57 protein-coding genes (1 of these 57 only partly in view) are annotated in these 55,846 nt (G+C 61.7%); 30 read left to right on the forward strand and 27 right to left on the reverse strand.

All coding sequences use genetic code 11. The annotated features are described in order from the left end of the window. The 5 genes from sufD to CHC01_RS09990 all read left to right on the forward strand — a co-directional run. Nucleotides 1-1,100 carry the 3' portion of a Fe-S cluster assembly protein SufD gene (sufD, locus tag CHC01_RS09970; RefSeq protein ID WP_089264144.1) on the forward strand. Its footprint begins 220 nt before the window's first position, so only the last 1,100 of its 1,320 coding nucleotides appear in the window; its start codon lies beyond the left edge, outside the window; the stop codon is at nt 1,098-1,100. Further along, nucleotides 1,097-2,344, forward strand: coding sequence for a cysteine desulfurase (locus CHC01_RS09975; RefSeq protein WP_089264145.1), 1,248 nt, complete (start codon nt 1,097-1,099; stop codon nt 2,342-2,344). Before sufD ends, CHC01_RS09975 begins: the two co-directional genes overlap by 4 nt. Beyond that, a complete protein-coding gene (locus tag CHC01_RS09980) occupies nt 2,341-2,742 on the forward strand; it encodes an SUF system Fe-S cluster assembly protein (RefSeq protein ID WP_170849663.1) in 402 nt (133 codons plus the stop codon). The genes CHC01_RS09975 and CHC01_RS09980 overlap by 4 nt, the downstream gene beginning before the upstream one ends. Nucleotides 2,743-2,812: 70 nt before the next feature. Then, a complete protein-coding gene (locus CHC01_RS09985; RefSeq protein ID WP_089264676.1) occupies nt 2,813-3,214 on the forward strand; it encodes a HesB/IscA family protein in 402 nt (133 codons plus the stop codon). 203 nt (nt 3,215-3,417) lie between these two features. Beyond that, nucleotides 3,418-3,885, forward strand: a complete 468-nt coding sequence (locus CHC01_RS09990) for a TfoX/Sxy family protein (RefSeq protein WP_089264146.1) — start codon at nt 3,418-3,420, stop codon at nt 3,883-3,885. A 56-nt stretch (nt 3,886-3,941) separates the two neighbouring features. Here the strand turns inward: CHC01_RS09990 and CHC01_RS09995 are convergent, their stop codons facing one another. The 5 genes from CHC01_RS09995 to CHC01_RS10015 all read right to left on the reverse strand — a co-directional run bounded on the left by CHC01_RS09995 (nt 3,942) and on the right by CHC01_RS10015 (nt 9,809). Continuing rightward, nucleotides 3,942-5,009, reverse strand: coding sequence for a GGDEF domain-containing protein (locus tag CHC01_RS09995; protein ID WP_089264147.1), 1,068 nt, complete (start codon nt 5,007-5,009; stop codon nt 3,942-3,944). A 123-nt stretch (nt 5,010-5,132) separates the two neighbouring features. Next, complete coding sequence (locus CHC01_RS10000) at nt 5,133-6,644, reverse strand: DEAD/DEAH box helicase (RefSeq protein ID WP_089264148.1); 1,512 nt, start codon at nt 6,642-6,644, stop codon at nt 5,133-5,135. Between the two features lie 376 nt (nt 6,645-7,020). Further along, nucleotides 7,021-8,397 (reverse strand): MFS transporter, encoded by a 1,377-nt coding sequence (locus CHC01_RS10005; protein WP_089264149.1) that lies wholly within the window; start codon nt 8,395-8,397, stop codon nt 7,021-7,023. A gap of 119 nt (nt 8,398-8,516) precedes the next feature. Beyond that, the gene (locus CHC01_RS10010; protein WP_089264150.1) at nt 8,517-9,131 is read right to left on the reverse strand and encodes a TetR/AcrR family transcriptional regulator; all 615 of its coding nucleotides are present in this window, start codon (nt 9,129-9,131) and stop codon (nt 8,517-8,519) included. A 369-nt stretch (nt 9,132-9,500) separates the two neighbouring features. Next, nucleotides 9,501-9,809 carry a hypothetical protein gene (locus CHC01_RS10015; protein ID WP_089264151.1) on the reverse strand — a complete coding sequence of 103 codons (309 nt, stop codon included), beginning with the start codon at nt 9,807-9,809 and terminating at the stop codon, nt 9,501-9,503. A 231-nt stretch (nt 9,810-10,040) separates the two neighbouring features. Here CHC01_RS10015 and CHC01_RS10020 point away from each other — a divergent pair, with 231 nt between their 5' ends. Together CHC01_RS10020 and CHC01_RS10025 are read left to right on the forward strand one after the other, a co-directional pair. After that, nucleotides 10,041-11,540: a caspase family protein gene (locus CHC01_RS10020; RefSeq protein ID WP_089264152.1), complete on the forward strand. Its 1,500-nt coding sequence runs from the start codon at nt 10,041-10,043 to the stop codon at nt 11,538-11,540. A 94-nt stretch (nt 11,541-11,634) separates the two neighbouring features. Next, a complete protein-coding gene (locus CHC01_RS10025) occupies nt 11,635-12,867 on the forward strand; it encodes an FAD-dependent oxidoreductase (protein WP_089264153.1) in 1,233 nt (410 codons plus the stop codon). Between the two features lie 6 nt (nt 12,868-12,873). Here the strand turns inward: CHC01_RS10025 and CHC01_RS10030 are convergent, their stop codons facing one another. From CHC01_RS10030 to CHC01_RS10045, 4 genes are all read right to left on the reverse strand, one after another. Beyond that, nucleotides 12,874-13,644 (reverse strand): SDR family NAD(P)-dependent oxidoreductase, encoded by a 771-nt coding sequence (locus CHC01_RS10030; protein ID WP_089264154.1) that lies wholly within the window; start codon nt 13,642-13,644, stop codon nt 12,874-12,876. 18 nt (nt 13,645-13,662) lie between these two features. Continuing rightward, complete coding sequence (locus CHC01_RS10035; RefSeq protein WP_089264677.1) at nt 13,663-14,433, reverse strand: SDR family NAD(P)-dependent oxidoreductase; 771 nt, start codon at nt 14,431-14,433, stop codon at nt 13,663-13,665. A 92-nt stretch (nt 14,434-14,525) separates the two neighbouring features. Then, nucleotides 14,526-14,717 carry a hypothetical protein gene (locus CHC01_RS10040; protein ID WP_089264155.1) on the reverse strand — a complete coding sequence of 64 codons (192 nt, stop codon included), beginning with the start codon at nt 14,715-14,717 and terminating at the stop codon, nt 14,526-14,528. Nucleotides 14,718-14,819: 102 nt separating this feature from the next. Further along, nucleotides 14,820-15,788 carry an SDR family NAD(P)-dependent oxidoreductase gene (locus CHC01_RS10045; protein WP_089264156.1) on the reverse strand — a complete coding sequence of 323 codons (969 nt, stop codon included), beginning with the start codon at nt 15,786-15,788 and terminating at the stop codon, nt 14,820-14,822. 136 nt (nt 15,789-15,924) lie between these two features. Between CHC01_RS10045 and CHC01_RS10050 the strand changes: the two genes are divergently transcribed. Beyond that, nucleotides 15,925-16,521: a TetR/AcrR family transcriptional regulator gene (locus CHC01_RS10050; RefSeq protein ID WP_089264157.1), complete on the forward strand. Its 597-nt coding sequence runs from the start codon at nt 15,925-15,927 to the stop codon at nt 16,519-16,521. Nucleotides 16,522-16,599: 78 nt separating this feature from the next. Here the strand turns inward: CHC01_RS10050 and parE are convergent, their stop codons facing one another. Together parE and CHC01_RS10060 are read right to left on the reverse strand one after the other, a co-directional pair. After that, nucleotides 16,600-18,648 carry a DNA topoisomerase IV subunit B gene (gene parE / locus CHC01_RS10055; protein ID WP_089264158.1) on the reverse strand — a complete coding sequence of 683 codons (2,049 nt, stop codon included), beginning with the start codon at nt 18,646-18,648 and terminating at the stop codon, nt 16,600-16,602. 102 nt (nt 18,649-18,750) lie between these two features. Further along, nucleotides 18,751-19,131: a hypothetical protein gene (locus CHC01_RS10060; RefSeq protein ID WP_089264159.1), complete on the reverse strand. Its 381-nt coding sequence runs from the start codon at nt 19,129-19,131 to the stop codon at nt 18,751-18,753. A 278-nt stretch (nt 19,132-19,409) separates the two neighbouring features. Here CHC01_RS10060 and CHC01_RS10065 point away from each other — a divergent pair, with 278 nt between their 5' ends. The 5 genes from CHC01_RS10065 to argC all read left to right on the forward strand — a co-directional run bounded on the left by CHC01_RS10065 (nt 19,410) and on the right by argC (nt 24,187). After that, entirely contained in the window at nt 19,410-19,940 is a 531-nt protein-coding gene (locus tag CHC01_RS10065) for a DedA family protein (RefSeq protein WP_089264160.1), read from the forward strand. Between the two features lie 147 nt (nt 19,941-20,087). Continuing rightward, on the forward strand, nt 20,088-21,077 hold the full coding sequence (locus tag CHC01_RS10070) for an MBL fold metallo-hydrolase (RefSeq protein ID WP_089264161.1): 990 nt from the start codon (nt 20,088-20,090) through the stop codon (nt 21,075-21,077). Between the two features lie 146 nt (nt 21,078-21,223). After that, the gene (locus CHC01_RS10075; protein WP_089264162.1) at nt 21,224-22,213 is read left to right on the forward strand and encodes an MBL fold metallo-hydrolase; all 990 of its coding nucleotides are present in this window, start codon (nt 21,224-21,226) and stop codon (nt 22,211-22,213) included. A 232-nt stretch (nt 22,214-22,445) separates the two neighbouring features. Beyond that, on the forward strand, nt 22,446-23,132 hold the full coding sequence (locus CHC01_RS10080) for an FMN-binding negative transcriptional regulator (RefSeq protein WP_089264163.1): 687 nt from the start codon (nt 22,446-22,448) through the stop codon (nt 23,130-23,132). Then, entirely contained in the window at nt 23,129-24,187 is a 1,059-nt protein-coding gene (argC, locus tag CHC01_RS10085; RefSeq protein WP_089264164.1) for an N-acetyl-gamma-glutamyl-phosphate reductase, read from the forward strand. The genes CHC01_RS10080 and argC overlap by 4 nt, the downstream gene beginning before the upstream one ends. 103 nt (nt 24,188-24,290) lie before the next feature. On the opposite strand, the gene CHC01_RS10090 is transcribed toward argC, so the two are convergent. Together CHC01_RS10090 and CHC01_RS10095 are read right to left on the reverse strand one after the other, a co-directional pair. Beyond that, the gene (locus CHC01_RS10090) at nt 24,291-24,755 is read right to left on the reverse strand and encodes a carboxymuconolactone decarboxylase family protein (protein WP_210421662.1); all 465 of its coding nucleotides are present in this window, start codon (nt 24,753-24,755) and stop codon (nt 24,291-24,293) included. Nucleotides 24,756-24,960: 205 nt separating this feature from the next. Next, on the reverse strand, nt 24,961-25,995 hold the full coding sequence (locus CHC01_RS10095; RefSeq protein ID WP_089264165.1) for a glutamine synthetase beta-grasp domain-containing protein: 1,035 nt from the start codon (nt 25,993-25,995) through the stop codon (nt 24,961-24,963). Between the two features lie 501 nt (nt 25,996-26,496). On the opposite strand from CHC01_RS10095, the gene CHC01_RS10100 reads away from it, so the two are divergent. Next, nucleotides 26,497-26,697, forward strand: a complete 201-nt coding sequence (locus CHC01_RS10100) for a DUF2735 domain-containing protein (protein ID WP_089264166.1) — start codon at nt 26,497-26,499, stop codon at nt 26,695-26,697. Nucleotides 26,698-26,810: 113 nt separating this feature from the next. Here the strand turns inward: CHC01_RS10100 and CHC01_RS10105 are convergent, their stop codons facing one another. The 3 genes from CHC01_RS10105 to CHC01_RS10115 all read right to left on the reverse strand — a co-directional run bounded on the left by CHC01_RS10105 (nt 26,811) and on the right by CHC01_RS10115 (nt 30,067). After that, on the reverse strand, nt 26,811-27,752 hold the full coding sequence (locus CHC01_RS10105; RefSeq protein ID WP_089264167.1) for a glutaminase: 942 nt from the start codon (nt 27,750-27,752) through the stop codon (nt 26,811-26,813). 27 nt (nt 27,753-27,779) lie between these two features. After that, the gene (locus tag CHC01_RS10110; protein ID WP_089264168.1) at nt 27,780-28,181 is read right to left on the reverse strand and encodes an MAPEG family protein; all 402 of its coding nucleotides are present in this window, start codon (nt 28,179-28,181) and stop codon (nt 27,780-27,782) included. Between the two features lie 146 nt (nt 28,182-28,327). Beyond that, on the reverse strand, nt 28,328-30,067 hold the full coding sequence (locus CHC01_RS10115) for a PHA/PHB synthase family protein (protein ID WP_283805452.1): 1,740 nt from the start codon (nt 30,065-30,067) through the stop codon (nt 28,328-28,330). Nucleotides 30,068-30,419: 352 nt separating this feature from the next. Here CHC01_RS10115 and CHC01_RS10120 point away from each other — a divergent pair, with 352 nt between their 5' ends. The 7 genes from CHC01_RS10120 to recJ all read left to right on the forward strand — a co-directional run bounded on the left by CHC01_RS10120 (nt 30,420) and on the right by recJ (nt 37,658). After that, nucleotides 30,420-30,740 (forward strand): hypothetical protein, encoded by a 321-nt coding sequence (locus CHC01_RS10120; RefSeq protein WP_414716883.1) that lies wholly within the window; start codon nt 30,420-30,422, stop codon nt 30,738-30,740. 93 nt (nt 30,741-30,833) lie between these two features. Next, entirely contained in the window at nt 30,834-32,054 is a 1,221-nt protein-coding gene (locus CHC01_RS10125) for an LL-diaminopimelate aminotransferase (RefSeq protein ID WP_089264170.1), read from the forward strand. A 77-nt stretch (nt 32,055-32,131) separates the two neighbouring features. Continuing rightward, a complete protein-coding gene (locus CHC01_RS10130; RefSeq protein ID WP_089264171.1) occupies nt 32,132-33,454 on the forward strand; it encodes a homoserine dehydrogenase in 1,323 nt (440 codons plus the stop codon). Nucleotides 33,455-33,511: 57 nt separating this feature from the next. After that, entirely contained in the window at nt 33,512-34,510 is a 999-nt protein-coding gene (gene glpX / locus CHC01_RS10135; protein WP_068736567.1) for a class II fructose-bisphosphatase, read from the forward strand. A gap of 10 nt (nt 34,511-34,520) precedes the next feature. After that, complete coding sequence (locus tag CHC01_RS10140; RefSeq protein ID WP_089264172.1) at nt 34,521-34,973, forward strand: GNAT family N-acetyltransferase; 453 nt, start codon at nt 34,521-34,523, stop codon at nt 34,971-34,973. A 78-nt stretch (nt 34,974-35,051) separates the two neighbouring features. After that, nucleotides 35,052-35,771 carry a haloacid dehalogenase type II gene (locus CHC01_RS10145; RefSeq protein WP_089264173.1) on the forward strand — a complete coding sequence of 240 codons (720 nt, stop codon included), beginning with the start codon at nt 35,052-35,054 and terminating at the stop codon, nt 35,769-35,771. 48 nt (nt 35,772-35,819) lie between these two features. Beyond that, a complete protein-coding gene (gene recJ / locus CHC01_RS10150; RefSeq protein ID WP_089264174.1) occupies nt 35,820-37,658 on the forward strand; it encodes a single-stranded-DNA-specific exonuclease RecJ in 1,839 nt (612 codons plus the stop codon). A 44-nt stretch (nt 37,659-37,702) separates the two neighbouring features. Here recJ and CHC01_RS10155 read toward each other — a convergent pair whose 3' ends face one another. After that, nucleotides 37,703-38,452, reverse strand: a complete 750-nt coding sequence (locus CHC01_RS10155; protein ID WP_089264175.1) for a GntR family transcriptional regulator — start codon at nt 38,450-38,452, stop codon at nt 37,703-37,705. 135 nt (nt 38,453-38,587) lie between these two features. On the opposite strand from CHC01_RS10155, the gene CHC01_RS10160 reads away from it, so the two are divergent. Genes CHC01_RS10160 through CHC01_RS10170 form a run of 3 tightly spaced genes read left to right on the forward strand, consistent with a single transcriptional unit; the run spans nt 38,588 to nt 42,350 of the window. Next, nucleotides 38,588-39,937 carry a class-II fumarase/aspartase family protein gene (locus CHC01_RS10160; protein WP_089264176.1) on the forward strand — a complete coding sequence of 450 codons (1,350 nt, stop codon included), beginning with the start codon at nt 38,588-38,590 and terminating at the stop codon, nt 39,935-39,937. A gap of 28 nt (nt 39,938-39,965) precedes the next feature. Continuing rightward, entirely contained in the window at nt 39,966-40,952 is a 987-nt protein-coding gene (locus tag CHC01_RS10165) for a tripartite tricarboxylate transporter substrate-binding protein (RefSeq protein WP_502695647.1), read from the forward strand. A gap of 9 nt (nt 40,953-40,961) precedes the next feature. Then, complete coding sequence (locus CHC01_RS10170) at nt 40,962-42,350, forward strand: class II fumarate hydratase (protein ID WP_089264178.1); 1,389 nt, start codon at nt 40,962-40,964, stop codon at nt 42,348-42,350. A 9-nt stretch (nt 42,351-42,359) separates the two neighbouring features. On the opposite strand, the gene CHC01_RS10175 is transcribed toward CHC01_RS10170, so the two are convergent. Continuing rightward, a complete protein-coding gene (locus tag CHC01_RS10175; protein WP_089264179.1) occupies nt 42,360-43,589 on the reverse strand; it encodes a lytic murein transglycosylase in 1,230 nt (409 codons plus the stop codon). Nucleotides 43,590-43,757: 168 nt separating this feature from the next. Continuing rightward, complete coding sequence (gene efp / locus CHC01_RS10180) at nt 43,758-44,324, reverse strand: elongation factor P (protein ID WP_068736546.1); 567 nt, start codon at nt 44,322-44,324, stop codon at nt 43,758-43,760. 138 nt (nt 44,325-44,462) lie between these two features. Here efp and epmA point away from each other — a divergent pair, with 138 nt between their 5' ends. Genes epmA through CHC01_RS10195 form a run of 3 tightly spaced genes read left to right on the forward strand, consistent with a single transcriptional unit; the run spans nt 44,463 to nt 46,931 of the window. Continuing rightward, entirely contained in the window at nt 44,463-45,515 is a 1,053-nt protein-coding gene (gene epmA / locus CHC01_RS10185) for an EF-P lysine aminoacylase EpmA (RefSeq protein WP_089264180.1), read from the forward strand. Then, nucleotides 45,512-46,612 (forward strand): lysine-2,3-aminomutase-like protein, encoded by a 1,101-nt coding sequence (locus CHC01_RS10190; protein WP_089264181.1) that lies wholly within the window; start codon nt 45,512-45,514, stop codon nt 46,610-46,612. Before epmA ends, CHC01_RS10190 begins: the two co-directional genes overlap by 4 nt. Before the next feature lie 40 nt (nt 46,613-46,652). Then, entirely contained in the window at nt 46,653-46,931 is a 279-nt protein-coding gene (locus CHC01_RS10195) for a hypothetical protein (RefSeq protein WP_081422013.1), read from the forward strand. A gap of 23 nt (nt 46,932-46,954) precedes the next feature. On the opposite strand, the gene CHC01_RS10200 is transcribed toward CHC01_RS10195, so the two are convergent. Together CHC01_RS10200 and CHC01_RS10205 are read right to left on the reverse strand one after the other, a co-directional pair. Further along, nucleotides 46,955-47,530 carry an HdeD family acid-resistance protein gene (locus CHC01_RS10200; protein ID WP_089264182.1) on the reverse strand — a complete coding sequence of 192 codons (576 nt, stop codon included), beginning with the start codon at nt 47,528-47,530 and terminating at the stop codon, nt 46,955-46,957. A gap of 122 nt (nt 47,531-47,652) precedes the next feature. Next, entirely contained in the window at nt 47,653-48,678 is a 1,026-nt protein-coding gene (locus CHC01_RS10205) for a PrsW family glutamic-type intramembrane protease (RefSeq protein ID WP_089264183.1), read from the reverse strand. A 156-nt stretch (nt 48,679-48,834) separates the two neighbouring features. Between CHC01_RS10205 and CHC01_RS10210 the strand changes: the two genes are divergently transcribed. Beyond that, the gene (locus tag CHC01_RS10210) at nt 48,835-49,095 is read left to right on the forward strand and encodes a hypothetical protein (RefSeq protein ID WP_068736902.1); all 261 of its coding nucleotides are present in this window, start codon (nt 48,835-48,837) and stop codon (nt 49,093-49,095) included. A 3-nt stretch (nt 49,096-49,098) separates the two neighbouring features. Here CHC01_RS10210 and CHC01_RS10215 read toward each other — a convergent pair whose 3' ends face one another. Then, nucleotides 49,099-49,389, reverse strand: coding sequence for a hypothetical protein (locus CHC01_RS10215; protein ID WP_175368942.1), 291 nt, complete (start codon nt 49,387-49,389; stop codon nt 49,099-49,101). Nucleotides 49,390-49,581: 192 nt separating this feature from the next. Between CHC01_RS10215 and CHC01_RS10220 the strand changes: the two genes are divergently transcribed. Then, complete coding sequence (locus tag CHC01_RS10220) at nt 49,582-50,175, forward strand: DedA family protein (RefSeq protein WP_089264184.1); 594 nt, start codon at nt 49,582-49,584, stop codon at nt 50,173-50,175. 21 nt (nt 50,176-50,196) lie between these two features. Here CHC01_RS10220 and CHC01_RS10225 read toward each other — a convergent pair whose 3' ends face one another. Both CHC01_RS10225 and CHC01_RS10230 read right to left on the reverse strand, forming a co-directional pair. Then, a complete protein-coding gene (locus CHC01_RS10225; RefSeq protein WP_089264185.1) occupies nt 50,197-50,433 on the reverse strand; it encodes a hypothetical protein in 237 nt (78 codons plus the stop codon). A 135-nt stretch (nt 50,434-50,568) separates the two neighbouring features. Further along, on the reverse strand, nt 50,569-51,120 hold the full coding sequence (locus tag CHC01_RS10230) for a hypothetical protein (RefSeq protein WP_244558292.1): 552 nt from the start codon (nt 51,118-51,120) through the stop codon (nt 50,569-50,571). Between the two features lie 278 nt (nt 51,121-51,398). Here CHC01_RS10230 and CHC01_RS10235 point away from each other — a divergent pair, with 278 nt between their 5' ends. Beyond that, on the forward strand, nt 51,399-52,730 hold the full coding sequence (locus CHC01_RS10235) for a site-specific integrase (RefSeq protein ID WP_089264186.1): 1,332 nt from the start codon (nt 51,399-51,401) through the stop codon (nt 52,728-52,730). A 125-nt stretch (nt 52,731-52,855) separates the two neighbouring features. On the opposite strand, the gene CHC01_RS10240 is transcribed toward CHC01_RS10235, so the two are convergent. The 3 genes from CHC01_RS10240 to CHC01_RS10255 form a co-directional block, all read right to left on the reverse strand. Then, on the reverse strand, nt 52,856-53,410 hold the full coding sequence (locus tag CHC01_RS10240) for a hypothetical protein (RefSeq protein ID WP_089264187.1): 555 nt from the start codon (nt 53,408-53,410) through the stop codon (nt 52,856-52,858). A 914-nt stretch (nt 53,411-54,324) separates the two neighbouring features. Next, on the reverse strand, nt 54,325-54,948 hold the full coding sequence (locus CHC01_RS10250) for a Cap15 family cyclic dinucleotide receptor domain-containing protein (RefSeq protein ID WP_141137073.1): 624 nt from the start codon (nt 54,946-54,948) through the stop codon (nt 54,325-54,327). Between the two features lie 53 nt (nt 54,949-55,001). Further along, nucleotides 55,002-55,730 (reverse strand): nucleotidyltransferase-like protein, encoded by a 729-nt coding sequence (locus CHC01_RS10255; RefSeq protein ID WP_141137074.1) that lies wholly within the window; start codon nt 55,728-55,730, stop codon nt 55,002-55,004. Nucleotides 55,731-55,846: the final 116 nt, after the last annotated feature.

The raw sequence follows: 55,846 nt of genomic DNA on the forward strand, positions 1-55,846 counted from the left end.
CGGATCAGGCCGCGCTGGCCCAGGCCGCGAAGCTCGTCGAAACGCTCGGTACGGGTGATACGCAGAAGCTGGTCATCATCGATGGCGTCTTCGCGGCAGGTCTCTCCGATCTGACGTCGGGCGGCGGCGTGACCGTGCATGCGCTCAGCGCCATGCTCGATGACGCGACCAGTGCGACGCGTGCCGACCTGCTGCGCTCGCGCATTGTCGATCCGATGATCGCGCTGAATGCCGCCTTTGCGACCGATGGCATGCTGATCGATATCGCGGACGATGCCGTTCCGGCCCGGCCGCTGCATATCGTGCATGTCGCGACACGCCCGAGCGTGGCCGCATTCACGCGGTCGCTGGTGCGTATCGGCAATCGCGCGCGTGTGACGCTGGTCGAAAGCTTCGTCGCGACAGAATCCGCGAAGGCGTATCAGGCCCATGATGCTGTCGTGATCTGGATCGGCGACGATTCCGATCTGCAGCATGTGCGCGTGATGGAAGACGCCGGCGATGCAGCGAATATCGCAACGGCCATCGTCACAGTCGGTGCGCGCACCAAGTTCAACACCTTCAGCCTGACCACTGGCGGTGGCGTCAGCCGCTATCAGAGCTTCATCACGCTGGCTGGTGTGGATTCGGAGCTGTCGACCAACAGCGTTCATCTGCTGCGCGACAAGCAGCATGGCGACTGTACCTTCGTGATCGAGCATGCGGCGCCGAATTGCCTCAGCCGCGAGCTGTTCCGCGCCGTGCTCGACGATCGCGCGCATTCGGTGTTCCAGGGTCGCATCAACGTCCATCAGATCGCGCAGAAGACCGACGGCAAGATGATGTCACGGGCGCTGCTGCTGTCCGACGAGGCCGAGATCGACAACAAGCCCGAGCTCGAGATCTTCGCTGACGACGTGCAGTGCGGCCACGGCGCGACCATTGGCGCGCTGGATGACAGCTTGCTGTTCTATCTGCGGGCTCGCGGCCTGCCGGAGAAGGCGGCGCAGGCGCTGCTGATCCAGGCATTCGTGGGTGAAGCGCTGGAGTCGATCGTGAATGACGATCTGCGCGACGTCGCGATATCGGCCGCAGAGCGTTGGCTGGAGTCGCGCGCATGACATTGCATCCCGCGGTCTCGAACGGGTCGTATGACGTCGCTCGCGTCCGCGAGGATTTTCCTGCGCTCGAGATGAAGGTCTATGGCAAGCCGCTGGTCTATCTCGACAACGCTGCATCGGCGCAGAAGCCCTATGCTGTGCTCGACCGCATGACCGAGGCCTACAAGTCCGAATATGCCAATGTGCATCGCGGACTGCATTACCTCGCCAATGCCGCGACCGAGGCCTATGAGGGCGCGCGCATCAAGGTGCAGCACTTCCTCAATGCCAAGCGCCCCGAGGAAATCATCTTCACCCGCAATGCCACCGATGCGCTCAATGCCGTCGCAGCATCGTGGGGCGGCGAGAACATCAAGCCGGGCGATGAGATCGTGCTCTCGATCATGGAGCACCATTCCAACATCGTACCGTGGCACTTCCTGCGGGAACGTCAGGGCGCCGTCATCAAATGGGCGCCTGTCGATGACGAAGGCAACTTCCTGATCGACGAGTTCGAGAAGCTGCTGACCGATCGTACCAAGATCGTCGCCATCACCCAGATGTCCAATGCGCTGGGCACGCTGGTTCCGGTCAAGGACGTGGTGAAGCTCGCGCATGCGCGCGGCATTCCCGTCGTCGTGGATGGCAGCCAGGCCGCCGTGCACATGCCGATCGACGTGCAGGACATTGACGCCGACTTCTACATCTTCACCGGCCACAAGCTGTACGGACCGACCGGCATCGGCGTGCTGTATGGCAAATATGACCGCCTGGTCGCGATGCGGCCCTATGCCGGTGGCGGCGAGATGATCCGCGAAGTGGCGAAGGAGTGGGTCACCTATGGTGATCCGCCGCACAAGTTCGAGGCCGGCACGCCGGCCATCGTCGAGGCCATCGGCCTCGGCGCCGCTATCGATTACGTCAATTCGATCGGCAAGGAGCGGATTGCCGCCCATGAGCACGACCTCCTGGCCTATGCACAGGACCGGCTGCGCGAGATCAATTCGCTCCGCATTATCGGCACTGCCAAGAACAAAGGACCGGTGATCTCGTTCGAAATGAAGGGCGCGCATGCCCATGACGTGGCGACCGTGATCGATCGCCAGGGCGTCGCTGTCCGCGCGGGAACCCACTGTGTGATGCCGCTTCTGGAGCGATTCAATGTCACGGCCACGTGCCGTGCATCATTCGGAATGTATAATACCCGCGAGGAGGTCGACCACCTCGCACAGGCGCTGATCAAGGCACGGGAGTTGTTTGCATGAGTGACATTGCAGAAGCCAAGACGCCGGACGCCACCCCCGAGGCTGAGAAGCCCGCTCACATGCAGACCACCTCGGCGCTCGATCCCGCCGAAACCGAACGCCTGGGCACCGAGATCGTCGCTGCACTGAAGACCGTGTTCGACCCGGAAATCCCCGCGGATATCTACGAGCTCGGTCTGATCTATAAGGTCGATATCAAGGACGATCGCTCCGTCCAGGTCGAGATGACACTGACGACGCCGAACTGTCCGGCCGCCGAAGAGCTTCCGACCATGGTGGAGAACGCCGTGGCCAGCGTGCCCGGAGTCGGTCTGGTCAAGGTCGAGATCGTCTGGGAGCCAACCTGGACGCCGGACCGGATGACCGACGAGGCCCGTCTCGTTCTGAATATGTGGTGAGTTGCGTCCGGTTTGCTGAATATGCCGATGGCGGCCTTGAACCGCCGAAGGGACTGAACACATGACTGAGATGACACCAACCCCAACCGCACCGGCTGCGAAGCCGAAGCCGCGACCCCGCCCGCAGGTGATGCGCCTGACGGATGCTGCCGCAACGCGGATCCGGGAGCTGACGGAGCGTGCGGATTCCGAGATCGTCGGCCTGCGCGTCGGCATCAAGAACGGTGGCTGCGCCGGCCAGTCCTACACCGTCGAATATGCCCACGACATCAAGCCGACCGACGAAATCGTCGAGGACAAGGGCGTCAAGATCCTGGTCGATCCCAAGGCCGTGTTGTTCCTGCTCGGCACCGAGATGGACTACAAGACCGATCGCATGCAGGCCCAGTTCGTGTTCAACAACCCGAACCAGATCTCGGCCTGTGGTTGCGGCGAGTCCGTGCAACTGACGCCGGCGAAGATCGACGGCTGAGACTGTCATTTCATAATTAGAACGCTGTCATGCCCGGGCAAAGCGCGAAGCGCGGCTTCGCTAGATGTCCCGGGCATCCATTTTTCTGGGCTTCGGTGAAAGCGAAGGAGGCTGGATGGCCGGGTCAAGCCCCGGCCATGACGTAGGGAGACGACGCGGACGGACCGCTTCCGCAATCGCGCGTTGCATCCTACACTTCCCCAATGGACCGCGAATTTCTCAGTGAACTTTTCGCCGGCTTTGGCGCGGTAACGATCCGCCGGATGTTTTCCGGCTTTGGCATTTCCGCCGATGGCATCAACTTCGCGCTGGTGCTGCGCGGCGCGGTCTATCTGCGCGCCGATGAAAACTCGATCCCGCGTTTCGAGAGCGAGGGCTCGCAGTGTTTTCAGTATGAGATGCGCGGCAAGCTGCGGATGATCGGATCCTATTGGCAGCTGCCGGAACGGCTGTACGACGATCCAGATGAAGTCACCGAATGGGCGAGGGTCGCGCATGCCGCAGCGATCCGTGCATCGCTGGCAAAAGCAGGCAAGAAGCGGGCAACGAAGAAAGCGAAGGTCGTGAAGAAGACCGCGGCGAAAAAGAAGGCCGCCAAGAAGGCTGCGGTTAAGACGGTCGCCAGCAAGAAAGCCAGTAAAGCCGCAAAGAAGCGCAAATCCTCATCCTGAGGAGCCGTGCGCTTGCGCGGCGTCTCATTGCGAATGGTGAAGCCAAGTGTGGGGCGTCACGCCACCTGAAACTGCAGCTCCGCAGAATATTCCGGATCGACTTCGCAGATCACGCGGTTGCGGCCGCTGCGCTTCGCGGCATAGAGACAGGCGTCGGCACGGCCGATGATCGATTCCATATCGTCGCCGATCTGCAGCATCGAGACGCCGACGGAAATCGTGACGCGTCCCAGGATCTCGCCAGTCGATTTTTTCTTCAGCTCCTTTGACATCACGGCGCGGCGGATGTGATCGGCAACGGTGAGTGCCTGACGCAGCGGCGTGTTCGGTAGCACCACGGCGAATTCCTCGCCGCCATAGCGCGCGGTGATATCCTGGCCCTTGATGGTCTGCTTCAATGACTGGCCGACAAGACGCAGCACCTGGTCGCCGGTGAGATGGCCATAATTGTCGTTGAAGGACTTAAAGTGATCGATGTCGAGCATCAGGAGCGACAACGGTTCGCCGCGCTTCACCGCGGTATCGATTGCCGCCATCAGCGCACGGTCGAAATATTTGCGGTTGCCGAGCGCGGTGAGGGGATCAGTCAGGCTTTCGGCGCGGATCGCTTCGAGGCTCTGTTGCAGCGTGTAGACCTCGCTCTTCGAGGACAGTAGCCGCTCTTCCAGCGCCTTGTTGGTGTCATGCACTTCACGGGTGGATTTGACGAGCCTTTCGATCACGGCTTTCACCGCAGCGGGATCGTGCGCCCGCGACAAATCCTTGCTGGCACCATCCAGACTGGCATTGAAGTTCGTGGTCATGCCCAGAGCATCGGTGATGAGCGCCATCACGTCGTCGATCTCGCCGATGACGCGGGCGCCGACCTGATCGATGCGATCAGTGGTGCGAATTTGTGAGAGATAAGTGTCGTGGATCAGGTCGAGATCGGCTTCGGTCAGCCGGCCATTGCGTGCCAGCGTCTCATTGATGACTTTGTTGAGCGCCGAATTGTAGCCAGTCGCGTAGACGTACCAGATCTCATAATTGCGCGGAATCGCCGTCTGGCGGAGCGAGCGAATTTGGCCCAGCGCGACTTCGGCAAAGGCCAAAGTCCGCTCTTGTTCGTCCAGGATGCCGGTCACGTTCTGTGCCCTCGTGGACAGCGTGTATACGCGGTCCTCTGAAATGCAAATTCGTTAAAAATATCGCATTCAGATTAGGGGACGAGAGTGAACGGCAAGTAAACGTTCGTGGCGCGATACTACCTATGCGCGTGCCCGGATCGGACGCAACAGAAAGGCCGGCAGGTGCGAATGATCCGCCGGTTCGTTGTCTTCGCGGCGCGAACGTGGCGCTTCGGCGCGGCCGATGGAGGGGGGACGCTGCGCCTGCGGGGCTGCCGCTGCCACGACCGGTGCTGCCAAAGCGGCTTCCGCGGCCTGCGGCTGCGGGCTGCGCTCGCCGCCTTCCGAACGACCACCTTCACGGCGCGGGCCACGCTCACGGCGCGGTTTGCGATCGCGTCCGCCTTCGCGGGGCTGATCGTTGCGGCCGCCGCGCGGCTGTTCGGCATTGGCTTCGCGATTGCCGGTGCGGTTGCGCGACTGGCGCGACGCCTCAGCGGTTTCGCCTTCGACAGGCTCGGAGATCGCTATGGAGGTTTCGACCTTGGGGATCGACTGGCCGATCAGTTTTTCGATCGCCAGCATGGACTTCTGGTCGGATGGGCACACCAGCGAGATCGCGGAGCCGGTGCGGCCGGCGCGGCCGGTACGGCCGATGCGGTGCACGTAGTCGTCGGAATGATGCGGGACGTCGAAATTATAGACGTGGCTGACGGCGGGAATATCGAGACCGCGGGCGGCGACGTCGGAAGCCACCAGGATCGGCAGCTCGCCCTTGCGGAACTGATCCAGCGCGGCGGTGCGGGCCGACTGCTCCATGTCGCCATGCAGGGCGCCTACACTGAAGCCGTGCTTCTGAAGCGACTTGGCGAGCAACGCGACTTCACGCTTGCGGTTGCAGAAGATGATCGCATTCTTGAGGTCGGTGGCTTCGCGGAGAAGGGCCCGGAGCACTTCGCGCTTCTCGTGCGGCTCGCGACCGACGGCCACTTGCGACTGGGTCACGGTGACAGCGGTGGAGGCGGGCTTGGAGACTTCGATCTTCACCGGATTATGCAGGAAGGTCTCGGTGACGCGGCGGATTTCGGCGGGCATAGTCGCCGTAAAAAAGAGAGTCTGACGGGTGAACGGCACCAGCTTGCAGATGCGTTCGATGTCGGGGATGAAGCCCATGTCCAGCATGCGGTCGGCTTCGTCGATGACCAGCAATTCGACGCCGGTGAGAAGCAGTCCGCCGCGCTCGGTATGGTCGAGCAGGCGCCCCGGCGTGGCGATCAAGACGTCAACGCCGCGGGTGAGTTTGCTGTCCTGATCACCGAACGAGACTCCGCCGATCAGCAGCGCCACGTTGAGCTTCTGGCCGACGCCGTATTTGTCGAACTGCTCTTTGACCTGTGCGGCGAGTTCGCGGGTCGGTTCGAGAATGAGCGTGCGGGGCATGCGGGCGCGGGCTCGGCCCTTTTCCAGCATGGTCATCATCGGGAGAACGAAGGCAGCGGTCTTGCCGGTGCCGGTCTGGGCGATGCCGAGCACGTCTTTGCGCGCCAGCACATGAGGAATCGCTTGTTCCTGAATGGGGGTTGGGGTGGTGTAACCGGTGGCCGCAACGGCGGCGAGAACCTTGTCGGACAAGCCGAGATTGGAGAAGGACATTGAGCCTCTGTATGGGGGCATGATCTGATCCGGTATCCGGATGATCACCGTTCGGAATCACGCCTCAGGTCGAAACCGCCGCTTGGATTCTCGGGAAATACTGCAGCGCTTATCCCCGGAGCGGCACGCAAACATGCACGGAGACGCTGGGCGCTGACAGGCGGCTTACTCAAGATATCGCGTTTCGATACCGGGCCGCGTCGAGCCGGAACATAGGCTGGAATCGGCCAAAGTCAATCCGCCACACCCTGGAACATCCCAAAAAGCTTAATGTTTTAGCGGATAAGGGCCAAAACCGGGATATTGGCGGGGGCTTGGGGCCCCGCCGGACGGCCGCTACGCGACGTCGCGTGTGACGTCGATGCAGCGCTGACCGTTAGTCGACCGGCCTGCGTTCGCGGCCGGGTGGACCGGCAATGGCGATGAGCGCGCCGCTCAGTAACAGCGCGGTCGAGATCACGGTGAACATCGCGATCGGACCGTGGCTGCCGAGCAGCGGCAGCAGCGCGATCGGTACCAGCGCCGATACGACGCGGCCGAGGCCCCATGCGCCAGCGGTGGCCGAGGCGCGCAGATGCGTCGGCAGCAGCTCGACAGCGTAGAGGCTAAGCACGGCGCTGTAGACGGCACTGGCGAGGTTGAACACGATGCCGGTGACGATGAGCGGCGTTAGCACCGTGCTGACAGCGAAAGTCAGCCCGGTTGCGATCATCACCACGGCACAGGCGACCAGAGCGAGGCGCCGCGGGATACGATCGACGAAGGCCGATGCCGCCGCGATGCCGATCGATGGACCGAACATCGTAAGTCCCGCGAACAGCAGGGACTCGCTGACATGGAATCCCTTCTGCACCATCACCGCGGCGCTGAGCAGCGGGAAGCCAATGGTGGCCCAGGGTCCGAGTACATAGAGCGCGGCAAGGAGCGCTGTGCGCCGCATGCTGATCCGATCGCGGGCGAGCGCTCGGAAGCCGCTGGATCTGGTCGCAATAGTTTCGGGAGCGGAGATCGCCGGCGGTGATGGCTGACGCGCGGATGCCTCGAAGCGGCGGCAGGCGGCATCAGCCTCGGCGTCGCGTCCGACCGATGCGAGCCAGCGCGGCGATTCCGGCACCAGGAAGAACAGCAGGGCTGTCAGGGTCGAGCACGCGCTGCCGAAGATCAAAGCCCAGCGCCAGCCCTCGATGCCCCATGGCGCGATGGGCGTCAGCCAGCGGATCATCAGGATGATTGCCGGTGCGCCGAGAAAGGCGAGCGCGCCGCACAGCATCATCAAGAGGCCACGCCGCCGGGGCGGCAGCAGGTCTGACAGATAGGCCGATGTCAAAGGCGGATAGCCGCCGATGGCGAGGCCGGAGATGAAGCGGAAGGCCGTCATGGTTGCCACATCGCGACTGGCGGCGACGGCGAGCGAGCTCAGCGCCAGGACGGCAAGCGCGCTCTGCAGCGCGATCTGGCGGCCATAGCGATCCGCAATCCAGCCGAACACAGGTGCACCAACGGCGCCGCCGGCAAAGACCGATGCCAACAACAGCGAGAGCTCGCCGCGCGAGATGCTGTAGGGCGGCGCGAGGAAGATGCCGGAAAAGGCATTGCTGAGCGCCACTTCGGCGATGTCTGCGAACAGGCCGAAGGCACAGAGCGCGAAGATGCCGAGGTGAAGCGGCGTGACTGGCAGCCCGTCCAGGCGTGCCGCAATAGTTGGCACGGCTGCGCCCGCTGGCGCCCCGTGCGTCCGCACCTGGTCGTTCATTTGACGCCCCGCATCTCATAGCGGCAACGCAATGCGCGTCCTCCGCTGCCCGCGCGGACCATATGTCGATGGAGCTGGATGAGTCGAGAGGAGGGTATGTGGCGGCGAACCGCAGCGTCTCAAATCTGCGTCGGCGTTGCCGCGCAGCCATACAGGATCATCTCGCAGGTCTGGCGATAGCGCGCCGAGAAGTCATTCGCTGCGATCGGAGGGAGTGCCTGATTGACAGCCCGTCCGCCGTCGGCCAGCGCCTGCGCGATCTGCGCGGCCGTAAAACGGCCGGTCAGGATCAGCAGCTTGCTGTAGTGGAAATCGATAATCAGCTTTTCCAGCTCGGCCTGGAAGGCGATTGCGGATTCGATCATGAGATCGCGGCAGCGCCGAAAGGCTTCCGCATTGAGCTCGACGGTATGCGGTGAGAATGTCAGCATCCGACGGGTTTCGCCGTATCTCAGGTCGATGATCGTCGCAAAGATGTCGAGTGCGCTGCCGCCACTTTCCCGGATCTTCTGGCCGGCCTCGAGTGCCTGCGCTATCGCGACTTCATTGCGATGGCCGATCGAGGCACGAAATGCCTCTTCCTTGTTGCTGAAATAGTAATAGAGCGCGCGCTGCGTGAAGCCGCACTCTCTCGCGAGACCGACCATCGACAGGCCGGCATAGCCGTGGTCGAGAAATGCCTTGTTGACCCGAAGCAGCAACTCGTGCCCGGGCGTAATCATCTTCTTTGCCATTGGTCGTCAGGTATCCAGTCGTAGCGGGCTTCGGGCGGGTGATTAAAACTGCCTGAAATCTTACAGTCTAAAAAATCCCATCCTCAAATCGCCAAGCTACGAGGAACGCAAAGTTCCTGAAGCGCGCTTCCTGACGTTGGTTGCCTGTAGCAGGAGCCGGTTTTAGCAATTGCTCCCCGGATTGGCTCCGGACCTGATGAATTGTCACATAGCACATGTCGGGGCAATCATGTCGATGATTGGCCGCGTAACCCTTATCCACAGGACTTCGCGACATGTGGTACCTCATCACCCCTGATCGAGAGCGCACGCCGAGCCGTCCGGAAGTCGACTTATTCCGGCGCGCGTGAGAGGGATACCGCAGGCTGACTATTTGCCGTAAGTGCCTAGCTGCATCCCGAGATTCTGCATCACGAAAGCATTCATGCGCAGATGCACCTCGCTGCCGCTCTGTAGACGGGCATCGACCTCATACGTCGCCGGATCGACCTGGCGGATCCCGATGATCTGGTTGATATCCAGCACTTCCGGGGTGGTCTGTGCAGGCTTGGCGGCCACTGGCGCGCGCTTCGGTTTGGCGGCGGCAACCGGGGGCTTCGGCGCGGTAGCGGGGGCCGCATCCTGCGCGAGTGCCATGGTGGGAAGCAGCAGGGCGGCTGCGAGGACGAGTGATTTCACGAGGATCTCCTGGCTCTGATTGGGGCTCGGGCTAGCGGAGATTAAGGCGGAAAATGTGGCAGCGGGGCTACAATCGGCGGGCAGATGATCTGCCTGAGCAGGCAGGACAAAATGGGTGGTAACGGCTACACCTCGGTTTGAACCGGCCGCAGTTCTGCCTCGACCAAGGCAGACAATGACGCGGTCGAGCCACCACACGGATACATGTGCTGGCGGGGCGGGGATAGAACAATGCGACGGCTTTTGATTCTGCTGGCAGCGCTGGCAGCGGCGGCACTTTCGACAGCGCCGGCTTTTGCTGCAAAACGCGTGGCGCTGGTCATCGGCAATAACGACTATCGCAATGTGCCGAAGCTGCAGAAGGCCGTGAATGATGCCCGCAGCATAGGGGACGCACTGAAGAATCTCGGCTTCAGTGTCATGGTGGCCGAGAACCAGACCCGACAAGCCTTCAGTCAGTCGTTGCTCGCTTTCGATTCGACGATTGAAAAAGGCGACACGGCCTTTTTCTTTTTTGCAGGGCACGGCTTCGAGATCGCCGGCCAGAACTTCCTGCTGCCGACGGATGTCCCTGCCGCCACGGAAGGGCAGGAAGAGCTGGTGCGCGACTCAGCGATTCTCGCCGACCGGATTGTAACGCGGCTACAAATGCGCGGCGCGCGGACGTCGATTCTGGTGTTCGACGCCTGTCGCAACAATCCGTTCGAGCGCGCTGGCACCCGCGCTGTGGCCGGCAGCGGTGGCCTCGCTCCGATGACGACGCTCCCGGAAGGCGTGTTTTCGATCTTCTCGGCCGGGCCGCGGCAGACCGCGCTGGATCGTTTGTCGAACAACGACACCGATCCGAATTCAGTTTTCACGCGCGCCTTCATCAAGGAGCTGCAGGAGCCATCGCTGAACCTCGTGCAGGTCGCGCAGCGCACCCGGCGGACCGTCAGCGAGATGGCAGAGACCGTGAAGCACCGTCAGGTGCCGGTGTATTTCGACCAGATGGTCGATGACGTCTTTCTCAATGGTGTGGCGCTCAAGCAGGCCGATGCGCGGCCGGCCGAACCGCTGCAGCAGGTCGCTGCGCTGCCGCCTGTCAACGTTCCGCAACTGCCGCCGACCAACGATGCGGTGAACGCACCGATCGCCAGCTTCTCGCGCCACAATGGCGGCTGGACCGTGATGTTCTCGATCGCCGATCCGACGCTGGGAATCTCCTGGCGGATGGGCGAGGGAGGTAATTTCCGCGAGACCGGCTTCATGGACACGCTCGATCCGCGCACGCGCAAGCGAATGCCGAATCCGGCGATCCAGCTCGACGCCGATGCAGCGGCGACGACGATCTATCTGCGTTACGTCGACGCGAACGGCGAGATGCAGGGCCCGTTTCCGATCCGCTTCGATCCCGAGGCGGCGCTGGTCCGCGACCAGCGCAAGATCCTCGATATGACCGCTGGAAGCTGGCTTGCCTTCGGTGGCTACAACACGCCCCTGATGTATTATACGCATCTGATGTCGTATCGCTGTGCCATTCGCGAGGCCCGCGTCGGGATCGATAGCGCCGTGCCGGACAAGCTGCTGAAATTCCCGCCCTGCGACCTGCGCGACCCCATTGCGACGCCGTCGGATGCCGAGACCTACATCAAAATCCCGGCCTCGACGAAGTTCGTGTCGGTCGAATTGACGTTCCGGGACGGCAGCATCTCCGAAACCAAGAGCTTCCGACGTTCGGGAAATCGATGAGCATGACCAACACCGCCCTGCGAACCACGGCATTTCGACTATCGCAAGCTCGCATTCTTTGATCAAGAAATTCGACTCGCCGGAGGAGTAGCGAATGGCTGCAGGCGCGAACGAGAACTCGCTGACCGCGCGCTGCTGCATCGTTGGCGGTGGCCCTGCCGGAATGATGCTCGGCTATCTGCTCGGCCGCGCCGGCGTCGATACGATCGTTATCGAGAAACACGCCGACTTCTTCCGCGATTTCCGTGGCGACACCGTGCATCCATCGACGCTGCAGGTGATGGACGAGCTTGGCCTGATCGACGACTTCTTGAAGATCAAGCACGACCGTATCCAGAAAATGGACGGGTTCTTCGGAACGCACAAGCTGCGCATCGCCGACATCAGCCGCACCAGCGCGAAATATCCATTCATCGCCTTCATGCCGCAGTGGGATTTCCTCAATTTCCTGCGCGACAAGGCGCAGCGCTATCCGCATCTCAAGGTGATGATGAACACCGAGGCGACCGATCTCATCTGGTCGGGCGAGCAAGTGGTCGGCGTCAAGGCCATCACGCAGCAGGGGCCGGTCGAGATCCATGCGGATCTGACAGTGGCCTGCGATGGCCGGCATTCGATCGTGCGGCCGGCGGCGAAGCTGGAGGTCGAAGACATCGGTGCGCCCATGGACATCTTGTGGTTTCGCGTTGCCAAGGGCGCGGAGACCGAGAGCGTGTTCGCGCGGCTCGAGCCCGGCAAGATGATGGTGACCATCGATCGCGGGGACTACTGGCAATGCGCTTATGTGATCGCCAAGGGGCACTATGAGGAGATCAAGGTGCGCGGCCTTGAGGCTTTCCGTGCCGAAACGTCACGTCTGGCGCCGATCCTGAGCGCGCATATCGAAGAGCTGAAGAGCTGGGACGACGTCAAACTACTGACCGTCGCGATCAATCGGCTCAAGCGCTGGACCCGGCCGGGGCTGTTGTGCATCGGCGACGCCGCGCATGCGATGTCCCCGGTTGGCGGCGTCGGTGTGAATATCGCGGTGCAGGACGCCGTCGCGACCGCTAACCTGCTGGCGGCGAAGCTGGCGAAGGGACCGGTGACCGAGGACGACCTCGGCGCGGTGCGTCGCCGCCGCGAATTCCCGATGCGCGCGACACAGGGCATGCAGGTCGTGATGCAAAACAACATCATCAGCCGTGCACTGGCCAAGGGCGGCGAGCCGCTGACGCCGCCGCTGATCATGCGCCTGGTCAGCGCGTTTCCGCCGCTGCAGGGATTAACCGCGCGTTTCCTGGCCATTGGCGTACGACCCGAGCACGTGCAGTCGCCGGAAGCGTAGGAGAGGCTATCCCTGCACCGAGAAGCCGCCGTCGACGGGGATTGCCGTTCCGGTGACGAAGTCCGACGCGCGCGACGACAGGAACACGGCAATGCCGGCGAAATCACCAGATGCGCCCCAGCGGCCGGCGGGCGTTCGTGCCAGTACTTTGTCATGCAGGCCGTCGATTTCACGGCGCGCATTCTGTGTCAGTTCGGTATCGATCCAGCCCGGCAGAACGGCGTTGCATTGGATGTTGTGCGGCGCCCATGCGACGGCGCAGGAGCGGGTGAACTGCACGATGCCGCCTTTGCTGGCGGCATAGGCTGGCGCGAAAGACGCGCCGAAGATCGACAGCATCGAGCCGATATTGATGATCTTGCCGCCGCCCACGGCCTTCATCGCCGGATGCACCGCCTGCGAACAGACGAAGGCGCTGGTGAGATTGGTCTTGATCACGCTGTCCCATTCGTCGAGTGCGATCTCGTGCGGCGGCTTGCGGATGTTGATGCCGGCATTGTTGATGAGGATATCGATGCGGCCCAGTTCTTTCAGCACGCGTGCGATCATTCCATCGACAGCGGTCTTGTCGGTCACATCGGCCGCAATGGCGACTGCTCTGGCGCCGCTCTCGGTCAGCTCCGCGACGGCATCCTTGGATTTCGTCTGGTTGCGTCCGACCACGGCGATGGCGGCGCCGGCCTGCGCCAGACCCCGCGCCATGCCGAGCCCGATGCCGCCATTCCCGCCGGTGACGATGGCTACTTTGCCGGAGAGATCGAACAGTCCTGCAGTCATGGTGTTGTCCTCATTGCATCAGCCTTGAATTGAAAAGCCGCCATCGACCGTGAGCGCGGCACCGTTGACGAAGTCGGAAGCCCCGCTGGCCAAAAACACGGCCGCGCCCGCAAGATCATCAGGCCTGCCCCAGCGCTGCGCCGGTACACGCCCGAGAATGCGATCGTGCAGTTCGGGTCGGATGTCCTTGGCGCGCTTGGTCAGGTCGGTGTCGATCCAGCCGGGCAGAATGGCGTTGGACTGGATGTTGTCCGCAGCCCAGGCAGTCGCCAGCGCGCGGGTGAATTGCAGGATGCCACCTTTGCTTGATGCGTAGTTCGCCGCGCCGCCGGCGCCGAGCGTGGCCAACACCGAGGCGATATTTATGATCTTGCCGCGGCCTGCGGCTTTCATCGCCGGGTAGACAGCCTGCGCGCAGATGAAAGGCGCGGTCATGTTGACGTCGATGACCTTCTGCCAGTCGGCCAGCGTCATGTCTTCGATTGGCGCGGAGATGCTGATGCCGGCATTGTTGACGAGGATGTCAATGCGGCTGAACGCGTTCAACGTTGCGGACACCATCTGCGCGATCGAGTTCGGGTCGGTAACATCGGTCGTCAGTGCGAGTACCGGATGTCCGGACGTCTCCAGTTCGGCTTTTGCTGAAGCGGCAATATCGCGGTTGCGATCGGCGATCACGAGGGTCGCACCGGCATTCGCCAGCCCACGTGCCATGCCGAGGCCAATTCCGGTGTTGCCGCCGGTGACGATGGCGACCCTGCCGGTGAGATCGAAGAGATTACTGGTCAAAGATTGTCCGCCCTGCATGATTGTTCCTGACGCGTTCTGTGGCGCGTCTGGGACGGATCATCGCAAGACTGGCGGGAAGATGGAAGAGGGCGTCAGCGCCGCGCGAGCGCCAGTCCCATCAGTCCGACGCCAAGCGCGGCGAGGGCAGCGCCGTAATAGGCCCACTGCATCTGGCTGATCATGAAACTGGATTTCGGCCAGTTCACGAGCCCGGTGCCCTGGCCGATCCAGAAGGTGCCGATCAGAAAAGCGAGAATGCCGAGAGTGAGGAGTGGTGCGCGCATGGGATAGATACAATGAACGGAGCCAAAGGTTTCAAGCGCCAGCTGTGGCGGTGACGAACCAACTGTTTGGTTCATCACCGCAGTTTCATTTCGGCAGGGCGATCAGAAGCGCTCGCCAACCATTTCCTCACTCTTGGCCCATAGCGCCTTGGCGCGTTCGGCATCGAGCGCGTAAGCGCGCACGCCTTCGCTGGCCGGATTGATCAGCCCGTCGACGATCTCCGAGACGTGGCAGTTCTCGCAATAGCGGCCGCCGATCTCGTCCGCGCTGGCGACCACGCCGGCCCACACCGAAGTCGCAGCGCCTTGCGGAATGGTCTTCCATTGAAACAGCGGTTTACCCTCGGCAGCGAGCTCGGCATTGATGCCGTCGAGCATGGCATCGATCGTTGCTTCGCCCATATGGCGGCCGAGTTCTGTCTTGATGCCGCCGGGATGCAGCGCGGTGGCGCGCACGCCACGTGCCCGATGCCGCCGGTCGAACTCGACGGCGAACAGTACGTTGGCGGTCTTCGAGCGGCCATAGCCGATGAACGGTTCGTAGGAGCCCTTGGTGAAGTTGGGATCATCGAGATCGACATCGGCGAAGCGATGGCCGGACGAAGCGACGTTGACCAGTCGCGCGGTGGGCGACAGCAGTGACGCGATACGGTTGACCAATACGAAGTGACCGAGATGGTTCGTGCCGAACTGGGTCTCGAAGCCGTCCGCGGTGAGGCCGAACGGCGGCGCCATCACGCCGGCATTGGCGATCACCAGGTCGAACGGGCGGCCAGCCGCGACCAGTGCGTCGGCGCAGGCCCGGACGCTGGCGAGCGAGCCGAGATCGAGTGCAATCAGTTCGAGGCCACCGCCACCAGTGGCATCGGCGCGTACTTGCGCGGTCGCCGTTTCCGCCTTGGCGAGGTCACGGGCGGCACCGACCACCTGCGCGCCCCGGGCGGCCAGGCTGCGCGCCGTCTCGACGCCGAGCCCGGCTGAGACGCCGGTGACCAGAATGCGCTTGCCGCGGAGGTCGACGCCAGCGAGCACGTCGTCGGTGGTGGAAGTGGCACTGAAAGGTCCTGCCATGATAGCTCCTTGTGTTTGGCACGACGCGCCTCCGAGCTGATCGAGCTTTGTCGAACGGCGCTTTGAGGGTATAAATGGAGGCCGTCTCCGTTTAAATACGGAGGCTCCCTCCGTTTATCAAGAGGTAACCCGTAAAATGGCACAGGAGGCCAAGCCGAAGGCCGTTCGCGGACCAAGGATCGATGCGCAGCGCAATCGTCAGCGGCTGTTGGAAACGGCAAAGGCGACATTTGCCGAAAAGGGCGAGGCGGCCGGTCTCGAGGAGATCGCGCGGCTCGCGGGCGTCGGAATCGGGACGCTATATCGCCACTTCCCCACCCGCGACGCGTTGGTCGAGGCGGTCTATCGCAACGAGACACAGCAGCTTGCCGAGGCCGCTGCGGAACTTGCGACCACACATGCCCCGGTGGAGGCCTTGCGCGCCTGGATGCGAATCTTCGTCGATCACATTGCGACGAAGCAACTGATGGCGGGTGTGCTGGGTTCGATTGTTGGCGATTGTTCGGACCTCTATGCCGATGCTGGCACGCAGATCAAAACTGCGATGGCAATGCTGGTCGACCGCGCCGTTGCCAATGGCGACATCCGCCTCGATCTCGATCCGCTCGACATGTTGCGCGCACTGGCCGGCGTGGCCAGTGTCAGCGCAGGTCCGAATTGGGAAGCCAGCGCCAAGCGGCTCGTCGATATCCTGATCGCCGGCGTTCGCACGCCGGGCGGCGAGGGGCAATGACTAAATAGGGAATAAAAGATTGCTCCCGGCACGCGCCCGATGATTTCTGAAGCGTGAGCGCGTCCGAGAAACGAGCTTTTAAACGTCCAGCAATTCCTCGTTGGCGAATTCCGCCTTGTCCGAGATGAACGCAAAGCGCGCTTCGGCCTTGGTGCCCATCAGGCGCTCAACGGAGTCAGCAGTGCCGTCGCGGTCTTCCGGCAGCAGCTGCACGCGCAGCAAGGTGCGGCGCGCCGGGTCCATGGTGGTTTCCTTCAGCTGCGCCGGCATCATTTCGCCGAGGCCTTTGAAGCGACCGACATCGACCTTGGCATTGGCGTTGAATTCGCTCTTCAGCAACGCGTCCTTGTGCGCATCGTCGCGCGCATAGACCGTCTTGCTGCCATGGGTCAGGCGGTAGAGTGGGGGGACTGCGAGATAGAGATGCCCTTCATCGATCATCTTTGGCATCTGCCGGTAGAAGAAGGTGATCAGCAATGATGCGATGTGGGCGCCGTCGACATCGGCGTCGGTCATGATGATGATGCGCGAATAGCGCAGGTCTTCTTCGCGGTAATGCGCGCCGGTGCCGGCGCCGATCGCCTGCATGAGGTCTGATATCTGCGCGTTGGCCGTCAGCTTTTCCTTGGTCGCCGAGGCGACGTTGAGGATCTTGCCGCGCAGCGGCAGGATGGCCTGGGTCTTGCGATCGCGCGCCTGCTTGGCGCTGCCGCCTGCCGAATCGCCCTCGACGATGAACAGTTCGGAGCCTTCGGTCGCGGTATTGGTGCAGTCGGCCAGCTTGCCGGGCAGGCGCAGCTTCTTCACCGCGGTCTTGCGCGAAGTCTCCTTTTCGGCGCGGCGGCGCAGACGCTCGTCGGCGCGCTCGAGCACGAATTCGAGCAGCTTGTTGGCCTGGACGGGATTGCCGGACAGCCAGTGGTCGAACGGATCCTTGATGGCCTGTTCGACGATCTTTTGGGCTTCGGCGGTCGCGAGACGATCCTTGGTCTGGCCCTGGAATTCCGGCTCGCGCACGAATACCGAGAGCATCACGGCGGCGCCGACCATCACGTCTTCCGAAGTGATGGTGCCAGAGCGCTTGCCCTGGCCGACGCGTTCGGCGTGGTCCTTCAATCCGCGCAGCATGGCGCTGCGCATGCCGGCTTCATGGGTGCCGCCGTCTGGCGTCGGCACGGTGTTGGTATAGGACGACATGAAACCGTCGGCATCCGCGGTCCAGGCGACAGCCCATTCGCAGGCGCCATGGGCGCCATTGCGGCCGGATTTGCCGGAGAAGATCTCCGGATGCACCAGCGTATCGGCATGGATCGCCGCGGCGAGATAGTCCTTGAGGCCACCGGGGAAGTGGAATTCGTCCTCGGCCGGAGTGTCCTCGAGGCCCTTGAGCAGTTCCGGATCGCACTTCCAGCGGATCTTCACGCCGCCAAACAGATAGGCCTTGGAGCGCGCCATCTTGAACAGACGCTGCGGCTTGAAGGCTGCCTTGGCGCCGAAGATGTCGGTATCCGGCTTGAAGCGCACGCGGGTGCCGCGGCGGTTATGAACCTTGCCGAGATCCTCAAGCTTGCCTTGGGGAATGCCGCGGGCGAACGTCATCTTGTAGAGCTGTTGGTTACGCGCGACCTCGACCTCGAGCAGCGAGGAGAGGGCGTTGACCACGGAGACACCGACACCGTGCAGACCGCCCGAAGTCTCGTAGACCTTGGAGTCGAATTTGCCGCCGGCATGCAGCGTGCACATGATGACTTCGAGGGCGGATTTCTTCGGATGTTTCGGATGCGGGTCGACCGGGATGCCGCGGCCGTTGTCCGACACCGACAGGAAGCCGTCGGCGGTGAGTTCCACCTCGATGAAGGTCGCATGGCCAGCCAGCGCCTCGTCCATCGAGTTGTCGATCACTTCGGCGAACAGGTGATGCAGCGCCTTTTCATCGGTGCCACCGATATACATGCCCGGACGACGCCGGACCGGCTCGAGGCCTTCGAGGACCTCGATGTCCGCGGCCGTATAGCCGTCTTCGGCATTGGCGGAGCGGGTGGACGCCTTCGGTGCCGCAGCCGATTTTGGCGCGCTGGCGCCACCAAAAAGATCAGCTTTCGCGTTTGATTTCTGTGCCTTGGCCATATGTCTTAAAGTTTTGTCTCGGTTGGCGCCGCGCGAGGCGCGGCGAATCGTTGCTGTGACTATGCCACGTTCAGGTTGGCAATGTGGCTGCGACCTCGGGGCTCATGCGGCCGTGCCAGAGCGCTCGGTGCGTAGCACAATCACAACGAATAGGGCCATGGCCGCGAGCATGATCAGTGAACCGATGATCGGAATGGCCATATAGGCGTGGTTGGCGAGCAGGGTGATGCCGATGCCGACAGGGAACATGATGCCGCCGACGATGTGCATCGTGCCCTGGACCTTGGCCAGTAGCGAGCGTCCGGCCAGGGGAATCAGGCGGTAATACAACCCGAACAGGAACAGCAGCACGCCGCCGACGAGGTTGAGATGCGCATGCGCGGGGCTCAGCAGGAAGTCCTGGCGTATGCCCATCGCGATGCCGGCGACCATGCCGATCAGCAATACCAGCGCACTCACGCACATCATCAGCGATCCGATCATCTTCAGTCCTTTGCGTTCTTGATTTTTGACAGCCGGGCGGGAAGTCAGCCCAACGGCGGTACAGAGTTGCCATTGGGTAAGCCGGTCTCTGACCTTGGACGCAGAGGCCTGGAAAAGGTTCAAATTTACCGGTGGGCACCCGCACCGCGGCTATCGGCCCTCAGATGTTGTGACTTGATGTGATCGGCGCCGCCGGATTACCTGTCGCGGGCGTTTGAAGGTTAAAGCGGTTCGCGGCCAATCCGGCCGGGCCAGAGCCGTAAAGGGACACTCTCCATATGGAAGGCTGGATGCACGGGCTGATCGAATTCGTGCGCCAGAACCAGGTCTGGGCGGCGCCGATCGTCCTGCTACTGGCCTTCGGGGAATCGCTCGCTTTCATCTCCCTGCTGCTGCCGGCCTGGGGCGCGCTGGTGGCCATCGGCGCACTTGTCGGCGCGAGCGGGATCAGCTTCTGGCCGGTGTTGATTGCCGGCGCTCTCGGCGCGGCGCTCGGCGACTGGCTCTCCTATTGGTTCGGCTTCAAGTACAAGGACCAGGTCGCCCAGATATGGCCGCTGTCCAAATTCCCTGAGTTGCTTCCGCGCGGCGAAGCCTTCGTCCAGAAATGGGGCGTGCCCAGCATTTATATTGGCCGCTTCTTCGGCCCATTGCGGGCCTCGGTGCCGCTGGCTGCCGGCATTTTCGAAATGCCGTATTGGCGTTTCCAAGTTGCCAACTTCACCTCGGCCTTTATCTGGGCGGGCGTCCTGCTGCTGTTCGGCGACGGCCTGTCCGTCGCTATCGAATGGCTCTGGAAGCTGAAGTAGTCCGGCGGGGAATAACCGCCGTGTCCGGGTGTTGAACGGGCTGACATGTCGCGGTGTCTGCATGCCGCGACAACTCGCAGAAGTCATCGAACGCTGGTAGATAGTTCCGCCAGCCCCGCCTCTCACTGCTTCACCCAGGAGAACATCATGGACCTGTCACGTCGTCACGCCCTTGCCGGAGCCGCCGCGCTCGCCGTATCTCCATTGCTCACCGCAGGCTCTGCCAAAGCCTCTGCTCCGCCGGCCGACAAGCAGGCGCCGAGCTTCTATCGCTACAAGGTCGGCGATGCGCAGGTGAACGCGATCTCCGACGGCGCCAACACCTTTCCGCTGGCCGACACCTTCGTGCTCAACGCCAAGAAGGATGAGGTCAACGCCGCGCTCGACAAGGCCTTCCTGCCGAAGGACAAGATGACCATTCACTTTGCGCCGCTGGTCATCAACACTGGCGGCAAGCTGGTGGTGATCGATACGGGCAACGGCCCCGGAGCCCTCGCGGCGACCAAGGGCAATGTCGGCCAGTTCGCCAACAACATGGCCGCCGCTGGTATCGACGCCAAGAACGTCGACATGGTCGTGATCTCGCATTTCCACGGCGATCACGTGAACGGGCTTCTGGCCGCCGATGGCACGCCGGCTTTTCCGAATGCCGAAGTCCTCGTCCCGGCCGCGGAGTGGAAGTACTGGAACGACGATGGCGAGATGGCCAAGGCCGCCAATGACCGCATGAAGGGTCTGTTCGCCAGCAACCGCAAGCTCTTCAACGATGGGCTGAAGAAGAAGGTCACGCCCTATGAATGGGGCAAGGACGTCGCGCCAGGCCTGCTCGCCGTGGAGTCGGTCGGCCATACGCCTGGCCACACCTCGTTCGTGCTGTCGTCCGGCAGCGACAAGCTGTTCATTCAGTCCGACGTCACGAACCATCCGTCGCTGTTCGTCACCAATCCCGGCTGGCATCTGATGTTCGACCAGGACCCGGCGCAGGCGGAAACCACGCGCCGCAAGGTCTATGACATGCTGGTGGCCGAGAAGATGCGTGTGCAGGGCTTCCACTATCCATTCCCGGCCAACGGTTTCGTCGAGAAGGATGGCAACGGTTATCGGCTGGTGCCGGCCCCATGGAGCCCGGTGATCTAAACGAAGCCTGGCAAATTTCCCGGCCTGCGCTGCAGTGCAGGCCGGCTGGCCTCGTAAACACCCATCGCCTCCGTCGGTGCGTCGTGCCAGTCTCTGCGCCGGAGTCGCGCCAACAGCGACCATGCAAAGCAAGGGGAGAAGACTTCATGGATCTGTCACGACGACACGCACTGGCGGGTGCCGCCGCGCTCGCAGCGACGCCACTGCTTTCATCGGCCCCGGCAAAGGCATCCGCACCGCCGGCCGACAAGCAGGCGCCGAGTTTCTATCGCTACAAGGTCGGCGATATCCAGGTGAACGCCATTTCCGATGGTGCGGCGACGTTTCCGCTGGCCGATACCTATATTTCCAACGCCAAACGCGATGATATCAATGCAGTGCTCGCCAGGGCATTTCTGCCGAAAGATCAGATCACCAACTTCTATGCGCCGTTGGTGATCAACACCGGCGGCAAGCTGGTGGTGATCGACACCGGCAACGGGCCCGGCGCCTTTGCGGCAACCAAGGGCAATGTCGGGCAGTTCACCACCAACATGATGGCGGCGGGGATCGATCCAAAGATGATCGACATGGTCGTGATCTCGCACTTCCATGGCGATCATGTGAACGGCCTGCTGACGGCGGACGGCGTGCTGGCGTTTCCCAATGCCGAAGTGCTGGTGCCGGCAGTAGAGTGGAAGTTCTGGATGGACGACGGCGAGATGAGCCGTGCCACCGGCGATCGCATGACCGGTCTGTTCAAGAACAATCGGCGGGTGTTCGAGGCCGGGTTGAAGAAGAAGGTTACGCCCTATGAATGGGGCAAGGACGTCGCGCCCGGGCTGCTGGCTGTCGCCTCGATTGGGCACACGCCGGGCCACACGTCCTATGTGCTGTCGTCCGGATCGGACAAGGTCTTCATCCAGTCGGACGTCACCAACCTTCCGGCGCTATTCGCCGCCAATCCCGGCTGGCACGTGAATTTCGACCAGGATCCGGTGCAGGCCGAAACCACCCGCCGCAAGGTCTATGACATGCTGGTCGCCGACAGGATGCGGGTGCAAGGCTTCCACTATCCGTTCCCGGCCAACGGTTTCGTCGAGAAGGATGGCAACGGCTACCGCGTCGTGCCGGCACCGTGGAGCCCAGTTCTCTGAGGTCTGCGCTCTGGTGATCTTGACGGATCGCGGGCGCGGCCCTATGACCGCGCCCATGATCAACCTTGCGACCAGCATAATCGCCCGCCGCCGCCGCATTCTCGCGGCAGGTGGAGATATGCGCGCATAAGCGTTTCGATCTCTCACTGCCGCCGGATATGGTCCGCGGCAGTCTTTCTCCCAAACAGCAGCGCGACCCATCCGGCGGCCTTCACTCAGGAAGGAGCCCGTCATGTATACGCCGCCCAAATTTCAGACCGACCGGACCGACGCACTTGCGTTTGCGGACGCGCGCGGCTTCGGCACGGTCTGCGCCTTCGATGGCAGGAAGCCGATCGCCTCCGCGGTGCCTTTCTGCCTCGACTACGGCAATGACGGCACGCCGCGTCTGGCCTTTCACCTTGCGCGACAAAATCCGCTGCTCAAGCTTGCAGACGGCGTGACGCCATGGGCCATGGCCATCCTGGGCGCTGATGCCTATGTGTCGGCCGACTGGTACGTATCGCCCGATCAGGTGCCGACCTGGCTCTATCAGGCGGTCCATCTCACCGGACCGGTGCGCATCCTGTCGGGTGGTGAACTGGGCCCGCATCTTGACGCGCTGAGCGCAAGGTTCGAAACACGGCTGGCGCCGAAGAAGCCTTGGACCTCCGATAAGATGGCGGCGGGGCGGCTTGAGGCGATGAAGAAGGCGATCGTCGGTGTGGTGATGACAGTGGACGAGGTGGAGGGTAGCTCCAAGCTCAACCAGCACAAGTCAGATGCCGATCATCTGGCTGTCATGAGCGCACTGGCGCTGCGGCCGGAGCCTGCCGCGTTCGAGATTTCAAATGCGATGCGCAAATTGCGGCCGCATTTGTTTGCGGAAGAGACGACACAATTGACTGCTATGGCTGAGGCCGAAGGATTTATGGGATGAGCACGAAGAAGAAAATCGGCATTCTCGGTGCGTCCGGCTACACCGGAGCCGAACTGGTGCGGCTGCTGCTGCGCCATCCCAAGGTCGAGCTCGTGCTGCTGACGGCCGACCGGCGCGCCGGGCAGGCGATGGGCGATGTGTTCCCGCAATTCGCGCCCTATGAACTGCCGACGCTCGTAAGCATCGACTCCGTCGACTGGACGACCATTGGCCTCGATCTGGTGTTCTGCGCGCTGCCGCATGCGACCACGCAGAAGGTGCTGCAGGATTTGCTGGCCAAGGCGCCGGAGACCAAGGTGGTGGATCTGTCGGCCGACTTCCGGCTCGAGGACGCAGCCGCCTATGCGAAGTGGTATGGCCACGAACATCATGCGCTGGAGCTGCAGAAGGAAGCCGTCTACGGCCTCGTCGAGCTCTATCGGCGCGACATCAAGAAGGCGCGGCTCATCGCCAATCCCGGCTGCTACACCTCATGCGCGATCCTGCCTTTGGTGCCGCTCTTGAAGGCGCGCGCAATCGAGACCGATGAGATCGTGATCGATGCCAAGTCCGGCATGACGGGAGCAGGGCGTTCCGCCAAGGAAGAGATGCTGTTCTCCGAAGTGTCCGAAGGCTTCAACGCCTATGGCGTCGGCCATCACCGGCACATGGCGGAGCTCGATCAGGAGTTCTCCAAAGCTGCCGGCAAGGAGGTTGTCGTCAGCTTCACGCCGCATCTCTTGCCGCAGAACCGGGGTATCCTCTCGACCATCTATGTGCGGGGCCGGCGCGGCAAGACGGCGCAGGATCTCCACGAGGTGCTGGTTAAACAGTATGAGAAGGAGCCGTTCGTGCACATCCTGCCATTCGGCAAGACGCCGCATTCGCGGCATGTGCGCGGCTCCAACATGACCTTCATCGGCGTCGCTGCGGACCGTATCCCGGGCCGCGCCATCATCGTCTCGACGCTCGACAACCTCACTAAAGGCGCATCGGGGCAGGCGGTGCAGAACATGAATCTGGTGCTTGGCTTTGCCGAGACGCTGGGCATCGATCAGCCCGCGATGTTCCCGTAGAGAGCGTGCACACACCTTGGCCCGCATTGCAGGCCGGGTGACGACAGCGAGAGACAACAGAAAAGGCCCGAATTTGCGTTCGGGCCTTTTTTCTATGCTCTTGTCACTTCGCCGCCCCCGGCTTCTGTGCGCGCTCCTTGAACAGCTCACTCAGTGTCTGCGCCGCCTCAATGGCGCGCGGGAAACCGGCATGGACGGTAGTCAGATAGACGATCTCCTTCAGCTCTTCCTCTTTCACGCCGGCGTTGAGCGCGTAGTTCGCATGGATCTTCATGAACGGCCGATGCCCCAGCGCCGCGAAAGCGGCGACGGCTGCCAGCTGTCGCGTGCGCGCGTCGAGAACCGGCCGTGCCCAGACGTCGCCGAGTGCGTAACCCGTGATAGCGTCGGCGAGAAAAGGAAACTCGGCGCGCAGGCCTTCGAGGGTCGGCTGGCTGCTGCCGGCATTGAGCGATCGAACAAGCTCGTCGCCGCGTCGCAGGCGCTCTTCCGTCGTCTCCGCGCGAAGACTTGCTGCAGATGCCAGCATGCAGAATGCCGCAACGAAAGCGGTCGTTCTATATGACATGATCGCTTCTCCCAGTTTTCTCGTCGCATCAACGTCGCGAATGTTGCGACAGCGGACAAGCATTGGGGCATGTCGCGCGCTCGGCGTTAGACCGATCCTGCCGATCTCTTGTCCAATCCTCTAAGGCGGTGAAAGGACGCAGGGGCGAAACAAAACGGCCCGAACTTGCGTTCGGGCCGTTCATATTTGATCTGAAGTCAGACGCTTACGCGGCAGCCGACTTGGCGGTCGGGACTTCCGAGATGGTCTTCAGGATCTGCGAAGCGATTTGGTAGGGGTCGCCCTGGGAGTTCGGACGACGGTCTTCCAGATAGCCCTTGTACTCATTCTTGACGAAGGAGTGCGGGACGCGGATCGAGGCGCCGCGGTCCGCGATACCGTAGGAGAACTTGTTCCACGGAGCGGTCTCGTGCTTGCCAGTCAGGCGCTTGTCGTTGTCCGGGCCGTAGACGTTGATGTGGTCCATCAGGTTCTTGTCGAACTGGGCCATCAGGGCTTCGAAGTAAGCCTTGCCGCCGACCGTACGCATGTATTCGGTCGAGAAGTTGGCGTGCATGCCCGAGCCGTTCCAGTCGGTGTCGCCGAGCGGCTTGCAGTGGAATTCGATGTCGATGCCATACTTTTCCGTCAGACGGAGCAGCAGGTAACGCGCGATCCACATTTCGTCAGCGGCCTTCTTGGAGCCCTTGCCGAAGATCTGGAATTCCCACTGGCCCTTCGCCACTTCGGCGTTGATGCCTTCGTGGTTGATGCCGGCTTCGAGGCAGAGGTCGAGATGTTCTTCGACGATCTCGCGGGCAATCGAGCCGACGTTTTTGAAGCCGACGCCGGTGTAGTAGGGGCCCTGCGGCGCGGGATAGCCATCCTCGGGGAAACCGAGCGGACGGCCGTTCTCGTAGAAGAAGTATTCCTGTTCGAAACCGAACCAGGCGCCGGCATCGTCGAGAATGGTGGCGCGCTTGTTGGTCGAGTGCGGGGTGACGCCATCCGGCATCATGACTTCGCACATCACCAGGGCGCCGTTCTCACGGGCCGCATCCGGATAGATCGCAACCGGCTTCAGCACGCAATCGGAGCTGTGGCCTTCGGCCTGCATGGTCGACGAACCGTCGAAGCCCCACAGCGGGAGCTGTTCGAGGGTCGGGAAATCTTCGAATTCCTTGATCTGCGTCTTGCCACGCAGGTTCGGAACCGGCGTGTAACCGTCGAGCCAAATATACTCGAGCTTATACTTTGTCATGCGGGTCTCTCATGAGTTGGCGATGCGTAGGGCGTGAGCCCTGAGCTTGCCGGCGGGCGGACGAAAATCCGCCCCCAGCGGCGCTGCATATAAAGCACGTAGTATGCCAACTTGTCGCGGCGCAACGCTTTTGTGACGAAAACTGCGGCGCGTCCCCAGTGAGGCTGTCATTCGGTGTCTGGAGAGGGCATCGGAGGCCGGGAATCGGTCCGGATTCGCGAATTTTTCAGAGGAATTCGACCGCGCGCGAAAATACCGGCTGCCCAATTCCCTTGCAGGCTATTATTGACCGGAACTTTTCTGCCTTTCAGACGCTCAAATGAGAGGTCAGGCGCTGCGTAGGCGGCTTCAAAACCTGCGCGCCCAAAGCGCATGTCGATCGAGTGCGCATATTGTAGCCATTTGGATGCTTCTTACGAGGCAGTCGGCACAAAAGAAGGGCGCCTCTGTTACAATGATGATCCGAAAGGAAAAAACAGATCAGAGGAAGGAAGAGAAGCGATGCCGACGTCTCAAACGCATCACCCCCATACCGCTAAAATCTACCAATTCCCGGTTGGAGGCCGTGCATCGGTCGGCCCGCGGGGACGGCTCAGCAAGCCGCTGGACCTGCGTGCCTCGACCGTGAAAACCGTAGCCGACTATGACAGCTGGTACCACGAGGCTGCCATCCAGGAAGCCAACCGGACCTACGAACATTGACGGTGCCTGGCCGGACGCAAGGTTCACCGCCCCGGGCGCGGTTCATCGACGACGATCAAGGGCTGAAACAGCGATGTTTCAGCCCTTTTTCATGACCGGAAACCGGGTTGGCGTCAGACGCCGAAGATCGACCAGCCGAGCCGCTTCGTGAGCGCTTCGAGCGCAATGCGGCCGAGATGCGAATTGCCGTGCTTGTCGAGACCCGGCGCCCAGACTGCGATCGAGGCCTTGCCGGGCGCGACCGCGATAATGCCGCCGCCGACACCGCTTTTGCCGGGCAGGCCGACGCGATAGGCGAACTCACCCGAACCGTCATAATGGCCGCACATCAGCATCAGCGCGTTGATACGGCGCGCGCGCTCCGACGACACCACCGAGAGTCCGGTCGACGGATTGCGGCCCGAATAAGCGAGGTAGCGCGTCGCCATGGCCAACTGCCGACACGACATCGCGATCGCGCAGTGGTGGAAATAGACGCCGAGCGTGAAGTCGACGGGGTTTTCGACCACGCCAAACGACTTCATGTAATTGGCGAGCGCGGTGTTGCGAAAGCCGGTGCGTTTCTCGGACGCGGCGACCGTCTCATCGATCACGATGGAGCTGTCGCCGGACAGAAACTGCATGAAACGCAGGATTTCGCCGATCGCCTCGCGCGGCTGATGGCCGGACAGGATGACATCGGTGACGGCGATGGCGCCGGCATTGATGAAGGGGTTGCGCGGCACGCCGCGCTCGCGTTCGAGCTGGACGATGGAGTTGAACGGATTGCCCGAGGGCTCGCGGCCGACATGTTTCCAGAGCCGGTCGCCGACCATGCCGAGCGCCAGCGTCAGCGTGAAGACTTTCGAGATGCTCTGGATCGAGAACGGCACATCGGCGTCGCCGCCGGCCGCAACCTGGCCATCGGCATCGATAACCACAAGACCGAACTGGTTGGGATCGACACCCGCCAGTTCCGGAATATAGCTCGCGACGTCCCCGCGATCCGTTCGCTGCGCCATCTCGTCGGCAATTTCCTTGACGACGAGATCGAGACTTGGGGCAGCGTGGTTCATTGCAGATCAATCTGGCGAGAAGAAGTGTTAGTACGGAATCCGCAGGATCGCGATGGCGAGGACCGCCTGGGCGATGAAGCCGACCACGAAGGCCAACGTGCGGAAAATCGGCAGGCCGAGCGTGTAGACGATCAGATGCACCACGCGCGACCAAAAATAGACCGCGCAGGCCAGAACGGTGGTCGGGGTCGAGACATCGGCGGCATTCAGGATCAGCACCAGCGGCGCGAAGATGATGAGATTCTCGACGGCGTTGTCATGGGCGAACATCATCCGGTTAGCCCATTCAGCCTGCGGCCTGTCGGTTCGCGTCGGATTGGCCATGACGCCGGTGACACCGCGGACCATGATGCGGTTCAGCATATAAGGCACCCAGAGTAGGCCGGTGAGAATCACGGTCAGCGTCAGCCAGAACAATTCGCGCGTCATCCGGGTATCCTTTCAGTCGAAATTCCCGCGGAAAACGCGGAGATGGTCATGCAAAACACACGCGCCGCAAGCGGATGCGACGCGTCCTAGCCGAAATCATAGACGTTTGCTGTGACGACGCCAAGCAAGCGCGGAGAGGCGGGCCGCTACGCCCGCACCCGCACATAACTGCCGGGGGCGTCTTCCAGTGCGGGGAATGCGTCGGTGCCGACATGGCGGGCAGGAACTTCCTCACCATCGATGCCGGAGAGCCACTCCCGCCAGTTCGGCCACCACGAGCCAGCATGTTCCTGCGCGGTCTTCATCCAGTCGACAAGATCGGTGGCGTGGGCGTTGTCGTTGGTCCAGTACTGGTACTTGCCGGAGGCTGGCGGATTGACCACGCCGGCGATATGGCCGGAGCCGGACAACACGTATTTCACCGGGCCGCCGAAGAATTGCGAGCCGTACAGCACCGATTGCGCCGGCGCGATGTGGTCCTCGCGGGTGGCGAGATTGTAGACAGGCACCTTGACCTTGGAGAGATCAAGTCGGGTGTTGTCGAGGATCATGTTGCCGGTCGAGAGCTTGTTCTCGAGATAGCAGTTGCGCAGATAGAACGAGTGGTTTGCCGCCGGCATCCGCGTCGCATCTGAATTCCAGTGCAGCAGATCGAAGGCCGAAGGCGGCTTGCCCTTGAGGTAGTTGTTGACCACGTAGGACCAGATCAGGTCGTTGGAGCGCAGCATGTTGAAGGCCATGGCCATCTTGCTGCCTTCCAGCACGCCTGCCGCCTGCATGTCCTTTTCCAGCGCCGAGATCTGATCCTCGTCGACGAACACCATGAGGTCGCCGGCATGGGTGAAGTCGACTTGCGCGGCCAGGAATGTTGCCGATGCCACGCGGACGCGGCGCTTCTCGGCGAGCCAGGCCAGAGTCGAGGCGAGCAGGGTGCCGCCGACGCAGTAGCCGATGGTGTGGACGGTCATCTCGCCGGTGACCTGCTCAATGACATCCATCGCGGTCAGCGGGCCTTCCTTCATGTAGTCGTCGAAGGTCTTGGCGCCGAGGCGCTTGTCGGGGTTGACCCAGGAGATCACGAACACCGAGACGCCCTGATCGACGGCCCACTTGATGAAGGATTTCTCGGGCTTGAGATCGAGGATGTAGAACTTGTTGATCCAGGGCGGCACGATCAGAAGCGGCGTGCGCAGCACGTTCTCGGTTGCCGGCTGATACTGGATCAGCTGCATCACCTCGTTCTGGAAAATCACCTTGCCCGGCGTCGTCGCCATGTTGACGCCGACTTCGAGGTTTTTCGGATCGGACTGGCGAATGCGCAGCGAGCCTTTGCCGGCCTCGATATCCTCGGCAAGCATGGTCATGCCGCGCATCAGGTTGCTGCCGTTCGACATCACGGTCTCGCGCAGTACTTCCGGATTGGTCAGCACGAAATTCGATGGCGCCATCGCATTGGTGATCTGCTGAACGTAGAATTCCGCCTTCTTGCGGGTATGCGCATCGAGCCCTTCGGCATTCTTGACGAGGTCGTGGGCCCATTGCGTCGTGAGCAGATAGGCCTGCATGACGAAATCGAAGAACTGGTTCGATTTCCACTCGGGATCGCTGAAGCGCTTGTCGCGCGGCGGTGCCTCGATAGCGGGCAAGCCGGCTTCGCCGACCATCCGGCGCATCGCCGAGCCCCAGAGGTCGAGATAGGCCTTGCCGAGCTTCATCTGCAATTCGGCGGCGCGCTTGTCGTCGGACAGCCAGTAATTGGCGACGATGCTGAAGGTCTTGATCAGCTCCGTCAGCTCGTTCGGCGGCTTGTCGACGGTCTCGCCACTTTGGCGCGGTTGCAAATAGGCGGCCAAGGCCTTGCCGCCATTCTCCATCGCCTTGGCCATGTTGAGCGCAAAAGCTTCGGGATTGAACGGTTTGGCGGACGCGTCGCCCGAGATTTTGTCGTTAGCAGCTTTGGCGTCGGCGGCAACTTCGGTCATGGCGCAACAACAGCTTCATTCCAGTCGGGCAACGGTACGTCGCCACGCAAAATCGATGATGGCACAGTTCGCGGATTGCCGCAGGATTCGATGTGCTGCACCGCGTCATGTATTCGGCTTTGGGTCTTGCTTCCGTCATATTGAAGATCCAAGCCTTTAGCGCCTTCTCCCGGCATTAATCGTTTGTGACCAGATTGGTTGGATGGTGCGCTGCGATAGGGATGAAATCGATTCTAATGCGATGTAGGGTTGTGGCGTGACGCGTAGAGGCACATTCAGGGCAATTGGTGGTCGCAGCGGGCGGGCGGCGACAGCGGCCGCCTTGCTGGTGCTGGGGCTTGGCTTGCCTCTGGGCGGCTGCGCCTCGACCATCGCCGACATGCCCATGGTGGGGACGCCGGCGGGCGCTCCGGCGCGTCCGGCCGAGGTGGGCACCTATCTGCCGGTTCATGATCTGCCGACCACCCGCGAAGGCACCGCCATGGCGCCGGCGGATCAGGCCAAGATGCAGGCCGAACTGACTGCCGCCCGCGACCGCCAAGCCGTCGTGCTGCCGGCCAAACCGGCGGCCAAATAGTCAAAACTGCCCGTCGTGACTGGTGTCACCGGGCTTCCGTGATAAAAAGAAGCGATTCAACCGCATGATGAAGCGGTTCTGGAGCCCGATCCCATGGAAGAATTCTACCGCATCCGACGATTGCCGCCCTATGTGTTCGAACAGGTCAACCGGGCCAAGGCCGCCGCGCGAAACGCTGGCGCCGATATCATCGACCTCGGCATGGGCAATCCGGATCTTGCGACCCCGCCGCATGTGATCGAGAAGCTCAAGGAGACCCTGGGCAAGCCGCGCACCGACCGCTATTCGGCCTCGAAGGGCATCACCGGCCTGCGCAAGGCCCAGGCCGGCTATTACGAGCGCCGCTTTGGCGTGAAGCTCAATCCGGACACCCAGGTGGTGGCGACGCTGGGCTCCAAGGAAGGCTTCGCCAACGTCGCCCAGGCGATCACCGCGCCCGGCGATGTCGTGCTGTGCCCCAATCCGAGCTACCCCATCCATGCCTTCGGCTTCCTGATGGCCGGCGGCGTGATCCGCTCGGTGCCGTCCGAGCCGACGCCGGACTTTTTCGCGGCCGTCGAGCGCGCCATCATCCATTCGATCCCGAAGCCGATCGCGCTGATCGTCTGCTATCCGTCGAACCCGACGGCGCAGGTGGCGAGCCTCGATTTCTACAAGGACCTCGTGGCCTTCGCGAAGAAACACGAGATCTACATCCTCTCGGATCTCGCTTACGCCGAGGTCTATTTCGACGACAAGAACCCGCCGCCCTCGGTGCTGCAGGTACCGGGCGCGATGGACGTCACCGTCGAATTCACCTCGATGTCGAAGACCTTCTCCATGGCCGGCTGGCGCATGGGCTTTGCAGTCGGCAACGAGCGCATCATCGCCGCGCTGACGCGGGTGAAGTCCTATCTCGACTACGGCGCTTTCACGCCCGTGCAGGTCGCGGCCACTGCCGCGCTGAACGGTCCGGATGACTGCATCCGCGAAATGCGCGACACCTATCGGAAGCGTCGTGATGCGATGGTGGAGTCTTTCGGCCGCGCCGGCTGGGACATTCCGCCGCCGTCGGCGTCGATGTTCGCCTGGGCGCCGCTGCCGGAGAAATTCCGCGAGGTCGGCAGTATGCAGTTTGCAACGCTTCTCGTTGAAAAGTCCGGCGTGGTGGTATCTCCCGGCGTCGCCTTCGGCGAGCATGGCGAGGGTTACGTTCGCATCGCGATGGTCGAGAATGAACAGCGCATTCGCCAGGCTGCCCGCGGCATTCGCCGCTTCCTTGAAAGCGGTCTCGAAACGTTGCACAACGTGGTTCCTCTCGCCAACCGGCGATAGGCGTGATCCCCGAAAACCGGCAACCGGTTTTCGGACCGGTCATCGCTCAACAAGAATTCCGACAGGTCTGAAGCTTAATGGTCGCACCCCTCAAAGTGGGTATCGCGGGACTCGGCACCGTTGGTGCCGAAGTCGTCCGTCTCATCGAACAGCAGAACTCGATTTTGGCCGCGCGCTGCGGTCGTGGCGTCAAGGTGATTGCTGTCACCGCGCGGTCCAAGACCAAGAAGCGCGGCGTCGATCTGCGCGGCATCGACTGGATGAAGGATCCGCTCGCGGTTGCGCAGCATCCCGATGTCGAGTGCTTCGTCGAATTGATGGGCGGCGTTGGCGATCCCGCGCTGTCGTCGATCGAGGCGGCGCTGCGCGCCGGCAAGTCGGTCGTGACCGCGAACAAGGCACTGATCGCCAAGCATGGCCTGAAGCTAGCCGCATCGGCTGAGAAGCACCGCGGCGCGCTGAACTACGAGGCCGCCGTCGCTGGCGCCATTCCGATCATCAAGACCATCCGCGAAGGTCTCGTCGGCACCGATATCAATCGCGTCTACGGTATTCTCAACGGCACCTGCAACTATATCCTGTCCCGGATGGAGCTGGAGGGCCTGTCCTTCGAGGAATGCCTTAAAGACGCGCAGCGGCTTGGCTACGCCGAGGCCGAGCCGTCCTTCGACGTCGATGGCCACGACACCGCGCAGAAGCTGGCCATTCTCGCCAGCCTCGCATTCGGGACCAAGGTCGCGCAGAGCGCTGTTTCGGTCGAGGGCATTTCGTCCATCGCCGCTGAAGATCTGCGCGCTGCTGCAGAGCTCGGCTATCGCGTGAAGCTGCTGGGCGTTGCCATGCGCACCGCGACTGGCATCGAACAGCGCGTGCATCCAACCATGGTGCCGCTGTCGTCCTCCATTGCGCAGGTCATGGGCGTCACTAACGCCGTCACGGTTGATGGCGCAGGCATTGCGCCGATTACACTGGTCGGTCCCGGCGCTGGCGGCGCCGCGACGGCGTCTGCGGTTCTTGCCGATATCGCCGATGTCGCACGCAATGTGCGCGCGTTGCCGTTTGGTCGGCCAGTCGAGAAGCTCAAGACCACCACCAAGGCGCCGATGGAACGCCATGAAGGTGGTTATTACATCCGCCTGATGGCGCGCGATCTTGCCGGCACGGCCGCACGCATCGCAACGCGTCTGGCCGAGCAGAAGATCTCGCTGGAGTCGATCGTGCAGCGCCATCCGAATGGCGGTATCGAGCCGGTCGGCAAGAGCACGAAATCGTCACCGGTGCCTGTTATCCTGATCACCTACGCCACCACCGAGGACGCCATGCGTCGCGCCCTGCAGGCCGTGCAAAGCGACAAGGTGATATCAGGCAAGCCGCAGGTTATTCGCATCGAGAAGAACTAAATCCACGCGTTGAGAGTTGTACGGGGACATTCGTCCCACCGTAGAAGGAGCCCGCCAATGTCGACCCATATTACCGTCCCGCCGCAGCAACTGCTCGAGCGCATTCTGACGCTGGAGATCGTTCGCGTGACCGAGCGCGCGGCAGTGTCGGCTGCGCGGTTGCGTGGTCATGGGCAGGAGAAGGCGGCGGATCAGGCAGCGGTTGATGCGATGCGCCGCGAGCTCAACAAGATGCCGATCGACGGCACCATCGTGATCGGCGAGGGCGAGCGCGACGAAGCGCCGATGCTCTATATCGGCGAAAAGGTCGGCATCAATGCCGGCCCGAAGGTCGATATTGCCGTCGATCCGCTCGAAGGCACGACGCTGTGCGCCAAGGACATGCCGGGCTCGATCGCCACCATGGCGATGGCCGACGGCGGCACGCTGCTGCATGCGCCCGACGTCTATATGGACAAGATCGCGATTGGCCCGGGCTACGCCAAGAACGTGATCGACATCGACGCATCGCCGGAAGAGAACATCAAGCGCCTCGCCAAGGCCAAGGGCGTGCCGGTGTCGGCGATCACCGCCCTCGTGCTTGAGCGGCCGCGGCACGAAGCATTGATCGCAGCGATCCGCTCGACCGGTGCGGCGCTGCGTCTCATTCCGGACGGCGACGTCGCCGGCGTCATCCACACCACCGATCCCGCCAAATCTGGCATCGACATCTATCTTGGCATTGGCGGCGCACCGGAAGGCGTGCTGGCAGCTGCAGCACTGCGCTGCATCGGCGGCCAGATGCAGACCCGATTGATCCTCGATACCGACGAGAAGCGCGAGCGTGCGCTGAAGATGGGTGTCACCGATCCGAAGATGATCTATGGCATCGAGGACATGGCGAAGGGCGACTGCCTGTTTGCCGCCACCGGTGTCACCGACGGCGCATTGCTGTCGGGCGTCAAGTTCCGCGGCGACGTCATCGAGACCGAGACCATCGTGATGCGTTCGGTAACCGGCACGGTGCGCATCATCAAGGGCGAGCATCGCCAGCTCGAAAAATTCCACCTGGATTGAGTTCGGTCACATGGCGAAGGCGAATGTTGACATCCGCCCGGTCGGCCCCGATGAGCGGGCTGCCTGGGAGCCGCTCTGGCAGGGCTATCTGACGTTCTACAAGGCGACGCTGCCACAGGCCGCGACCGATACCGCGTGGAAGCGTTTCCATGACGCAAACGAGCAGATGTTCCTGCTCGGCGCCTATGTGGACGGCAAGCTCACCGGCATCGTGCAGTTCCTGTATCACCGCTCATCCTGGACGCCCGGCAACTACTGCTATCTGCAGGATCTGTTCGTCGACAACAACGCGCGTGGGCTCGGCGTCGGTCGCGCTCTGATCGAGGCGGTCTATGCGAAGGCCAAGGCCGATGGCTGCAGCCGCGTGCATTGGCTGACACAGAACGAGAATGCGCAGGCGCGCATTCTGTATGATCAGGTCGCGGACAATTCCGGATTTATGCAATATCGGAAGATACTCTAATTAAAGGCAATCCGAGCGCGCCAATATGCGCTCGGATTAATCGAACTAAAAACCAAAAAACAAAATGGGGATGAGACCATGAGCGAGACCGATAACGTCAAGGCTCTGGTGTTCGACGTGTTCGGCACCGTGGTTGATTGGCGTTCCAGCCTGATTGCTGACTGTACCGCGTTCGGCAAAGCGCGCGGCATCACGGCTGACTGGACCGCGCTCGTCGATGCCTGGCGGCAGGCCTATATGCCGTCGATGGATGTCGTGCGCCATCATCCCGAGCGTGGCTTCGTCAAGCTCGACACACTGCATCGGCAGTCGCTCGACGTGTTGGTCGCCAAGTTCGGCATCAACGGGCTCTCGGACAACGATCTGCATCACATGACACTCGGCTGGCACCGGCTGCATCCGTGGACGGATTCGGTGAGCGGTCTGACGCGCTTGAAGACCAAATACGTCATCAGCCCGTTGTCGAACGGCAATGTCGCGCTGCTGACCAACATGGCGAAATTCGCCGGCCTGCCATGGGACCTGATCATGAGCGCGGAACTGTTCGAACACTATAAGCCCGATCCGCAGGCCTATCTCGGCGCGGCCGCACTGCTCAATCTGAAGCCTGCGGAAGTTATGATGGTCGCCGCCCATAACAGCGATCTCGATGCCGCACACAAGCTCGGCCTCAAGACCGCCTTCGTGCCGCGGGTCGCTGAATACGGCCCGCACCAGAACCGCGATTTCAAGGCCGAGGGCCCGTGGGACGTGGTGGCCGACGACTTCAACGATCTGGCGAAGCGGATGGGCTGCTGACCGGCTTGGGATTTGCCGAAAGCGGCTGCGCGGCCTATTGCTGATGCCATGACGCCACCGACCATCATTCCCGTCGAATCCCAGCAGGCCTTTCTCGGCGTTACCGAATCCGCCACCGGGCGGATCTGGCGCGACCGGGTGGATCAGCGCGGGGCGGCGCGGGCGCTGGCCATGGTGCAGCGTTTCCAATTGCCAGAAATGCTGGCGCGGGTCATCGCCGGCCGCAATATCGAACTCGACGCCGTCGAAGACTTTCTCGATCCCACCATCCGCAAGCTGATGCCGGATCCCTTCACCATCACGCAGATGGAAGCGGCGGCAAAGCGCATTGCGGATGCGGCGCAGCGCCGGGAGAAAGTGGCGATCTTCGGCGACTACGACGTCGACGGCGCGACGTCGTCTGCGCTGCTGGCCTGGCATCTCCGCCATTGCGGGCTCGACCCGCAGATTCACATTCCCGATCGCATCTTCGAGGGCTACGGCCCCAATGTGGATGCCATCAGGATGCTGGCCGGCAAGGGCGCGACGCTGCTCGTGACTGTCGATTGCGGCACGACAAGCTTCGAACCGCTGGCCGAGGCCAAGAAGCTCGGAATGTCCGTGGTTGTCATCGATCACCATCAGACCGGCGAGGAATTGCCTGACGTCGATGCCGTCGTGAATCCCAATAGGCTCGACGATATTTCCGGTCTCGGTCATCTCGCTGCCGTGGGCCTCGTGCTGATCACGCTGGTCGCCGTCAATCGCGAATTGCGCAAGCGCGGCTTCTGGACCGCCGAGATGCCGGAGCCGGATCTGCTCGGCATGCTGCATCACGTGGCGCTGGGTACCGTGGCCGACGTGGCTCCACTGATCGGTCTGAACCGCGCCTTTGTCGCCAAGGGTCTCATCGCATTGCGCCGCCGCGATCACATCGGCCACACCGCACTGATGGATGTGGCGCGCTTGAATGGTCCGCCGGAAGCATGGCATCTCGGCTTCATGCTGGGACCGCGCATCAATGCCGGCGGCCGCATCGGGCGCGCGGACCTGGGCGTGCGGCTGCTGCTCGAAGGCGATATTTCCGAGGCCGCGAAGATCGCTGCCGAACTCGATCGGCTGAACATCGAACGCCGCGTAATCGAACAGGCCGCGGAAGCGCAGGCCGAAGCGGAGGCGTTGGCGTCACTCGGGCTCGAAGACAAAGGCTCGGTGATCGTGACGGCCAGCGAAGGCTGGCATCCGGGCGTGGTCGGGCTTGTCGCATCCCGGCTCAAGGAAAAATTCGCGCGGCCCGCTTTCGCGATTGCGCTGGAGCCCGGCGGAATCGGCACGGGGTCTGGCCGTTCGATCTCCGGCGTTGATCTCGGCAAGGCCGTGCGGCAGGCCGTCGCCGATGGTCTTCTGATGAAAGGCGGTGGTCATGCGATGGCCGCTGGCGTCACGCTACGCAAGGAACGGCTCGGCGAATTCCGCGCCTACATCGAAAGCGCGCTGGCTGCGGATGTCGGTAAGTCCCGCAACGAGAAAGAACTCTTCATCGATGGCGCTATCACTGCGCGCGGTGTGACGACGGATCTCGTGAATACGCTCAATCGCGCCGGGCCGTTCGGGCAGGCCAATCCCGAGCCGGTGATTGCGCTGCCGGCGCATCAGCTCGTTTATGTCGATGAAGTTGGGCAGGCGCATCTGCGGCTGCGCTTCAAGGCGTCGGACGGCGCCATGGTCAACGGTATCGCGTTTCGTTCAGTGGGGCAGAAACTTGGCAACGCGTTGCAGGAGCTGCGCGGTCAACCGGTCCATGTGGCGGGCTCGCTGACCGTCGATCGCTGGCAGGGTGCCGAGCGCGTGCAGATGCGCGTGATCGATGTGGCGGCGCCGGATCCCGGGCCGAAGATGATCAGGTAGTCTCACCGCTCTTAATCTGTCGTCTCCCGGCTTAACCGGCGCACTCATCCATTTGCGTCCTGCCGGCGCAGCAATCTGGTTGAATATCGATACCGGTCCGCCGGATGAATACTGAGCGAGACTTCAGCCAGCTCGTTTGACGCGAACAGATACTGCCGCCGAATGGACAGCGCATGCGCACCAGCCGTTGCCTTCAGCGGCTCCGCCATCGCGTCCGACACGCCAACCGCAGAAATGTCCTGCCGGATCTCGACGAACCGTCGTCCCGAGATTTTTTCGACCAGGGTGCCGAAGATCTCATGATGCCCCGCCATTTTCGTGCGTACCTCGTCGGCGAAGGCGCCGTCGATATAGACATCGGTCCAGCAGATCGGCGTCTGTGTGACGTCGCCGGGAATCGTGCGCAGACTTGAGATGCACAGCCAGCGGCGACCCGGTCGGCATCCGAGCTGGCTGGCCAGCTCGCTGTCCGCGACAATGTCGGCGACATGCTGCACGTGTCGTTCGGTCTCGGTGCCGAACTGCTGCACCGCCTCGATCGTATTGAGTGCCTGCGTAAAGCCATCACCGCCGTTGGCGGGAGAGGCCGCCTCGACGCGCGTGCCCGCATTACGTTTTCGGCTGACCAAGCCGGACGCCTGAAGCTCCTGCATCGCCGCGCGCACGGTTGATCGGCTCACGGCGAACTGGTCCGCCAGCTCGAACTCTGTCGGCAGCACAGACCCGACCGGATGCCGTCCGTCTGCGATGGCCTCGGTAAGTGCTCGGGCCACGAACGCGTAACGCTTTTCCACCGTCGTCCCTCGACCCCTAAGTCCCTGATCGCAAGATGGAAGCCTGATTGGCGACCATCTCGTCAAGGAAGGAGATTGACACACGGTTTATGTTCGGACAATTTAATATGTACGAACATAATAAGAGGAAGCGGTATGGGCAGCACGGTTTTCGATTCGGTCCTGTTTCGGGACATGTTCGGCACCGCGGAAATGCGGGCGGTCTTCGCCGACGAAGCCCTGGTCGGCCGCTACATCGAGGCCGAAGTCGCGCTGGCCCGCGCCCAAGCCCGTCTCGGCGTTGTCCCCAAGGAAGCCGCGCAGGCCATCGAGGCCGCCGCCAAATCGATCCGGATCGATTTCGACAAGCTCCGTGCTGAAACCGAAATCGTCGGCTACCCGATCCTGCCGCTCGTTCATCAGCTGTCCGAGGCTGCCGGAGAGGCGGGCCGCTACGTCCACTGGGGTGCGACGACCCAGGACATCATGGACACCGCCAACGTCCTGCAGATCCGCGCGGCGCTACAGATCGTTGCACGCGATCTGCGCGAGGTCCGCGACATCCTGAGCGCAATGGCCCGCAAATATCGCGACACGCCAATGGCCGGGCGCACCCATCTGCAGCAGGCGCTGCCGGTGACCTTCGGCTACAAGGCCGCCGTCTGGCTGTCTTCCGTCGACCGTCACATCGAACGCGTCGATCAAGCACTGCCGCGCATCCTGCTCGGCGAGTTCTCCGGCGCCGCGGGGACGCTCGCATCGGTGGGCGAGGGCGGCCTGGAGATGCAAAAGCTGTTCTGCGAGGAGCTCGGCCTGCATCAGCCCTCGATCACCTGGCATGTCGCCCGCGACGGCATCGCCGAGGCGGTCACGCTGCTTGGCCTGATCACCGGTACGCTCGGCAAGATCGCTACCGACGTCATGCTGTTGTCATCGTCCGAATTCGGCGAAGTGTCTGAGCCTTTCGTGCCCGGTCGCGGGGCGTCATCGACGATGCCGCAAAAGCGTAACGCGATTTCAAGCGAACTGATGCTCGCCGCTGCCAAGGCGGTGCGCCAGCATGTCGCGACCATGCTCGACGGCATGATCCATGATCTGGAACGTGCAACCGGGCCGTGGCATCTCGAATGGGTGTCGTTGCCGGAGAGCTTCCTGCTCACCGCCTCTTCGCTGGCAAATGCCAAATTCATGTTGGCCGGACTTGTGGTTCATGAGAAGCGCATGCTGGAGAATCTAGATCTGACACGCGGCCTTATCGTCGCCGAAGCGGTGATGATGGCAGCGGCGCCGAAACTCGGCCGCCAGCATGCGCATGACGTCGTCTACGATGCCTGCCGCAAGGCAATCGAAGGCGGCGGACAGCTTGCGGATATCCTCGCCGAGGTCCCGGAAATTACCGAAGCGCTTGGCGGCAAGGATGCCATCCGTCGTCACTGCGACCCGGCCAACTATCTCGGCCTGTGCGGTCCGATGGTCGATCGCGTGCTGAGCATGAGCGGACGCTGAAACAACATACATACACAACAGGGGAGGAATTTCGATGACGAAGAACATTTTGACGACCGCATTCGTGCTCGCCGGTGCGCTCCTTGCCGTTCCGGCCTCGGCCCAGGACTTTCCGACACGCACCATCACCATGAACATGCCCTATTCGGCAGGCGGCCCTGGCGACACCATCGCGCGGCTGCTGGCGCAGGGCATGAGCGGCCCGCTGAAGCAGCAGGTCATCGTCGAGAACACAACGGGCGCCGGCGGCTCCATCGGCAGCGCCAAGGTCGCGGCCTCGCCGCCGGACGGCTACAATCTGTTGCTGATCCATATCAGCCACGCGACCAATCCGGCGCTGTATCCAAAACTCAAATACGATCCGATCAAGGACTACGAGCCGATCGGTCTCGCTGTCGATCTCCCGTCGGTGTTCGTGGCACGCAAGGATCTCCCGGCCGCCAATCTCGCCGAGCTCATCGCCTGGATGAAGACGAACAAGGAGAAAGTGAACTACGCGCATGCCGGCATCGGATCGGCCTCGCATTTGTGCGGCCTGCTGCTCAACGCGGCGACCGGCACCCAGCCGACCCAGATCGCCTATCGCGGCGCTGGTCCGGCAATGAACGACATGATGAGCGGGCAGGTCGATGTCATGTGCGACCAGATCGTCAACGTGGTCGGCAATGTCGACGGTGGCACGATCAAGGGCTACGCCGTCACCAGCACCGAGAAGGCGCCGGCGCTGCCAAAACTGCCCACGACAGCCGAAGCCGGCTTGCCGGGCTTTACCTACACCGTCTGGTACGGCCTGTTCGCGCCGAAGGGCACACCCAAGCCGATCATCGACAAACTCGTTGCGGCGTTGAACGTGGCGCTGAAGGACGAGACTGTGAAGAGCCGGCTTGCCGGGCTCGGCGTGCAGCCAGTGGCGCCGGAACGGGCGACGCCCGATGCGCTGGCCGCGCATCTGAAATCCGAGATCGACAAGTGGACGCCGATCATCAAGGCGGCGGGCGTTGTCGGCGCGCAGTGAGCCAAACTCGTGAGTGACGTTCGCACGGAACATGACGCCTTCGGTGCCATCGCGGTGCCGAAGGATCGCTATTGGGGCGCGCAGACCCAACGCGCGCTTGAGGTCTTCCAGGTTAGCGATGAGCGTTTCCCGGTCGCGCTGATCCGTGCATTCGCCCTGCAGAAGATCGCGGCCGTTCGCGCCAATCTGCAACTCAGGACGATCGCACCGGAGATCGCGGCGCCGATCGAAACAGCGGCACTCGAACTTCAGCAGGGCCGTTTCGACGATCATTTCCCGTTGCCGATCTGGCAGACTGGCTCCGGCACCCAGACCAACATGAACGCCAACGAGGTGATCGCGAACCGCGCCAATGAATTGCTGGGCCAGCCGCTCGGAACCAAATCACCCGTTCATCCCAACGATCACGTCAATTGTTCGCAGTCATCGAACGACAGCTTTCCGACCGTGATGCATGTGGCAACGGCGCTCGAGTTGCGCGGGCGCTTGCTCCCGACCTTGCAGGTGCTGCGCGATGATCTCCGCGCCAAGGCGGACGCATTCTCCGACGTCGTGAAGATAGGCCGTACGCATCTGATGGATGCCGTGCCGATGACGATGGGGCAGGCCTTCGATGCCTTCGCCCGTCAGATCGGCCATGCGATTGACCGCATCGAAGCAGTGTTTCCGCGTCTGCTGATGCTGCCCCAGGGCGGCACGGCCGTCGGCTCGGGGCTCAATGCGCCAAAGGGATTCGACAGCGCCTTTTGCGATCACCTGAACGCACTGACTGGCGTTGCATTCGTCCCGAACCCGAGCAAGTTCGAAGGCATGGGCGCACATGACGCGCTGGTCGAAGTGTCAGGCACGCTCAACGGCCTTGCCGTCACGCTGCTGAAGATCGCGAACGACGTGCGCTTCCTCGGTTCGGGTCCGCGCTGCGGACTCGGTGAGCTTGTCATCCCGCATGACGGGCTGACGTCGTCGATCATGCCAGGCAAACGCAATCCCACCATCGCTGAGATGCTTGCGCAGGTGTGTTTTCAGGTGACGGGTAACAACGCCGTCGTCACCGCAGCCAGCGCATCCGGCAATTTCGAGCTCAACGTTGCCAAGCCGGCGATCATCTACAACGTCCTGCAGTCGATCCGTATCCTCGCCGATGGCATCGATGTCTTTACGTCCCGATTGATCCGAGATCTCGACGTCGATCGGCGACAGCTCGCTGCGAATGTCGCCAACGCTCCGCTGCTCGCGACAGCGCTCAATCCGGTGATTGGCTACGACAAGGTCGCGCTCATCACAGCCAAGGCGCTGGACGAGTCCATCACACCGCGCGAAGCAGCGATCGCGCTAGGACTGCTCTCGGGTGAAGACTACGATCGTTACGTCGATCCGCAGCGGATGGCGGGCATTTGACGGAACGGCTCAGCCGCCTTGCCGCAACCGCGCGAGCACCTTCAGCCCGCCATAGCCATCCGCCGGCAGCAGACCCATCTTCGTTTGATAGTCCTTCACCGCTTTCATCGTGTCGTTGCCGACGCGGCCATCGGTGCCGCCGGTGTCGAAGCCGGCGCGGGTGAGGCGAGTTTGTACTTCCTGCACTTCGGCGAGTGTGAGCGCGCGTTCCGAGCCGGGGAACGGCTGGATGAAAGGCGGTGCGCCGAGAATGCGATCGCCGAGATGGCAGATTGCCAGCGCGTAGTTCATCGACGGGTTATAGCTGCGCACGGCGTAGAAGCCCTGGCCGAGCAGGAAGGCCGGACCGCCCTGCACAGGCACCCAGAGCTTGGCATTGGCAGTGGCCTGCGGGAACGGCTGTCCATCGGCGCGCGTAACGCCGGCTGCGGACCATGCTGCAAAACTGCGATTGCTATCCGATGAGCTGGCGCCATTGGCGCGGACTTCATAGCCCCAGTGTTCGCCGCGCGGATATTTGCCGCGATTAACGAGGAAGCGTGCGCTTGAGCCCAGCGCATCGTCAGGCTTGCCGAACGGCGAGACGCGGCCGTCGCGGTCATAGTCGATGCCGACATTGAGCCAGACCTCGGGCATCCATTGTGTGTGGCCCATGGCGCCGGCCCACGAGCCGCGCATCTCGTCGGGCGTGCCCCAGCCCTTATCGACGATCTTCAGCGCGTTGATGAGTTCGGTTTCCCAATAGGCGCGGCGGCGCGGCTCGTTCCACGCCAGTGCGGCGAGCGACGGAAACACCGGGCGCATATGGTTCTGCTGCACGATGGGATCGCCATAGGCGGACTCGACGCCCCACAGCGCCAGTAACGTGCCGCGCTCGACGCCGAAGTCGCGCTCGATACGGTCGAACACGCCGTCATACTTGCGCAGCGCTTCCTTGCCGGCGGCGATGCGCCAGTCGGAGGCGCGGCGGTTGATGTATTGCCAGAGCTGCTCGTGAAATTCCGGCTGCTTCTGCATCTTGGTGAACACGGACATGTCCGGCTCGATACGGCCCATCACGCGCGAATAGGTCGCGTCGGAGACGCCTTTGGCAATTGCCTTAGCACGAAAGCCGTCGCGCCACGCGTCGAAGCCCGCGGGGGCCGCAAAGGCGGTCCCGGGCATGGCCAGCAGCGCGCTGGCACCCAGGCCGGAGCGGAGCAGGCTGCGTCGGTCGATCAGGGAATCGCGTGCGGTCATGCGCCACTGTAGCCGCATGATTTGCGCCATGGCAGGGGCAATGCGTCGCGGCGCGTCAACGCAGTCAACGGATTGATATCATGTATAAAAAAGACCGCCGGAAGCCATTTTCGGGCGTCCGGCGGTCTTGCGAAAAACTTGCGGCAGTCTTGCGACAGCCGGGATCCTTTAGTCCTTGGCGCGTTCGATGTACGAGCCGTCCTCGATCAGCACCACGATGCGTGTGCCGGTACCAACATGCGGCGGCACGTTGGTGCGGACGCCGTTGGACAGCATGGCAGGCTTGTAGGACGACGACGCGGTCTGGCCCTTGGTCACCGGCTCGGTATCGACGACTTCGAGGGTCGCGCGCTGCGGCATCTGGATCGCCACCGGAACGAGGCCGTGCAGCGACAGCTTTACGGTCATGTTCTCCTGCAGATAGGGCTCGGCATCGCCGATGACGTCCTTCTGCACCTGAACCTGGTCGTAATTGTCGTTGTTCATGAAATGGAAGCCGTCGGCATCCTTGTAGAGGTAATTGAAGTTCTGGTCTTCAATCGTCGCCTTTTCCACCTGGTCAGTGGTCTTGTAGCGCTCCGAGATCTTCACACCGTCGCTGATTCGGCGCATTTCGATCTGGCTGACCGGGGTTCCCTTGCCGGGGTGGATGTTCTCCGCGGACAGAACCACGTAGAGCTTGCCTTCCTGCTCGATGACGTTGCCCTTGCGAATAGAACTGGCGATGACTTTCACAGATATATTTCCTAGATTTCAGGCCCGGGACCGATCCGGACGTGTGTGTCCTGTGGCCAGCGAAGCGGTTTCGGGGGGCAACATACTGATTTCACGCGGCGATGCCAGCGTTTTGCAACCCAAAAGGGCCGTTTGCCGATGACTGGAACCGACCGTCCGTCGCCCTGGTGGAGCCCGGCGCGACATCAGGATCGCCGGGGCTTCCTGCTGGCGCGGGGAGCGATCACGAAGGGTATCCGGACGTGGTTTGAGGCTCAGGGCTTCCTGGAGGTCGAGACTGGCGTCCTGCAGGTCTCGCCGGGCAATGAGACCCATCTGCATGCGCCAAAGACGACATTGATCGACCGCGACGGCGAGCGGCTCTCGCGGTATCTGCGGACCTCGCCGGAATTCGCCTGCAAGAAGCTGCTGGCGGCGGGGGAGACCAGGATCTTCGAATTCGCGCGGGTGTTTCGCGACCGCGAGCGCGGCGACAGGCACCTGCCTGAATTCACGATGCTGGAATGGTACCGTGCCGAGGAGAGCTATGAGGCCGTGATCGTCGATTGCGTGGCGATCATTGCATGCGCGGCGCAGGCGACAGGCACCAAGCAGTTCACGTTTCGCGGTCAGGTTGCCGATCCGTTTGCCGAGCCGGAGATGTTGACCGTGGCAGCGGCTTTCACGCGTTTTGCGGATATAGATTTGCTTGCAAGCATCGATGGCGCCGAGGGTGATCGCGCTAAGCTGGCGGCTGCTGCGACTGGCAAGGTGCGGATCAGCGACGACGACACATGGTCGGATATTTTCAGCAAGATTCTCGTCGAGCATGTCGAGCCGCATCTCGGGCAGGGACGGATGACCGTGCTGTTTGAATACCCATCGCCGGAAGCGGCATTGGCGCGCACCAAAGAAGGTGACCGACGCGTGGCCGAACGCTTCGAGGTCTATGCCTGCGGCGTCGAACTCGCCAACGGCTTCGGCGAATTGACCGATGCCGATGAGCAGCGCCGACGCTTCACGGAAGCGATGGACGAAAAGGAGCGTCGCTATGGCGAGCGCTATCCGCTCGATGAGGAGTTTCTTGAGGCCGTCGCAACGATGCCGCCTGCGTCCGGTGTTGCACTCGGATTCGACCGGCTGGTGATGCTCGCGTCGGGCGCGACGCGGATCGATCAGGTGGTGTGGACGCCGCCGGCAGGTGTGTCATGAACCGTCACGTGAAAGTTGCGACGACCCTGCGGCAAGCCAGCGATCTTATTGAAAACGGTCTCGCGCCAGCTTCGACGCTGGCTGATCTGGAGAAAGTCGCCGCGCGTTATGCGGTCGCGGTGACGCCGGCTGTAGCCGCACTGATCGACAGCAGCGATCCCGACGATCCGATCGCGCGCCAGTACATTCCAAGTGTGGATGAACTGAACGCGCAGCCCGAAGAGAACGCTGATCCGATCGGTGATCACGCCCACGCGCCCATCGACGGTATCGTGCATCGCTATCCCGACCGCGTGCTGTTCAAGCTGGTACATGTCTGCGCGGTGTATTGCCGGTTCTGTTTCCGCCGCGAGATGGTAGGCCCCGGCAAGGAGACCGCGCTGTCGCGCGAGGCTTATGCAGCCGCGCTGGATTATATCCGCAGCCATGACGAGATCTGGGAGGTAATCCTCACCGGCGGCGATCCCCTAATGCTGTCGCCGCGGCGATTGAGCGAGATCATGGCGGATCTCGCTGATATCCCGCATGTAAAGATCATTCGATTGCATACGCGGGTCCCCGTGGCTGATCCCGGCCGCGTGAGTGCGGAAATGGTGGATGCATTGAAAGTCACGGGCGCTAGCACATGGGTGGCGCTGCATGCCAATCATCCGCGCGAGCTGACGGATGCTGCACGTGCGGCCTGCGCGCTGATGGTGGATGCCGGCATTCCCATGGTGAGCCAGTCGGTATTGCTGCGCGGCGTCAATGACGATGCGGCGACGCTGACGGCACTGATGCGCGGTTTCGTCGAGTGCCGCATCAAGCCCTATTATCTGCATCACGGCGACCTCGCGCCTGGCACCGCACATTTGCGCACCAGCATCGCGGAGGGACAGGCCTTAATGCGCGCCATTCGAGGCAATGTTTCCGGATTGTGCCAGCCGGATTATGTGCTCGATATTCCCGGCGGTTATGGCAAGGCGCCGATCGGTCCCGAATATTTGTCTGAGAATTCTTCAATCAGCCTCAAGCCTGACGGTGAAGCTTCTGCGGAATCGGTCTATCGTGTTGTGGATTACTGCGGCGACGTTCATATCTATCCACCGAAGCCGTAGCGATCGGCTTACACGCGCCACCTGGTGTCGGAGACAAAAAATGAAAACATTGTTCGTGATGACGGCAGGCCTGTTCGTTCTCGGCCATTCGCTGGCTCTGGCGCAGGATTCGTCCCGCAACCTGCCACCCAAGGGCCTGCGCTCGCAGCCGACCACACAGACCAACAGCGGCGGTGCTCTGCCAGAGGCTCCCGTCGGCCATCGCCAGCCGCGCCCGGGCGATTTGCCGCCGGAGACCGGCAAGAACGATCCGTCCCGCATCGACGCGCAGGATCGCGAACTTGATCGCATGATCAAGAATATCTGCAAGGGCTGCTGAGCCCCTGCAGACAGTTGGCGGGGTCAGGCCTTCTTGCGGGCGGCCATCGCCAAGCCGATCAGCGAAGCGCCGCCGATCACCAGATTGATACCGACCATCAAGCCGATGGCCCAGGCTGCCGTGCCGGGCAGGCCCGAGATGATGATGAAGGCGATCACGATATCCATCAGACCGGAGAAGGCCATCCAGCTCCAGCGCTCGGACAGCTCCTTGCGATGCTGGAGCGCGTACATGATGGTCGCTACGCCCTCGGCGAGGAAATAGACGCCAACCACGAATGTCAGTGTCAGCGTGCTTTCGGCCGGGCGCGTAAGCAGAATGATGCCGGCGCCGATGCCGAGGATTGCTGAAATCAGCGACCAGATGAAGCCCGGCGTCTGACGCGCCCAGAAGGTCATCAGCAGCGCGGCGACGCCCGAGATGAAGAACATCCAGCCCAGCATGACGGTGACGGCGATGCTGGCCACCTGCGGCACGATCATCGCGGCGAAGCCGAGGATCACCAGCACGATGCCCTCGATTAGAAATGCCTTCCAATGCGCGCGCACGGCGTCGCTCATCTTCGATTGCAGCTCGGCGAGGTTGGGCGGCATGGTCATGGCGGCATGTCCTGATCTGGCCGGCAGCATGCTGGCCGTAGCTTGCATTTATCCGCTCACACGCGGAAGCGTGCAAGTTGGTTGATCGGGAATAGCTCGAATGTCGTGCGAGGTCTTGAACGTTACGACTGCACGGTCATGGCCGGCGCGGCCGTGCGCATGCGGTTGCGACCGAAAATATAGGCTGTCGTCGTCAGCACCAACAGCACGGCGCCGATGGCGATGGATGCCAGACCGAGTGGGATCAGCACCATGGTGACGTTGCGCGCCGGGTTCGTAAACCAGTGATGAATCGAGGTCAGCAAAAAGGCTGTGCCGGCAAAGCCCGCGCCGCCGCCGGCGACCAGCAGCGCCCACATGCCGCGCAACTGGCTGAGCCGCTCGCGTGACACCTCGGTATGTGGCGCATGATGCGCGCCGATCCGCCTGACCAGCCGCGCCGCCAGCGCAATGGTGCCGAAGCCAATCACCACGCCAGCGGCCTCGAGCACGCGGCGCATCACGCCGACGATCTCCGGATGTCGCTGCAGCGTCAGCAGAGGGAGATCGAAACAGGCATGCAGCGTCACTGGCGCGAGAACAATGAGCATGGGCGTGCGAATGAAGGCCCACCCATCGCGGCGATGGGCGCCGAGCGCGCGGCCGGAGCGGGTGATGGCGATGTAAGCGCCGGCGATGACGCCGAGCGCGCCGTGAAATGGTACGGTCAGTACGCTGCGCAGCACCGCGAGCGTCCGCCACATCTCGGGATATTGCAGGAGATAGACGAGATTCTCGTAAGCGGCGAAGCCGAGGCCGGCGGCGGCGCCATAAACCACCGTGTCCATTGGATCGGCCGTCCGGGCGCGCTGGGTGGACACCGCGATGATGACGAAGATCTTCACGATCTCCTCCGGCGCGGCGACGCCAAACACAGCGTGGAGCACCATGGCCAGGGTCGGGTTGTCCGTAAGACCCGGAATTGCCGCGAACAGCGCGCGGGCATAGCCGAGCAGGGAGATGCTGGCGGCCCCCAGCAGGAATGACGCCCAGACCAACCCGGGCGGCCCCGGCCGTTCATCGGCAGCAATCACCAGCCACAGCAACAGCAAAGCTGGTGCCACGGCGGCGATACCGATCACGGTGGGGAGCGATTCGAGCAGGTTCATGGAACTTAATTATAGACGGCCGGGCAGACCGGAAAGAGTGACTCTTGCGGGAGCCGCCTGCGACAAAAGAGAAGCTGGCGGGCCCGGGCCAGGGCCGGAACCAATCAGTGTTCGGTCGATTGGGCTGACACAGCTCATACTGCACGGGAAATGACCATGGCCGACGACGCAAAGACACCCCCCTACATCTACGAAGGCGTCGAGCCCGTGCCTGAGGCCAGGTCGACAATCACAGAAACGATCACGGATGTGAAAGAGGCGGTGACCGAGACCGCGCACCGCATCGGCGGTGCCATCGAGTCCGGCAAGAAGCCAGGCATGCCCTTGAGCATCCTGGCCAATGTGGCGCGGGAAGCGCCGCTGGGGTCGCTGCTGGTTGCTTTTCTGCTGGGCGTCGCCGTGGCGCGCCGGCGCTAGGTGTCAGCGAATCCGGGCCGGCACCAGATTGACCGGCTTCGTGGTCCGTAGCGATGCCGGCTGATAAGCCGAGGCAGGCGCAAAGACCGACTTGCAGCCATCGCTTAGCTGAGACTTGTTGCGGATCATGCAAGCCGTGACGCGATCGACATCCGGGATCTCCGAACTACAGAGACGCATCGCATCGCCCGTGCAAAGCTGTTCCTGTTCGGCGCTGTAGGCGTGGCAGACGGTGGTCAGCATGCCGAATGCAAGAACGGTGGCGGCGGCGAGCTTCGCGGTGGTGAATGTCATCGTGTGTCCCTCGATCTTGTGTCCATCCGTGCGCCGATCGGCGCGTGGTTGGAGCGATGGGATAGAGGGCGTTCGCTTCAGGCGGTTTGCGCGGAGGCGAGGAAACGGTTTCTTCGACCGCGGTTTTGTTTCATTGCTGGTAATGGACGAAACACAGCCTGAACACAGCGTGCCGGTCGGAATCCCACCCTGATGGACATTATTCAGAAAATCTCGGCGCTGATCGCGGCGCAAGCCGATTTGGCTGGACCACTCGGTTTCGTCATCGCCTTCTTCGGATGTCTGGTCGGCTCCAGTTTCGTCGTTCCGGCCGCGGCCATCGTGACGGCGACGGGGGTGCTGATCGGCGCCGGCGTGGTGTCCTGGACTTTCGTCCTCTGGGCCATCGGCGGCGCGGTGCTCGGCATGAGCGTGTCCTATGAGCTCGGCAAACGGTGTGGGCCGAGGCTGCTGGAGATGCGGATGCTCCAATCGCGTCAGCAACTGGTGGCGCGGGTGCGTGGGCTATTCGAGCGCTATGGCATCGCGGCGATCATGGTCGGCTACCATATCGGGCCGGCGCGTGCGTTGGTCACCAGCGTCGCAGGCATCGCCGGCATGCCGCGTCTAAAGTTCGAAACCGCCAGTATCGTATCGGCAATGGTCTGGATCGTCGATCATGCCTTGATCGGCGTCATTCCCGGCACACTCATCGACGCCGACAGTCCGTGGCTGCTGCCGGTGACATTTGGAGCGCCAGTCGTCGTGATCGTTCTGACCGTGATGTTGCTGCGCAAGGCGTTCTAGCCACAGCGCCAACGCGTCGCATCACGCCGCCTTCGAGATCTTCTTCTTGAGATGTCCGGTGTCGTGATCGCGGCGGAGCTGACTGAGCGACGTGTCGTTGAGCTTCGGCAGCACTTCACTGAGGGTGAGCGTGTCGGGGTGCCCGGCTGCGAAGAACTTGCCGTAGATCTTGCGGAGTGTTGCCAGTGTGGTGCTGCCGAATTTCTCGGTCATCGCGCTGTCGTGCGCGTGAAGGTGATCGCCGCCGTCATGCTTCATGTCTCGCTCCCTGCCGGTATCGCATGATCTCGCACCTTGAGCAGTGCAAATTGCGTTCGGCCAGACAGACTAGGCGCGGTGCTGTGGAGAGTACAAGCAGTTCACGTGTGCTCGGGAGCAATCGCGCGGGATGGCTTAGCCGCGTGCCCCGGGGCGCTTGCGCTGCACAACGATCTTCATCTTCTGACGGCCCTTGCTCGCCGCGGAGCGGGATCGTGAGCGGCGCGGCTGCTCTCGCGCGGCAGGCTTGTCGTCAGTCGCCGAGGTGCTGGCAAAAGACTGCCGGAGAGTGTCGAGCGTGGAGGTGAGGGCGCCGACCTGTTCGTTGAGCTTGCGCGCTTCGTTCTGCTGCGCCGTCATCAGACGCTGCATAGTCTGCAGCTGATCCTGCACGACCTGGAGTTGGTCGATGGACTGTTGCTGGGTGGCCTCGATGCCCTTGGTCTTTTCGATCAGCTGTTCGGACGCCTGCGCCACACGGGCCTGTTGCAGGCGCGATGCGGTGAGCCGCTCCGGCTCCGGCGTTGCGCCGCTGTAGCTGCGCCACGTGAAGATGCCGCCGATGCCGATCACGACCAGAAACAGGGCCGCAGCCGCAACCATGATCGGCTGCTGGCTAATGCGCCAGGTGTGACTGGGTTCGGACGCGTAATTGTGCTGGGAAGCGCTCGGCATGATTTCGACCATGAAGCTCGAAGTCCTATGGCGTGTGATCGTTCCAATCCGCGACAAAACCATCCAGAACGCGTGAATTTCGGGAGGTTCGCGGCCAAGTTCAACGAAAATAAGGCTCGGGTGGCAATAACGTGGCCTAACCCAGGGCAGTGCGCGAATGGCGCTCCCTAGCAGTGCCAACGGGGCTGTGCATAACATCTTGAAGTAGCGAGGAAAAGTGCGAATTATTTGACATTTTTTGGGTGTTCGCCGACAAAAACGTCCAACAAAACGTCCAACATGGGGCTGGGATGGGCGAGCATCTGACTAAACGAAACGGAACGTGGCACTTCGTGCGCCGCGTGCCGGAGGAGTTCGCGAGTTATGACAAACGAGGCATCGTAAAGCTGTCCACGAAGGTGCGCATTGCTCGTGATAGGCACGGACAGCGCGCCTCCCTGATCGCCGATCGGATGAATCTGGACCTCGAAGCCTACTGGCAGAAATGCGCCGCCGGTGAAGCTGGCAGAGCGGCCACGGACCACGCCGAAGCGGTTCGGCGGGCGCGCATCCTCGACCTTTCATACCGCCCGGCTGCGGCCGTAGCGCTGGAAGCGCCGGCAGACCTGAAGCGACGCATCGACACCCTCGCCGAGGGCGACCGGCTGTATGATCCCGTAACGCGCGCGGCCGTGCTCGGTGGTGTCGCTGAGCCGCATATCAAGCTTTCAACTCTGTTCGCCGAATTCGAGGCGGCCACGGCAACCGAGCGGATGAACTATTCACCGAAGCAACTCAAGAAATGGAAGGCCGGCAAAGAGCGCGCTATCGAGATCCTGATCGAGGTGGTGACCGATAAGGCCCTGCAAGAGATGAGCCGCGATGATGCCCTCAAATATCGCGATCACTGGCAGGCCCGCGCCGTGAAGCGTGAAGTTGCCATCGGCACCGCAAACAAAAACATCACTCATATTCAGCGCATGGTTCGAACCGTCAGCCAGCGGCATCACCTGGACAAAGAGAGTCTATTCGCCGGCCTGCGTCTCTCCGGCGGTGAGCGCGGGCAACGCAAGCCGTTCGAGACAGCTTTTATCGTTGACACGATCCTCAGGCCGGGCGGCTTCGACGCTTTGAACGACCAGGCAACGGCCGCAGTGCACATCCTGATAAACACCGGCGCGCGGCCCTGCGAGGTGTTGAACCTGCTGCCGGGGAATATCGTGCTCGATTCCAATATTCCCTTCATTCGGGTGGTACCCGACGGCCGCGTGCTGAAGACGGAATCCTCGGAGCGCGACATTCCGCTGGTCGGCATTGCTCTCGAAGCGATGCGGCGGTTCCCCAAAGGATTTGCGCGCTACTTTGACAACGAGGACAGTTTTTCGGCGGCGGTCAATAAGCACATGAAAAAACATGGCATGAAGCCGTCGCCGCGGCATTCGGTCTATTCATTTCGCCACAGCTTCAAGGATCGGCTGCGAGCGCTAGAGTGCCCGGACGAACTGACGGACGAACTGATGGGGCATTCCAGCGGAAAGCCGCAATATGGCGATGGACACGGCCTAACTCTCAAGCTCAAGTATCTGCTGATGACCGCGCTTGCGCCCGCCGAAGCGAGCGCCCCCTTGAAGAATGCCGGCTGACATAAAAGCTCTCGGGCTAATTCGAAGACGAAACAGCTTGGGGCGCGAACGCTAAGCGCGTCCGCGAATATGTGATTGACGGTCTCTCCGACCCTGCGAAGGAACGCCAGTGCTCCGCAGGGCGCTTATATTCCCCACTTATTAAGCTGCTGGCGAGCCATCGAACCGGCACAAATCGAATACATGAGATTAATGAAACGCTCCATATCTTCGAAGACTTGGCATAGGAAGGGAAGATTCACCATCAAAGACGGTTCGAACGTAGCCGATCCGTTATCGTATCGAAGCGGCTGAACCTCAAATGTATTTTGCGTCGTAGTCGTGAGCCAAAGTCCGTGGCATAGTGGATTTCGACGGTCTTGCAGGCTCTTGAGATCGTTGAATGCGTGGTCGAGATGTTTGAGCAAATCGGAGCTGGATGATCCAACTACGGACGCAAGTGCCGAGCGAACTTTTTTCTTCTGATCCTCCAGCATAGGGCGCGCGAAAAACAGAGCGGTCCACGTGGGCGCCTGCTTTGGGTCGATTTTTCTCATCGACATGTAGAGCGCGTGTTCAACGCGTCCCCAATTCATCGTGATCTTGGACAAGACGTGCGCCATCTCGCTACCCATCAGGTCGCGAGGAAAGGCTTGGAAAGATGCGCTCTCAAATCGATCGATAGGGTGATCGCTCATCATGTCTCCAGCTCCGCGATAATCAAACTAAGTCTATTGCAACCATCGATCCGCGGCGCTTTAGTTGCGCGAGGAATATTATGCCAGGAACGCCAATTGATGATTCGCCGATTGGAGGTACAGCATCGTTATGCGCCACTTCCGATGAAGTCGCGAAACAAGCAATCCAAGATGCCGCGAGATATGAAGAGCAACTTGTTAAGTTAATTCTTTTCCATGATGACCGGGCGCTCAGAGTCATGTCGGTCTACGCGCCGGTAATCGTAGCCCTAGCTACCGCAGCGGTCGCACTTAATCAGACCGACAAGCTCTCCCTTTATGTAGGTTGCATGATCGGTGGAACATCAGCCTCTTTCTTCGCGGGATGCCTGTGCGCTTTTAGCGTGATATGGACGACCCCTATCTATTTGCCGGGTAGGCGACCGGATTTCTGGAACTGGGCCACTGAGCACGACGTAGACCTTCGTTCAACGGCCGTTGCGTACGTCGATCAATCGAAGGCGATGACAGCTCACAACGAAGCACGCAGTAACAGAGCGTCAGTGCGTTTGAGTAAGGCATACATATGCGGCATGGCGGCACCATTTGTCGGCGCCGCCACAATTTGGGTGGTGTATTGGTCCCGAACTTAGGTTAGCTGATTTTGTTCGGCTTTGGTGGCGGTGGCGGTGGCGGACGCGGAACGCTGCCTTTTTGAATAGTAGCGGGCGGCGGCGGTGGCGGCGGTGGCGGTTTGTTCGTCAAGGCACTCTCCAAGTTAGGGCAAAATAGCTTTATTTACGACGTGACTTGTCTCTGAAAACCGCCGTGCGCGTTCGGATCAAAACCGCGTGGTGTCCATTGCATTCCAGCTTCCAGTTGAGACTCGTCGATCCCAACGTCGCTTTTCGACATGGCAGCTAATTGGATGCTGACTATTATTCACGGAAGTTATTGACTTCGCCGCCGCCAGTCCAATGTTGCCGCCCCGGCACGTTCTTTACCTCCGAGTAAAACCGCTTCAGCTGAATATTTCCGCTCGTGCTTCGGGAAGTGTAGTACTGTCCTTTGAGATGATTTCGGTCCAATCGTAGGTTCATTTCAAGCCAGCATACGCCTTCGTGATCCGGTGAGACATTCGACACGTTCGCATGAGGCCGATTGTCGTAAGAGAACCAAAGGCGATACTTATCTGAATCTCTTTCTGCGGACAGAAACATTCTCGTTGAGTGCGATGGGGACTCTTTCGTTTGCTGTTTGACCGTGACCGTTAACAAGTCTTGGTTGATCCAAACTGTTGTTTCGATCGGGCCGGGGATCTCCCCAGTTACGGGATTCTTCCAAGTTGTTTGTAGGGTGCCGGTCCATGTCCCGTTGAGGTCAGGAAAAAACATGCTTTCTAGTGCTGGAAATCTCTTCCAGAACCATCGCCATGACTTATTGAATGCCCAAAGTACTATCGTTCCGATCACAAAGACTATTGCGGTGAGTAATTTGAAGGGAGAGACGATAGTCCCGCTAACAATTTCTCCGACGCCCTGAGCTGAAACAATGAGCGCCATGGCGAGGATAACTATTATCGTAACTTGTGTCTTTCGCGTTAGGAGGGCCCACATTAAGAAGTCAATCTGTTGATTGAAGCCCGTACAAAGGCAGCTGCCTCGGTGGGAGTCCATGCAGAGTTGTTTCGAAAAAGGAACTTAATTGCGTTCACTTCAGTGGCCATGTGACACCAGTTCGCGTCCGCAAGCTGCTCCGCCAAACGTTTCAGAATGCGCAAAAGCCTGTCGTATCGATCATCTCGTTCTATCAAGAAAAAGTCGTCTTCAACGCCGTACACCAGACATTCGGCGTAGAACGATGGAATGCGCCGTGCAATGTCACCGCGGCTTAAGAGCTCGTAGTTCAGCCGCTTTAGCATCCGAACATTCCGCTTAAAGCGGTGCGATGTTCTCGAACGCTTCGTTATCCCATTGTCGTGATGCTGATCTGGAAAATTATAAGTCCAGTCACCGGTGCGACCTAGGATCGCGACGCCTTCAATCATCTGGGCGCCCAAGCCGTCATTCATAAACACGTTCAGCTCGAACGTTGGCACCAGGTCGCAATCCGCTCGACTTCCATCAAGGCCGTGTACCTTGATCGCCTTTTCTCCCGTTGCATCGACGTTCTTGCGTCCAAACTTATCGACGAGGTCGTGCTCAAGATTTGAACGCACCAAAGCGTTGATGGCGGCGTAACTCAGACTATTCGTGGAGTATGTCGCAAGATGCGAAGTCCGCGCTTGATCAAGGCCGTTCATGTATTCGATCTGAACTTGAGGTACTTGGACGCGAAGGTCCATATCAGCTTCCAGCCTAACATTAGTGTTGTTATAGTAGCTCCCCTGGGGACAAACGACGGCGCCCTGTACCTGAAGCCATGCATTCTTATTGACTATGTCGGATGCTAATGAGGCCG

This window comes from Tardiphaga sp. OK246 (assembly GCF_900188215.1).
Classification (GTDB): Bacteria; Pseudomonadota; Alphaproteobacteria; order Rhizobiales; family Xanthobacteraceae; genus Tardiphaga; species Tardiphaga robiniae.

Excerpts from the sequence above, each read along its gene's own strand:
- CHC01_RS09975 (WP_089264145.1), top strand. The coding sequence starts at position 1,097 with ATGACATTGCATCCCGCGGTCTCGAACGGGTCGTATGACGTCGCTCGC.
- CHC01_RS09980 (WP_170849663.1), top strand. The coding sequence starts at position 2,341 with ATGAGTGACATTGCAGAAGCCAAGACGCCGGACGCCACCCCCGAGGCT.
- CHC01_RS09985 (WP_089264676.1), top strand. The coding sequence starts at position 2,813 with ATGACACCAACCCCAACCGCACCGGCTGCGAAGCCGAAGCCGCGACCC.
- CHC01_RS09990 (WP_089264146.1), top strand. The coding sequence starts at position 3,418 with ATGGACCGCGAATTTCTCAGTGAACTTTTCGCCGGCTTTGGCGCGGTA.
- CHC01_RS10000 (WP_089264148.1), bottom strand. The coding sequence starts at position 6,644 with ATGTCCTTCTCCAATCTCGGCTTGTCCGACAAGGTTCTCGCCGCCGTT.
- CHC01_RS10005 (WP_089264149.1), bottom strand. The coding sequence starts at position 8,397 with ATGAACGACCAGGTGCGGACGCACGGGGCGCCAGCGGGCGCAGCCGTG.
- CHC01_RS10010 (WP_089264150.1), bottom strand. The coding sequence starts at position 9,131 with ATGGCAAAGAAGATGATTACGCCCGGGCACGAGTTGCTGCTTCGGGTC.
- CHC01_RS10020 (WP_089264152.1), top strand. The coding sequence starts at position 10,041 with ATGCGACGGCTTTTGATTCTGCTGGCAGCGCTGGCAGCGGCGGCACTT.
- CHC01_RS10025 (WP_089264153.1), top strand. The coding sequence starts at position 11,635 with ATGGCTGCAGGCGCGAACGAGAACTCGCTGACCGCGCGCTGCTGCATC.
- CHC01_RS10030 (WP_089264154.1), bottom strand. The coding sequence starts at position 13,644 with ATGACTGCAGGACTGTTCGATCTCTCCGGCAAAGTAGCCATCGTCACC.
- CHC01_RS10040 (WP_089264155.1), bottom strand. The coding sequence starts at position 14,717 with ATGCGCGCACCACTCCTCACTCTCGGCATTCTCGCTTTTCTGATCGGC.
- CHC01_RS10045 (WP_089264156.1), bottom strand. The coding sequence starts at position 15,788 with ATGGCAGGACCTTTCAGTGCCACTTCCACCACCGACGACGTGCTCGCT.
- CHC01_RS10050 (WP_089264157.1), top strand. The coding sequence starts at position 15,925 with ATGGCACAGGAGGCCAAGCCGAAGGCCGTTCGCGGACCAAGGATCGAT.
- parE (WP_089264158.1), bottom strand. The coding sequence starts at position 18,648 with ATGGCCAAGGCACAGAAATCAAACGCGAAAGCTGATCTTTTTGGTGGC.
- CHC01_RS10060 (WP_089264159.1), bottom strand. The coding sequence starts at position 19,131 with ATGATCGGATCGCTGATGATGTGCGTGAGTGCGCTGGTATTGCTGATC.
- CHC01_RS10065 (WP_089264160.1), top strand. The coding sequence starts at position 19,410 with ATGGAAGGCTGGATGCACGGGCTGATCGAATTCGTGCGCCAGAACCAG.
- CHC01_RS10070 (WP_089264161.1), top strand. The coding sequence starts at position 20,088 with ATGGACCTGTCACGTCGTCACGCCCTTGCCGGAGCCGCCGCGCTCGCC.
- CHC01_RS10075 (WP_089264162.1), top strand. The coding sequence starts at position 21,224 with ATGGATCTGTCACGACGACACGCACTGGCGGGTGCCGCCGCGCTCGCA.
- CHC01_RS10080 (WP_089264163.1), top strand. The coding sequence starts at position 22,446 with ATGTATACGCCGCCCAAATTTCAGACCGACCGGACCGACGCACTTGCG.
- argC (WP_089264164.1), top strand. The coding sequence starts at position 23,129 with ATGAGCACGAAGAAGAAAATCGGCATTCTCGGTGCGTCCGGCTACACC.
- CHC01_RS10090 (WP_210421662.1), bottom strand. The coding sequence starts at position 24,755 with ATGTCATATAGAACGACCGCTTTCGTTGCGGCATTCTGCATGCTGGCA.
- CHC01_RS10095 (WP_089264165.1), bottom strand. The coding sequence starts at position 25,995 with ATGACAAAGTATAAGCTCGAGTATATTTGGCTCGACGGTTACACGCCG.
- CHC01_RS10100 (WP_089264166.1), top strand. The coding sequence starts at position 26,497 with ATGCCGACGTCTCAAACGCATCACCCCCATACCGCTAAAATCTACCAA.
- CHC01_RS10105 (WP_089264167.1), bottom strand. The coding sequence starts at position 27,752 with ATGAACCACGCTGCCCCAAGTCTCGATCTCGTCGTCAAGGAAATTGCC.
- CHC01_RS10110 (WP_089264168.1), bottom strand. The coding sequence starts at position 28,181 with ATGACGCGCGAATTGTTCTGGCTGACGCTGACCGTGATTCTCACCGGC.
- CHC01_RS10115 (WP_283805452.1), bottom strand. The coding sequence starts at position 30,067 with ATGGCCAAGGCGATGGAGAATGGCGGCAAGGCCTTGGCCGCCTATTTG.
- CHC01_RS10125 (WP_089264170.1), top strand. The coding sequence starts at position 30,834 with ATGGAAGAATTCTACCGCATCCGACGATTGCCGCCCTATGTGTTCGAA.
- CHC01_RS10130 (WP_089264171.1), top strand. The coding sequence starts at position 32,132 with ATGGTCGCACCCCTCAAAGTGGGTATCGCGGGACTCGGCACCGTTGGT.
- glpX (WP_068736567.1), top strand. The coding sequence starts at position 33,512 with ATGTCGACCCATATTACCGTCCCGCCGCAGCAACTGCTCGAGCGCATT.
- CHC01_RS10140 (WP_089264172.1), top strand. The coding sequence starts at position 34,521 with ATGGCGAAGGCGAATGTTGACATCCGCCCGGTCGGCCCCGATGAGCGG.
- CHC01_RS10145 (WP_089264173.1), top strand. The coding sequence starts at position 35,052 with ATGAGCGAGACCGATAACGTCAAGGCTCTGGTGTTCGACGTGTTCGGC.
- recJ (WP_089264174.1), top strand. The coding sequence starts at position 35,820 with ATGACGCCACCGACCATCATTCCCGTCGAATCCCAGCAGGCCTTTCTC.
- CHC01_RS10160 (WP_089264176.1), top strand. The coding sequence starts at position 38,588 with ATGGGCAGCACGGTTTTCGATTCGGTCCTGTTTCGGGACATGTTCGGC.
- CHC01_RS10175 (WP_089264179.1), bottom strand. The coding sequence starts at position 43,589 with ATGACCGCACGCGATTCCCTGATCGACCGACGCAGCCTGCTCCGCTCC.
- epmA (WP_089264180.1), top strand. The coding sequence starts at position 44,463 with ATGACTGGAACCGACCGTCCGTCGCCCTGGTGGAGCCCGGCGCGACAT.
- CHC01_RS10190 (WP_089264181.1), top strand. The coding sequence starts at position 45,512 with ATGAACCGTCACGTGAAAGTTGCGACGACCCTGCGGCAAGCCAGCGAT.
- CHC01_RS10195 (WP_081422013.1), top strand. The coding sequence starts at position 46,653 with ATGAAAACATTGTTCGTGATGACGGCAGGCCTGTTCGTTCTCGGCCAT.
- CHC01_RS10200 (WP_089264182.1), bottom strand. The coding sequence starts at position 47,530 with ATGACCATGCCGCCCAACCTCGCCGAGCTGCAATCGAAGATGAGCGAC.
- CHC01_RS10205 (WP_089264183.1), bottom strand. The coding sequence starts at position 48,678 with ATGAACCTGCTCGAATCGCTCCCCACCGTGATCGGTATCGCCGCCGTG.
- CHC01_RS10210 (WP_068736902.1), top strand. The coding sequence starts at position 48,835 with ATGGCCGACGACGCAAAGACACCCCCCTACATCTACGAAGGCGTCGAG.
- CHC01_RS10215 (WP_175368942.1), bottom strand. The coding sequence starts at position 49,389 with ATGACATTCACCACCGCGAAGCTCGCCGCCGCCACCGTTCTTGCATTC.
- CHC01_RS10220 (WP_089264184.1), top strand. The coding sequence starts at position 49,582 with ATGGACATTATTCAGAAAATCTCGGCGCTGATCGCGGCGCAAGCCGAT.
- CHC01_RS10225 (WP_089264185.1), bottom strand. The coding sequence starts at position 50,433 with ATGAAGCATGACGGCGGCGATCACCTTCACGCGCACGACAGCGCGATG.
- CHC01_RS10230 (WP_244558292.1), bottom strand. The coding sequence starts at position 51,120 with ATGGTCGAAATCATGCCGAGCGCTTCCCAGCACAATTACGCGTCCGAA.
- CHC01_RS10235 (WP_089264186.1), top strand. The coding sequence starts at position 51,399 with ATGGGCGAGCATCTGACTAAACGAAACGGAACGTGGCACTTCGTGCGC.
- CHC01_RS10240 (WP_089264187.1), bottom strand. The coding sequence starts at position 53,410 with ATGATGAGCGATCACCCTATCGATCGATTTGAGAGCGCATCTTTCCAA.
- CHC01_RS10250 (WP_141137073.1), bottom strand. The coding sequence starts at position 54,948 with ATGGCGCTCATTGTTTCAGCTCAGGGCGTCGGAGAAATTGTTAGCGGG.
- CHC01_RS10255 (WP_141137074.1), bottom strand. The coding sequence starts at position 55,730 with ATGGACCTTCGCGTCCAAGTACCTCAAGTTCAGATCGAATACATGAAC.